General features: G+C 59.6%; 52 protein-coding genes (2 of these 52 cut by a window edge). 20 read left to right on the top strand and 32 right to left on the bottom strand.

Annotated elements, in window-relative coordinates; translation table 11 throughout:
• The 5 genes from ACFPQ5_RS03155 to ACFPQ5_RS03135 all read left to right on the top strand — a co-directional run.
• On the top strand, positions 1-938 hold the 3' portion of the coding sequence (locus ACFPQ5_RS03155) for an efflux RND transporter periplasmic adaptor subunit (protein ID WP_379751806.1). Its footprint begins 325 nt before the window's first position; 938 of the gene's 1,263 nt are visible here — the last part of the coding sequence; its start codon lies off the left edge, out of view; it ends in the stop codon at positions 936-938.
• Positions 939-951: 13 nt separating this feature from the next.
• Positions 952-4,116, top strand: coding sequence for a CusA/CzcA family heavy metal efflux RND transporter (locus ACFPQ5_RS03150; RefSeq protein WP_379751805.1), 3,165 nt, complete (start codon positions 952-954; stop codon positions 4,114-4,116).
• A 303-nt stretch (positions 4,117-4,419) separates the two neighbouring features.
• The gene (locus tag ACFPQ5_RS03145) at positions 4,420-4,749 is read left to right on the top strand and encodes a hypothetical protein (protein WP_379751804.1); all 330 of its coding nucleotides are present in this window, start codon (positions 4,420-4,422) and stop codon (positions 4,747-4,749) included.
• A gap of 331 nt (positions 4,750-5,080) precedes the next feature.
• Positions 5,081-6,067: a cation diffusion facilitator family transporter gene (locus tag ACFPQ5_RS03140; protein WP_379751803.1), complete on the top strand. Its 987-nt coding sequence runs from the start codon at positions 5,081-5,083 to the stop codon at positions 6,065-6,067.
• On the top strand, positions 6,064-6,660 hold the full coding sequence (locus tag ACFPQ5_RS03135; protein WP_192053686.1) for an SIS domain-containing protein: 597 nt from the start codon (positions 6,064-6,066) through the stop codon (positions 6,658-6,660). The genes ACFPQ5_RS03140 and ACFPQ5_RS03135 overlap by 4 nt, the downstream gene beginning before the upstream one ends.
• 172 nt (positions 6,661-6,832) lie before the next feature.
• Here ACFPQ5_RS03135 and ACFPQ5_RS24800 read toward each other — a convergent pair whose 3' ends face one another.
• From ACFPQ5_RS24800 to merR, 7 genes are all read right to left on the bottom strand, one after another.
• Positions 6,833-7,186, bottom strand: a complete 354-nt coding sequence (locus ACFPQ5_RS24800) for a four-helix bundle copper-binding protein (protein WP_192088014.1) — start codon at positions 7,184-7,186, stop codon at positions 6,833-6,835.
• 300 nt (positions 7,187-7,486) lie between these two features.
• Positions 7,487-7,765: a hypothetical protein gene (locus ACFPQ5_RS03130; protein ID WP_379751802.1), complete on the bottom strand. Its 279-nt coding sequence runs from the start codon at positions 7,763-7,765 to the stop codon at positions 7,487-7,489.
• Positions 7,766-8,047: 282 nt separating this feature from the next.
• On the bottom strand, positions 8,048-8,290 hold the full coding sequence (locus ACFPQ5_RS03125) for a hypothetical protein (RefSeq protein ID WP_379751801.1): 243 nt from the start codon (positions 8,288-8,290) through the stop codon (positions 8,048-8,050).
• A gap of 44 nt (positions 8,291-8,334) precedes the next feature.
• Positions 8,335-9,177, bottom strand: coding sequence for a 3-deoxy-8-phosphooctulonate synthase (kdsA, locus tag ACFPQ5_RS03120; protein ID WP_379751800.1), 843 nt, complete (start codon positions 9,175-9,177; stop codon positions 8,335-8,337).
• Between the two features lie 103 nt (positions 9,178-9,280).
• Positions 9,281-10,000, bottom strand: coding sequence for a ZIP family metal transporter (locus ACFPQ5_RS03115; protein ID WP_192053695.1), 720 nt, complete (start codon positions 9,998-10,000; stop codon positions 9,281-9,283).
• The gene (locus tag ACFPQ5_RS03110) at positions 9,997-12,678 is read right to left on the bottom strand and encodes a heavy metal translocating P-type ATPase (protein ID WP_379751799.1); all 2,682 of its coding nucleotides are present in this window, start codon (positions 12,676-12,678) and stop codon (positions 9,997-9,999) included. Before ACFPQ5_RS03110 ends, ACFPQ5_RS03115 begins: the two co-directional genes overlap by 4 nt.
• Positions 12,679-13,167: 489 nt before the next feature.
• Complete coding sequence (merR, locus tag ACFPQ5_RS03105; protein ID WP_379751798.1) at positions 13,168-13,590, bottom strand: Hg(II)-responsive transcriptional regulator; 423 nt, start codon at positions 13,588-13,590, stop codon at positions 13,168-13,170.
• A gap of 63 nt (positions 13,591-13,653) precedes the next feature.
• Between merR and ACFPQ5_RS03100 the strand changes: the two genes are divergently transcribed.
• From ACFPQ5_RS03100 to ACFPQ5_RS03090, 3 genes are read left to right on the top strand one after another with little or no spacing between them, the layout of a single operon-like run.
• Entirely contained in the window at positions 13,654-13,998 is a 345-nt protein-coding gene (locus ACFPQ5_RS03100; protein ID WP_379751797.1) for a mercuric transporter MerT family protein, read from the top strand.
• A 12-nt stretch (positions 13,999-14,010) separates the two neighbouring features.
• A complete protein-coding gene (merP, locus tag ACFPQ5_RS03095; protein ID WP_379751796.1) occupies positions 14,011-14,286 on the top strand; it encodes a mercury resistance system periplasmic binding protein MerP in 276 nt (91 codons plus the stop codon).
• Between the two features lie 4 nt (positions 14,287-14,290).
• Positions 14,291-14,503, top strand: coding sequence for a GDCCVxC domain-containing (seleno)protein (locus ACFPQ5_RS03090; protein WP_379751795.1), 213 nt, complete (start codon positions 14,291-14,293; stop codon positions 14,501-14,503).
• A 64-nt stretch (positions 14,504-14,567) separates the two neighbouring features.
• Here the strand turns inward: ACFPQ5_RS03090 and ACFPQ5_RS03085 are convergent, their stop codons facing one another.
• On the bottom strand, positions 14,568-17,003 hold the full coding sequence (locus ACFPQ5_RS03085; protein WP_379751793.1) for a heavy metal translocating P-type ATPase: 2,436 nt from the start codon (positions 17,001-17,003) through the stop codon (positions 14,568-14,570).
• A gap of 93 nt (positions 17,004-17,096) precedes the next feature.
• Between ACFPQ5_RS03085 and cadR the strand changes: the two genes are divergently transcribed.
• From cadR to ACFPQ5_RS03065, 4 genes are all read left to right on the top strand, one after another.
• A complete protein-coding gene (cadR, locus tag ACFPQ5_RS03080; protein ID WP_379751792.1) occupies positions 17,097-17,525 on the top strand; it encodes a Cd(II)/Pb(II)-responsive transcriptional regulator in 429 nt (142 codons plus the stop codon).
• A gap of 114 nt (positions 17,526-17,639) precedes the next feature.
• Positions 17,640-19,568 carry an FTR1 family protein gene (locus tag ACFPQ5_RS03075; RefSeq protein ID WP_379751791.1) on the top strand — a complete coding sequence of 643 codons (1,929 nt, stop codon included), beginning with the start codon at positions 17,640-17,642 and terminating at the stop codon, positions 19,566-19,568.
• A gap of 66 nt (positions 19,569-19,634) precedes the next feature.
• Positions 19,635-19,988 (top strand): hypothetical protein, encoded by a 354-nt coding sequence (locus ACFPQ5_RS03070; protein ID WP_379751790.1) that lies wholly within the window; start codon positions 19,635-19,637, stop codon positions 19,986-19,988.
• A 117-nt stretch (positions 19,989-20,105) separates the two neighbouring features.
• Positions 20,106-20,720 (top strand): cation efflux transmembrane domain-containing protein, encoded by a 615-nt coding sequence (locus ACFPQ5_RS03065; RefSeq protein WP_379751789.1) that lies wholly within the window; start codon positions 20,106-20,108, stop codon positions 20,718-20,720.
• A gap of 65 nt (positions 20,721-20,785) precedes the next feature.
• On the opposite strand, the gene lspA is transcribed toward ACFPQ5_RS03065, so the two are convergent.
• From lspA to ACFPQ5_RS03040, 5 genes are read right to left on the bottom strand one after another with little or no spacing between them, the layout of a single operon-like run.
• On the bottom strand, positions 20,786-21,289 hold the full coding sequence (gene lspA / locus ACFPQ5_RS03060) for a signal peptidase II (RefSeq protein ID WP_379751788.1): 504 nt from the start codon (positions 21,287-21,289) through the stop codon (positions 20,786-20,788).
• Positions 21,290-21,314: 25 nt separating this feature from the next.
• A complete protein-coding gene (gene lpdA, locus ACFPQ5_RS03055) occupies positions 21,315-22,751 on the bottom strand; it encodes a dihydrolipoyl dehydrogenase (protein WP_379751787.1) in 1,437 nt (478 codons plus the stop codon).
• Between the two features lie 44 nt (positions 22,752-22,795).
• Complete coding sequence (locus tag ACFPQ5_RS03050; RefSeq protein ID WP_379751786.1) at positions 22,796-25,981, bottom strand: efflux RND transporter permease subunit; 3,186 nt, start codon at positions 25,979-25,981, stop codon at positions 22,796-22,798.
• A 36-nt stretch (positions 25,982-26,017) separates the two neighbouring features.
• Positions 26,018-27,250, bottom strand: coding sequence for an efflux RND transporter periplasmic adaptor subunit (locus ACFPQ5_RS03045; RefSeq protein ID WP_379751785.1), 1,233 nt, complete (start codon positions 27,248-27,250; stop codon positions 26,018-26,020).
• 3 nt (positions 27,251-27,253) lie between these two features.
• Positions 27,254-28,504, bottom strand: coding sequence for a TolC family protein (locus ACFPQ5_RS03040; RefSeq protein ID WP_379751784.1), 1,251 nt, complete (start codon positions 28,502-28,504; stop codon positions 27,254-27,256).
• A 660-nt stretch (positions 28,505-29,164) separates the two neighbouring features.
• Here ACFPQ5_RS03040 and ACFPQ5_RS03035 point away from each other — a divergent pair.
• Positions 29,165-29,440, top strand: a complete 276-nt coding sequence (locus tag ACFPQ5_RS03035; RefSeq protein ID WP_379751783.1) for an IS3 family transposase — start codon at positions 29,165-29,167, stop codon at positions 29,438-29,440.
• A gap of 209 nt (positions 29,441-29,649) precedes the next feature.
• Here ACFPQ5_RS03035 and ACFPQ5_RS03030 read toward each other — a convergent pair whose 3' ends face one another.
• The 8 genes from ACFPQ5_RS03030 to ACFPQ5_RS02995 form a co-directional block, all read right to left on the bottom strand.
• Positions 29,650-30,099: a copper-binding protein gene (locus ACFPQ5_RS03030; protein ID WP_379751782.1), complete on the bottom strand. Its 450-nt coding sequence runs from the start codon at positions 30,097-30,099 to the stop codon at positions 29,650-29,652.
• Positions 30,100-30,182: 83 nt separating this feature from the next.
• A complete protein-coding gene (locus ACFPQ5_RS03025) occupies positions 30,183-30,443 on the bottom strand; it encodes a hypothetical protein (protein WP_379751781.1) in 261 nt (86 codons plus the stop codon).
• Positions 30,444-30,564: 121 nt separating this feature from the next.
• Positions 30,565-33,741 (bottom strand): efflux RND transporter permease subunit, encoded by a 3,177-nt coding sequence (locus ACFPQ5_RS03020; RefSeq protein WP_379751780.1) that lies wholly within the window; start codon positions 33,739-33,741, stop codon positions 30,565-30,567.
• Positions 33,738-35,273 carry an efflux RND transporter periplasmic adaptor subunit gene (locus ACFPQ5_RS03015; RefSeq protein WP_379751778.1) on the bottom strand — a complete coding sequence of 512 codons (1,536 nt, stop codon included), beginning with the start codon at positions 35,271-35,273 and terminating at the stop codon, positions 33,738-33,740. Before ACFPQ5_RS03015 ends, ACFPQ5_RS03020 begins: the two co-directional genes overlap by 4 nt.
• 26 nt (positions 35,274-35,299) lie before the next feature.
• A complete protein-coding gene (locus ACFPQ5_RS03010) occupies positions 35,300-36,607 on the bottom strand; it encodes a TolC family protein (RefSeq protein ID WP_379751776.1) in 1,308 nt (435 codons plus the stop codon).
• A 75-nt stretch (positions 36,608-36,682) separates the two neighbouring features.
• Positions 36,683-37,084 carry a hypothetical protein gene (locus ACFPQ5_RS03005; RefSeq protein WP_379751774.1) on the bottom strand — a complete coding sequence of 134 codons (402 nt, stop codon included), beginning with the start codon at positions 37,082-37,084 and terminating at the stop codon, positions 36,683-36,685.
• A gap of 389 nt (positions 37,085-37,473) precedes the next feature.
• Positions 37,474-38,196 carry a DUF305 domain-containing protein gene (locus tag ACFPQ5_RS03000; protein ID WP_379751772.1) on the bottom strand — a complete coding sequence of 241 codons (723 nt, stop codon included), beginning with the start codon at positions 38,194-38,196 and terminating at the stop codon, positions 37,474-37,476.
• A gap of 42 nt (positions 38,197-38,238) precedes the next feature.
• The gene (locus ACFPQ5_RS02995; protein WP_379751770.1) at positions 38,239-38,892 is read right to left on the bottom strand and encodes a PEP-CTERM sorting domain-containing protein; all 654 of its coding nucleotides are present in this window, start codon (positions 38,890-38,892) and stop codon (positions 38,239-38,241) included.
• 840 nt (positions 38,893-39,732) lie between these two features.
• Between ACFPQ5_RS02995 and ACFPQ5_RS02990 the strand changes: the two genes are divergently transcribed.
• Complete coding sequence (locus ACFPQ5_RS02990) at positions 39,733-40,602, top strand: hypothetical protein (RefSeq protein ID WP_379751768.1); 870 nt, start codon at positions 39,733-39,735, stop codon at positions 40,600-40,602.
• Between the two features lie 1,219 nt (positions 40,603-41,821).
• On the opposite strand, the gene ACFPQ5_RS02985 is transcribed toward ACFPQ5_RS02990, so the two are convergent.
• From ACFPQ5_RS02985 to ACFPQ5_RS02935, 11 genes are all read right to left on the bottom strand, one after another.
• Complete coding sequence (locus ACFPQ5_RS02985; RefSeq protein ID WP_379751766.1) at positions 41,822-42,109, bottom strand: hypothetical protein; 288 nt, start codon at positions 42,107-42,109, stop codon at positions 41,822-41,824.
• Positions 42,110-42,168: 59 nt separating this feature from the next.
• Complete coding sequence (locus ACFPQ5_RS02980) at positions 42,169-43,083, bottom strand: cytochrome c3 family protein (protein ID WP_379751764.1); 915 nt, start codon at positions 43,081-43,083, stop codon at positions 42,169-42,171.
• A gap of 1 nt (position 43,084) precedes the next feature.
• The gene (locus ACFPQ5_RS02975) at positions 43,085-43,825 is read right to left on the bottom strand and encodes a hypothetical protein (RefSeq protein WP_379751762.1); all 741 of its coding nucleotides are present in this window, start codon (positions 43,823-43,825) and stop codon (positions 43,085-43,087) included.
• Entirely contained in the window at positions 43,825-45,573 is a 1,749-nt protein-coding gene (locus ACFPQ5_RS02970) for a 2Fe-2S iron-sulfur cluster-binding protein (protein WP_379751760.1), read from the bottom strand. Before ACFPQ5_RS02970 ends, ACFPQ5_RS02975 begins: the two co-directional genes overlap by 1 nt.
• A 424-nt stretch (positions 45,574-45,997) precedes the next feature.
• On the bottom strand, positions 45,998-46,279 hold the full coding sequence (locus ACFPQ5_RS02965) for a copper-binding protein (protein WP_379751758.1): 282 nt from the start codon (positions 46,277-46,279) through the stop codon (positions 45,998-46,000).
• 33 nt (positions 46,280-46,312) lie between these two features.
• Positions 46,313-47,251, bottom strand: coding sequence for an IS5-like element ISEcl7 family transposase (locus ACFPQ5_RS02960; protein ID WP_379751756.1), 939 nt, complete (start codon positions 47,249-47,251; stop codon positions 46,313-46,315).
• A gap of 834 nt (positions 47,252-48,085) precedes the next feature.
• Positions 48,086-48,556: a Cu(I)-responsive transcriptional regulator gene (gene cueR / locus ACFPQ5_RS02955; RefSeq protein WP_379751754.1), complete on the bottom strand. Its 471-nt coding sequence runs from the start codon at positions 48,554-48,556 to the stop codon at positions 48,086-48,088.
• Between the two features lie 18 nt (positions 48,557-48,574).
• Positions 48,575-51,067 (bottom strand): heavy metal translocating P-type ATPase, encoded by a 2,493-nt coding sequence (locus ACFPQ5_RS02950; RefSeq protein ID WP_379751752.1) that lies wholly within the window; start codon positions 51,065-51,067, stop codon positions 48,575-48,577.
• 345 nt (positions 51,068-51,412) lie between these two features.
• Positions 51,413-51,619 (bottom strand): heavy-metal-associated domain-containing protein, encoded by a 207-nt coding sequence (locus ACFPQ5_RS02945; protein WP_379751750.1) that lies wholly within the window; start codon positions 51,617-51,619, stop codon positions 51,413-51,415.
• A 353-nt stretch (positions 51,620-51,972) separates the two neighbouring features.
• The gene (locus ACFPQ5_RS02940; protein WP_379751748.1) at positions 51,973-52,386 is read right to left on the bottom strand and encodes a DUF305 domain-containing protein; all 414 of its coding nucleotides are present in this window, start codon (positions 52,384-52,386) and stop codon (positions 51,973-51,975) included.
• Positions 52,387-52,685: 299 nt separating this feature from the next.
• Complete coding sequence (locus tag ACFPQ5_RS02935; RefSeq protein ID WP_379751746.1) at positions 52,686-52,856, bottom strand: hypothetical protein; 171 nt, start codon at positions 52,854-52,856, stop codon at positions 52,686-52,688.
• 276 nt (positions 52,857-53,132) lie between these two features.
• Between ACFPQ5_RS02935 and ACFPQ5_RS02930 the strand changes: the two genes are divergently transcribed.
• The 6 genes from ACFPQ5_RS02930 to ACFPQ5_RS02905 form a co-directional block, all read left to right on the top strand.
• Positions 53,133-53,501, top strand: coding sequence for a hypothetical protein (locus ACFPQ5_RS02930; RefSeq protein WP_379751744.1), 369 nt, complete (start codon positions 53,133-53,135; stop codon positions 53,499-53,501).
• Positions 53,502-53,516: 15 nt separating this feature from the next.
• Positions 53,517-54,932, top strand: a complete 1,416-nt coding sequence (locus ACFPQ5_RS02925) for a TolC family protein (RefSeq protein WP_379751742.1) — start codon at positions 53,517-53,519, stop codon at positions 54,930-54,932.
• A 14-nt stretch (positions 54,933-54,946) separates the two neighbouring features.
• Positions 54,947-56,341: a multicopper oxidase family protein gene (locus tag ACFPQ5_RS02920; RefSeq protein WP_379751739.1), complete on the top strand. Its 1,395-nt coding sequence runs from the start codon at positions 54,947-54,949 to the stop codon at positions 56,339-56,341.
• 25 nt (positions 56,342-56,366) lie between these two features.
• Positions 56,367-56,810 carry a DUF411 domain-containing protein gene (locus ACFPQ5_RS02915; protein WP_379751737.1) on the top strand — a complete coding sequence of 148 codons (444 nt, stop codon included), beginning with the start codon at positions 56,367-56,369 and terminating at the stop codon, positions 56,808-56,810.
• 27 nt (positions 56,811-56,837) lie between these two features.
• Entirely contained in the window at positions 56,838-57,182 is a 345-nt protein-coding gene (locus ACFPQ5_RS02910; protein ID WP_379751735.1) for a copper-binding protein, read from the top strand.
• Between the two features lie 167 nt (positions 57,183-57,349).
• Positions 57,350-57,422, top strand: the 5' portion of a protein-coding gene (locus ACFPQ5_RS02905; protein WP_379751733.1) for a YybH family protein. Its footprint extends 371 nt past the window's final position; the window shows 73 of its 444 coding nt (coding positions 1-73); its start codon is at positions 57,350-57,352; its stop codon lies beyond the right edge, outside the window.

Raw genomic sequence — 57,422 nt, 5'->3', positions numbered from 1 at the left:
TCCTGCCGGGCGAAGTGCGCTTTAACGAAGACCGGACGGCACACGTCGTTCCTCGCGTCGCAGGTGTCGTCGAGTCTGTCTTCGCCTCGCTCGGCGAGAACGTCAAGAAGGGCCAACCGTTGGCTGTTATCGCAAGCGCGGAACTTGCCGAACTGCGAAGCACTGCTCTCGCCGCTGACAAGCGTCTCGGATTTGCACGGGTGACCTACGAACGCGAGAAGAAGCTGTGGGAAGACAAGATCTCTGCACAGCAAGATTACCTTCAGGCTGAACAGGCATACCGCGAGGCTCAGATTGAAGCTCAGTCGGCGCGCTCGAAACTCACGGCACTTGGCGCCGGTTCCTCGTCGGGCGCCATCAATCGTTACGAATTGCGGGCCCCCTTCAACGCGGTAGTGGTTGAAAAGCACCTGGCCCAGGGTGAGGCCGTCAAGGAAGATGCGAACGCCTTCATTCTGTCCGACTTGTCGAAAGTATGGGTCGAGATCGTGGTAAGCGCGAAGGACCTCCCCTTCGTTCGTGTCGGCCAGAACGTGACCATCCGGCCTGCCTCCGGCACCGAATCCGTCACCGGCAAAGTGAGCTACGTCGGCAGCCTGCTTGGTGAACAGACCCGGACCGCGACAGCCCGCGTGGTCATCGATAACCCGGGTCTCGCCTGGCGTCCTGGCCTGTTCGTCAACGTTTCGCTCGTGCGTGGCAGCAAAAACGCCGCTGTGACCGTTGCGGCCGATGCTGTTCAGACGATCGAGGGCAAGACCGTTGTGTTCGTCAAGGCGGCCGAGGGCTTCCAGGCGCAACCCGTCACGATTGGCGCGAGCGACGGGAAGATCACGGAAATCGTTGGTGGATTAAGTGCTGGCGCGGAATACGTTGCAACGGGAAGTTACGTTGTGAAGGCCGAGCAGGGCAAGGGCAGCGCCGAGCACGAAGACTGAACGAGGAACTGACATGTTTGAACGAATAATTCGCTTTGCCATTGAGCACCGATGGCTCGTCATGCTGGCTGTAATTGCAATGGCGGCTGTCGGTGTTTACAACTACCAAAAACTTCCTATCGACGCGGTCCCGGACATTACCAATGTCCAGGTCCAGATCAATACGTCCGCAGCCGGATATTCGCCTCTCGAAGTCGAGCAGCGCGTAACCTTCCCGATCGAGACCGTCATGGCCGGCCTCCCTGCCCTGCAGGAGACCCGGTCGCTGTCGCGCTATGGCTTGTCGCAGGTAACCGTCATCTTCAAGGATGGAACGGACATCTATTTCGCTCGCCAGCTCGTCAACCAGCGTATTCAGGAGGCCAAGGAAAACCTTCCTGGTGGGGTTGTACCCATGATGGGACCAATTTCAACTGGCCTTGGGGAAATTTATCTATGGACAGTTGAAAGTGACCCTGGCGCGAAAAAGCCGGACGGTAGCTTGTACACCCCGACCGACCTGCGTGAAATTCAGGACTGGATCATCAAGCCCCAGTTGCGCCAAGTGCCTGGCGTTACCGAAATTAACTCCATCGGTGGTTTTGCCAAGGAATATCTGGTCGCCCCCGACCCGGCGAAACTGCGCTCCTACGGTTTATCCCTCACTGATGTCGTCGGGGCAATTGACCGGAACAATAACAACGTCGGCGCAGGCTATATTGAACGCCGTGGCGAGCAGTTCCTGATCCGCGCGCCGGGCCAGGTGCGCACGCTGGACGACATTCGCAACACCATCCTCAGCAACGTCAAGGGTGTGCCAATTCGCGTGCGTGATGTCGCAACTGTCGATATCGGACGCGAACTTCGCACAGGCGCCGCGACCGAGAACGGCCGCGAGGTCGTGCTGGGGACCGTGTTCATGCTCATCGGCGAGAACAGCCGCACCGTGTCGCAGGCAGTTGCTGCGAAAATGGTCGACGTCAATCGCTCGCTGCCAAAAGGCGTCAAGGCAGTTCCGGTGTACGACCGCACAGTGCTGGTCGACAAGGCCATCCATACTGTGAAGAAGAACCTGCTGGAGGGCGCGGTACTCGTTATTGTCATCCTGTTTGTCTTTCTCGGCAACATCCGGGCGGCGATCATCACCGCGATGGTCATTCCGCTGGCGATGTTGTTTACGTTTACAGGCATGGTGACTTATAACGTCAGTGCGAACCTGATGAGTCTGGGTGCACTCGACTTCGGCATCATCATCGATGGTGCGGTCGTCATTGTCGAGAATTGCGTCCGGCGCCTCGCGCATGCACAGGATCATCACAAGCGTGAACTGACCCTCAACGAGCGCTTCCACGAGGTCTTCTCGGCCGCGAAGGAAGCACGCCGTCCCCTGCTCTTCGGCCAGCTCATCATCATGGTCGTGTACCTGCCGATCTTCGCGCTGGCGGGGGTTGAAGGGAAGATGTTCCATCCGATGGCCTTCGCGGTCGTGGCCGCCCTGGTCGGCGCAATGATTTTGTCGATCACCTTCATTCCAGCCGCTGTCGCCTTGTTCATTGGCAAACGCGTCGCGGAAAAGGAAAACAAACTCATGGAGATGGCAAAGCGAGCCTATGCACCCATGCTCGACCGGGTCTTCCGCAACGCCTCGCTGGTCGTTACAAGTGCGATCGTTCTGGTGGTCCTGTCTGGCTTGCTCGTCTCGCGTCTCGGCAGTGAATTCATTCCGAGCCTGAGCGAAGGCGACCTCGCAATCCAGTCGCTGCGCATTCCCGGTACCAGCCTGAGCCAATCGCTGGAAATGCAGAAGAAAGTGGAAGCAGGGCTCAAGGCAAAATTCCCGGAGATCGACCGGGTGTTTGCCAGGACCGGCACTGCCGAGATTGCATCCGATCCGATGCCGCCGAACATCTCGGATGGTTACATCATGCTCAAGCCCGAATCGGACTGGCCGGCGCCAAAGAAGAGCCGCCCTGAATTGGTCACAGCGATCCAGGAGGAGGCGGAAAAATACGCGGGCAATGCCTACGAATTTTCGCAGCCAATCCAACTGCGCTTCAACGAGCTGATCTCCGGCGTGCGCAGTGATGTCGCAGTCAAGATCTTCGGCGACGACATGGATGTGCTTGCCACTACCGGCAAGGAAATCGCGGAAGTGCTCCAGCGAATTCCTGGTGCGGCGGAAGTGAAGGTCGAGCAGACCGGTGGTTTGCCGATGCTGACTGTGAACATTGATAGGGAAAAAACTGCGCGCTACGGACTCAATATCGGCGACGTGCAGGAAGCGCTGTCGATTGCGACAGGTGGCCGCGAGGCCGGAACCATGTTCGAGGGAGATCGGCGTTTCGACATCGTCGTTCGGCTGCCGGAAACGCAGCGCACCGACTTGGATGCGCTCAGGCAGCTGCCTGTCTCGCTTCCTAGCAAGGATGGCGCCGCGGCGACCTATATTCCGCTCGGTGAGGTAGCCACTCTCGATTTCGCGCCAGGTCCGAACCAGATCAGCCGCGAGAACGGAAAACGCCGCATCGTCGTCAGTGCAAACGTTCGCGGGCGTGATATCGGCAGCTTTGTGCCGGAGGCTGCAGCCGCCATCCAAAAACAGGTCAAGGTGCCTGCTGGTTACTGGACAAGCTGGGGTGGTACCTTTGAGCAATTGCAGTCTGCCACCGCGCGCCTGCAAGTCGTTGTTCCGTTAGCGCTCTTCATTGTGTTCGTACTCTTGTTCATGATGTTCAACAACGTTAAAGACGGCTTACTTGTCTTTACAGGCATCCCGTTCGCCCTGACCGGCGGTGTCATTGCCCTGGCTTTGCGTGGCATTCCAATGTCGATATCGGCCGCGGTCGGATTCATTGCGCTTTCCGGCGTGGCGGTCCTGAACGGCCTCGTGATGATCTCGTATATCCGGACCTTGCGCGAGGAGGGAATGGGACTAGACCGGGCGATTACACATGGGGCCCTGACACGGCTGCGCCCTGTGCTGATGACCGCACTGGTAGCGTCGCTCGGCTTCGTGCCGATGGCGATCGCGACCGGCACGGGTGCGGAAGTACAGCGGCCTCTCGCGACGGTGGTTATCGGCGGTATTCTTTCGTCGACCGCGCTGACTCTCCTCGTTCTTCCACTGCTTTACCGTCTGGTGCATCGCAAGGATAGCGATGAGGTCCCGGCGGAGCCGGCAAAAATCCTGGTGCATTGAGCTAGCCGGGCCGCGAAGGAATCCAGCGGCCCGGCTGAGGAGAACGAAATGAGCCGGAACCGCGCGAGCATAGGCGCGCGCAGTCTGATAAGACTGGATCTGACTGCACACGGAGCGGCTTTGGTTAGTTGCACCGTTGGCGGAGTTTTTCTGGAGAGTGTTGTCCTGATGGGGGCGGCTTCCCACCATCTAGCCACAATCGGGATTCGACTGCTAACCGCTGAGCAAAGGAATGAACAACACCAGACTCCACGCGACAACATCATGTTCTCAATCGCGCAGGTCGCCCTCTGGACTTGCTGCATGAGCCTTGCTATCTATGTTGCTTCACGTGGCGCGCACGGTATGTTTCATGCCAAGCATCTCAATGCAATTGCAGTGCTTGGCTTTGCAATGCCTGGGGTGCTTGGCTGCCTGACTAGTGCGGCTTTAGTCCGCCGTTCTGTCAATCCGGGCAGGTACATTGATAAGGCAGACGCCCTGTTGTCAGCAGTACCGAGTGCGCTTGTCCTGTGTGTCGCTGGCGGCGCGCTTTTGGTTGATGGAGGAAAGCTCGATGCAATTGTCGGCCTTGCGATTATTTTGATGCTTGGTGTACGCACCCTTGTCTGCCTCGCACGGGCACTAGACTAAGGCGTTATTGAGAGGAGAATAAATGAAGCTTTTACAACTGCCGATAGAATCACTGGACCAGGTCAGTAAATTATTTGGTATCGCAGCACTGGTCCTATTCGGGTGCGTGATGCTATTCCTTGGATGGCTGAAGTATAAGGATCGGGACAGTCCGAAGGTAAATACCCCCCGCAAGCGCGCGAAACGCAAAGCAAAGCGAAAGTAAGTACGTCCGCCAAGCTCAATCCGGTAGACGTTAGTCCACCAAGTAAAAGTCACACATCCAGGGCACTTGAACGGATGCATTTCATATCCAAAAGGGCCGCCATAATCACCATGTAAGGGAAAAACGATGGGTTCAGGACATTCTCATGCAGCACAGCCTGGCCAGAGCGAGCGCCCGCTCTGGATCGCGCTCATGCTCACAACGGCGTTTCTCATTGCCGAAATCGTTGGGGGCATCCTCACCAACAGCCTCGCACTGATCTCCGATGCGGCGCACATGTTCACCGACACCGCAGCACTGGCAATCTCGCTTGCCGCGATCCGCATCGGTAGGCGGCCGGCAGACACCTCGCGCACATTTGGCTACTACCGCTTCGAGATTCTCGCGGCCGCCTTCAACGCAATACTGCTTTTTTTGGTGGCGATTTATATCCTGTTCGAAGCGTACCAACGTCTGAATAATCCGCCGGAAATCGAGTCAGGAACGATGCTCTATGTGGCCGCCTTTGGACTCGTCGTCAATCTCATCAGCATGAGGTTACTGTCGAGTGGCAAAGACAGTAGCCTGAACGTCAAGGGCGCCTACCTCGAAGTGTGGAGCGATATGCTCGGCTCGATCGGCGTCATTATTGGCGCCCTCGTGATTCGATATACCGGCTGGGGTTGGGTTGATTCGGCCATCGCCGTGGGTATCGGGTTGTGGGTCTTGCCACGCACCTGGACCCTGCTCAAGGCAAGCATGAATGTGCTGCTTGAAGGCGCGCCCGAAGGACTTGGCATCGGCGAGGTCAAGCAGGTGATTGCGGCCGTGCCGGGTGTAGCCAGTGTGCACGACCTGCATGTCTGGTCGATTACGAGTGGAAAATCCAGCCTGACAGTACACGTCGTGCAGCGTGAAGATGTCACCGATCCGCAAGCCCTCTTAACGACCATCCGCCAGCTCGTCGCGGAGAAGTACGACATCCACCACTGCACCATCCAGATCGAAACGAGCCCCTGCGAGGAAGCACTGGAGGAGCATCGCTTTGTCCCGGCTGACAATAAAGAGCACGCCGACCACATCGATCACGCCGAGCATTCCGGACACGAAGAACACGAAGGAGAAAAGCAATGATCGACCATATTCGGAACAATCTGATCGAAGCACGCTCTGCGCTTGACAGCCTCATTAACGATAGTGCCCAGCTCGGCAATATCGAGGCGGGCGCGGCCCTCTTGATTGATGCACTTGGCAATGGCCGACGGGTCATCTCTTGCGGAAATGGTGGCTCGATGTGCGACGCGATGCACTTGGCTGAAGAACTGTCAGGAAGGTTTCGCGAGAACCGCCCCGCCATGGCGGCGGTGGCGATCAGCGACCCAAGCTATATCAGTTGTGTCGCCAACGATTATGGATACGAGCAGGTGTTTGCTCGTTTTGTTGAGGGCAACGGTGCTGCCGGCGACATTCTTTTCGCGATCAGCACAAGCGGTAGCAGCCCATCGGTTCTTCTTGGCGCGCAGGCCGCCCGCGCAAAAGGAATGAAGGTCGTTGGATTGACTGGACGGCCGGGATCGCAGCTCGAGCAATTTGTCGACGTAACCATCTGCACTAGCGCAGGACGATATGCTGACCGGGTTCAGGAACTGCATATCAAGGTCATCCATATTTTGATCGAGCTAGTGGAACGTAGTCTGCAACCGGCGAACTATCCGCCAAAGGGGTAAGCCGGAACCAATGTCGCAGCGTGAGCCAGGGGTTGTGGGCGCATGTCCCAGAACATCGTTTCCGTGCCTGGGAACCCGGGCGACCACGATCGGTTTCTTTCGATAGGCATCGACCGGGTTGGTTCGGGCTTCCGTGTATGCACCGGCTCAAAGGTGCATAGCGCCTGGCTTTTTACATATCACGCTCACGGGCATGTTTGTCGCATGCAGCTGCACAGGCTTCGCACGCTGCTTTACATGCGGCGCAATGTGCATGCTTGTCAGCATGCGGTGCACATGCCGCTGCGCAGGCCCTGCAAATATGCGCACAGAGCGTACAGAAGTCGCCGTGATGCTCCGATCCGCGAGCCAACGCATTCATGGTTGCGCTGCAAATATCGGCGCAATCGAGATTGATCAATGCACAATTGGCCCCCCCACCCTCGCGAATGTCGGCCGCAGCACATGCTTGGGCGGCATGGATGGCTTCTTCACATGCCTCGATACAGGCCTGCAGGTTGTTCTCGTGACTCGTCGTAGTTTGCATATGGTCCTCCTTAGCGGGTTCAAAAACAGAGTGATTCTCACGCGTTCACAAGGTTAGACCTACACCTAATAATTATGCGCGGAATTGCAAGTTGCCTCATCGCCTACAGAAGGTAAAAGCGCGGTTTTCGTTTCTTGCGGCTCAAGTTGTCATCGTCGTTTTGTGCTCGATTGTGTTCACGAAAGCAAAGCCGTCACCGTTACATTTAGCCGGAGCGGTCTGCTACCTAAAACACGGCTCGGAACCGGTTGGATGCAAGCGTATATGGCAAGATGGGAACCAGCGTCGCAACCGCATATCCTAGATATGGCGACTGGTGAATATCCGGGGATGTGAGACTTGTTCGCCCAAGAGAAAGTACAACATGACTGCCGCCAGATAGAAAGCGGCGTAAACGGTATATACCTTTTGGCGGGGTGCCGCATGCCGGTGGAGCAAGTAAAAGAATATCGATCCGGCGACGGCCGCAGGGAGGAGGAAGATTGTCGTAATGCGGTGATGCAGCCAGAAAATGGGTATGATTCCTCCAACCATCTCTGCGAGGAACGTCAAGAAATAGAGCAAATACAGGCGAATCATCTTGCACGCCAAAAATCAATTTGCTCGATTTTATCCCGAGGCGACAACTGCGCGTTCACTGCATCGCAGCCAAACGGTCGCGGATTTCTCCTTCGCGATAGGCGAAAGGTGATGGCACTGATCTTCATGCACGGGGAAGCGTCGACTGGACGAAGGGCTGGCTTCCCCGCAAAGCCGCGCCGCCTGGTATTGGTGCAGTCGCGGGATGCGCTGACAAAACTGCCCTTGGTCGCGGAGCATGGTGGCCCGGTTGATTCGGCATGGACTTGCAAACCCTTCCGATCACGCCGGTCCCCGCTCGACATCGCCCGCAGCCGTTTCGCCCCCACTTTCGATATCGACGCGGTTTGCCGAGCCCTCGGAATCTTCGACGCTGTCGATCACGGGAGATGCATCGCTATCGACGCGCTCGACATCGGCATCGACGTTCATACTGCGCGTCGTCTCGACGTCGGTTTCGCTCTCGGGACGCTTGGGATCGTCTGGCGACGGAGCGGGGACTTGCGCACGTTTTTTTGTTGCCATCAAATTCTCCAAAATCCGAATGGGATGAAAGTTTCACTATCGATCTACGCGATTTCAATTGGTTGCAAGGACTTTATTAAGTCGTCCATTGCCTTCAGTTGCGAAAGAAATGCTTCGAGTACGTTGAGGGGCAAGGCGCTGGGCCCATCGCATTTTGCCGAATCCGGATCGGGGTGGGCTTCCAGGAAAATTCCGCCCAGGCCCACGGCGACACCAGCACGGGCTAACTCCACGATTTGCCCACGCCTCCCTCCAGAGGTCGAACTCATCGGGTCACGCTGCTGCAGTGCATGGGTTACGTCAAAAACAAGTGGTATGCCGGGGCAGGCCTTCTTCATCACGCCGAAACCCAGCATGTCGACGACGAGGTTGTCGTATCCGAAGCAGGTGCCGCGGTCGCACAACATGACCTGATCGTTGCCGGCTTCCTTGAATTTTTCGACAATATGGGCCGTCTGGGTTGGACTGAGAAACTGAGGCTTCTTGATATTGATAACCCGCCCCGTTTTTGCCAGCGCAATAACGATGTCGGTCTGCCTGGCTAGAAACGCAGGCAACTGCAGCACGTCGACGGTTTCTGCGACAACGGCAGCCTGCGCCGGTTCGTGAACATCTGTGAGTACCGGGACCCCAAAAGTCGTTTTGACCTTCTCCAACATTCGCATGCCGGCCTCGAGTCCAGGCCCACGAAACGAATGGATCGACGATCGGTTCGCTTTGTCGAAGCTGGCCTTGAACACGTAGGGAATACCCAACTTGTCGGTCACCCGGACGAATTCTTCGCAGGTACGGAGCGCTAATTCCAGCGATTCGAGTACATTAATCCCCCCGAACACCACTAACGGAGCATCGTTTCCAATCTTCACACTCTCAGCAATTTTGATCATCGTTTTTTTTCCTTGATGCGACAACACTTCACAGATGCTCACGCGGGCGATTCGAAGGCACCGCGCGGCAGGACAATTGCTTTATTTGGCTCTCGCCTTTAGCTCATATAAACATATCGATCATAAAGAGCAGGATGAACCCGAGGAAGAACATTGCCGTCTGGCCCGGTGTTTCCTTGCCTTCGTGAGCTTCCACCAATAACTCCTCGGTGACCAAATAAAGCAATGCGGCCACGCCGAACGCCAGTAAAGCGTCGATAAACACCGGGGTCACGCTGTTGAGTATGACGGCCCCGGCCCCGGCCCCCGCCAGCAGCCCGATACCGAGGATCCCGGCAGTAACGCCGATCCTGATCGATGTCTGGCCGACAGTACGCAATGAAGTCGCGCATGAGGCGCCAAGAAAAAACAGTTCTAGTACCAGGCCAATCGTTAGCAGCAGGCCTTGCTTCTCTCCCGCCGCGAACGATAGCCCGATCAATGCGCCGTCGAGGACAACGTCGACGCCCATCGCGGTGAGCAGCGCGCGCGGATCGCGACCTTCCTCGGCGTCGCCGCCTCTCTCGCTCCACCATTTCAACCCAAGCATGAAGGCGACGCCGAGCGAGAATCCGATTAAGGTGGGCCAAGGCAGGCGCCGATGCATCAGGTCCGGCAACAACTCGACAGCCAGGACGCTGAAGACCGTACCCGCGGCAAAATGTTGAACCGCGCTGCGTAAGCCGGCGCCGGGTTGCTTGATGAGCGCAAGCATGGCGCCGGCCAGGGTGGCGACGGCAGGGAGCGCCGCATACATCATCACTTTCGACAAGGTGGCTGTCACAATGATGCCTCCTTCGAGCCGATGTGACGGAGATCCTTGGATTGAACTGGGCTCTCGTTCAAACCTGCCGCTACGGTTGTGTCGACCGTTTGACTCACCACGTCCGGGTAGGCGAGCAGGCGTAAGGCATTAATCACCACCAGAATAGTAGAGCCTTCATGGAACAGGACGGCAGTGCCGATATTCAGGCCGAAGATCGTCGCCGGAATCAGGACGGCGACCACGCCCAGGCTTACCCACAAATTCTGCTTGATCACGCGCCTGGTGCGACGCGACAGGCCGACCGCGAACGGCAGTTGGCTGAGATCGTCGCTCATCAATGCAACATCGGCGGCCTCGAGTGCGACGTCCGAGCCGGCCGCGCCCATCGCAATGCCGACGGTCGCGTTCGCCATCGCGGGCGCATCGTTGACGCCGTCGCCGACCATGGCGACCTTGCCGTGGCGTTCGCGCAAAGCCTTGATTGCCTCGACTTTCTGTTCTGGCATCAGGTCGCCCCTGGCTTCGGTCAGTCCCACCGTGCGCGCGACGGCATCCGCCACCTGCTGATTGTCGCCCGAGATCATCACCAGGCGTTCGATGCCAAGCTCCCGCAACTGCGCCATCACGCCGGGCGCCGCCGCACGCGGCGTGTCCATGACGCCGATGACCCCCAGGAAGCGCGAACCCTTCCTGACGATCATCGTGGTGCGCCCCGACTGCACCAGTTTCTCGTTGGCAGCGGCTAGTTCGGGTGGCAGCAGAATGCCGTCCAGCTCGCTGAACAGTACGGGCTTGGCAATATAGACAGTCTCGCCATCGACCTTTGCCTGGACACCGCGGCCGGTGAGGCCACGCACATCGTCGGCACGGACCGCAACAGTGTCGGATTTGAGCCGGTCACGCCCGCCCTTGACGAGCGCCGATGCCAGCGGGTGGTCGCTGTGCGACTCGACCGCCACGACCAGGGCCAGCAATTCGTCCTCGTTTGCACCACTCGCCGCGATCACGTCCGTCAGCTTCGGCCGCCCTTCGGTCAAGGTGCCGGTCTTGTCGAAGGCGATCGAATTGAGGCTGCCGAGGTTTTCCAGCGGGCCGCCCCCTTTTACCAGCACGCCGCTGCGCCCAGCCCGTGCCACGCCCGACAGCACGGCACTCGGCACCGAGATCGCCAGTGCACACGGGCTCGCGGCTACCAGCACCGCCATCGCGCGGTAGAAGCTGGCCGAAAACGGCTCGTCGATCACCAGGAAGGCGAGCATGAGCAATCCCACGAGCGCAAGGATGACCGGGACGAACACCCGTTCGAACTTGTCGGTGAATTGCTGGGTGGGCGAACGCTGTGCCTCGGCTTCCGCCACCATCTGCACGACGCGGGCCATGGTCGACTGCGACGCCAAGCGCGCAACCATGACTTCCATCGCGCCGGCGCCGTTGATGGTGCCGGCGAATACGCGGTTGGCTGCATCGACTCGGTCGAACGCGGTAATCGCGCTAGCCCCATCCTGGACCGGCGACTTGTCGACCGGGATACTCTCGCCGGTCACCGGCGCCTGGTTGACGCTGGATGTACCTTTGACGACGACGCCGTCTGCGGGCAAGCGTTCATTCGGCTTTACCAGCACGACGTCGCCTGGTGCGAGAGAAGCCACGGGAACCTCTTCCAGCTCCTCGCCATGCTTGCGCACTGCCGTTTCCGGAGCCAGCTTGGCAAGAGCCTCAATTGCTTGCCGCGCGCGCCCCATCGCAAAATGTTCCAGCGAGTGACCGAGGCTGAAAAGGAACAGTAATAATCCGCCTTCCGCCCAGTTTCCCAATGCGGCCGCGCCGGCGGCGGCGACCAGCATCAGCGTATCGATTTCGAAGCGACGCGCGAGCAGGTTCTCGAGCGCTTCCTTGACGGTAAAGTAGCCTCCAAAGAAATAAGCGCCAACATACAAAGCCAGAGGCAGCCAGTCCGGGCCGGCATTGGCGCGATCGAGCAGCCAGCCAACCATTACGCAGACACCCGCGATAACGGCAAAGATCAGTTCGGTATGTTCGCCGAACACCCCGCCATGCGCATGCGTGTGTCCTGCGTGAGCGCCCTTGTCATCGTGCGCATGGGTGTGCCCCGGATGAGCACCCTTGCCCTCATGGGCGTGGTCGTGACCGGCGTGACCGTGATCGTGCTCTCGATCGCCTATATGCTCGACCCCGCTTTTGGATCCGCGGCCGTGATCGTGATCGCGTTCCATTTCCGCGCCCGGGTCGGTCAGTTCCGTACCAAGGGCGCCGACCAGCTCTTCCAGCCGTGTTCGCGCCACGGTGGCGCGCTCGTATTCGATACGAATCCTGCCGGAGGCAGATACTTCGGCCTCCAGCACGCCTGGGACATGCCGCAAACGCTGCGAAAAGAGCCGCGCGCTGCGCGAGTGGAGCGGCGCAGGCGCGCAGCCGACGTAGTGGGCGAACTTTTCGGTAAGCTGCGCACCGACAGCACTGACTAGTTCACGCAGCCGCGCCACCGTGATGAGGGACGGGTCATAGTGCAGGCACAGCAGGGGTGGCGATCCCTCTTGTGTCTTTATATGAACACGTTCCACTCCCGGACGGCCTGTCAGCAGGCCGACGAGCCGGTCTATGCAAGGATCGTGCGCATCATCCACTTCGGGCAGGATCAACGGCAATTCAAGCCGCACTCGTTCCGATTGTTCCATATGACCTCTCGTTCCTGGGAAATTCCAGAATAATGCCGATACTGGATATCTTCCGTATGCCAACGCACCGAGGCGGAATTGAAAAGCGACAACCCGGTCCACCGTTATGGTACGCAGGTACCAGGCACTGCTCCCATCGGTTGTCCTTGGGCTCGCCTTCGTCTTCCGGAAGAAGGACGCTTCTGCTGCACTGGGAGAGTCGGAAGACGCTGAGGAAACGGCCGTCAAGACACCGGGCAAAGTGGAGGGAACGCCGACTTAGCCCTGGGCCTGGTCGAGATGACTAGGAGCAGCAAACCGGTCTCGGAGAGTTTTACCGATGAGCGCAGGACGGTATGCGAACCCGGTGCAAGAACTGCATATCAAGTTCATCCATATTCTGATTGAACTGGTCGAACGAGCCCACGTACGAGAAAACTACTCGCCGCCCAAATAGCAAACCGCGTTACATCGATTCAGCGATGGAATAGAGGGCGTGTCGGTGTTCAATCATTGCTGAAAATGCAGGACAGATGCGTCATCGATCAGTGCTTGGATTATCGGACAGCGTGCGCCGGAGTGCTCGCTGTCGCAGCGAGCCACCATTGAAGCGAGCGCCGTTTTCATCGCAAGCAGATCGCTCAATTTCTCCTCTACCAGGGAAAGCTTTTTGACCGCCAGGCCGCGCGTTTCGACACAGGTCTGTGCCCCCTCCAGCTTGAGCAAGTTCGCAACTTCATCGAGCGTAAAGCCAAGAAGCTGTGCCCGCTTGATGAATCGAATCCGGCGTACGTCCTCTGCCCCGTAGGTACGGTAGCCACTACACGGCCGCGCCGGCTCCTCAATCAAGCCACTCCGCTGATAGAACCGGACCGTCTCCACATTCACGCCCGCGGCACCGGCCAGGCGGCTGATCGTCATTTTCTCAGGCATGCACTTGACTCCGTAGTTGTGTACGGAGTTTATCCTGTTTCGGACAACAGAATTGGAGCAGGCATGGCATTTGGAACAAAGGGATCGCTCGTCGCAGGAGTGTTGGCGGCGCTTGGCGCCTCGGCATGTTGCGCCGGTCCGCTCCTCCTCCTGTTGCTGGGTGTCGGCGGCGGCTGGGCGTCTCGCTTGATCGCCTTCGAACCCTATAGCCCTTATTTCACCGCGCTGACAGTGCTGTTTCTGGGCGCTGCTTTCTACAATTTGTACCTGCGTCGACGCGCTTGCGCTCATGATGAAGCCTGTGCCACCGGCCGTGTCATCAGGAATCAGCGCATCATGTTCTGGCTCGTCGCTGTTGCTGTAATGCTATTGCTGACAATGCCCCTGTACGCCCCAATCTTTTATTGAAAGGATTACCTGATGCGTGGTTCCATATTGATTGCTGCTCTCCTGCTGGCTGGGTCGGCCTTCGCCGGCACGCCAGAAAAGCTCACGTTAAACGTGCAGAACATGACCTGTGCCACGTGCCCGATCACCGTCAAGAAGGCGCTCGAGCAAGTTCCCGGTGTGAGTGACGTGAAAGTCGATTTCGAGCACAAGACGGCCACCGTGCACATGGATACCGACAAAGCCAATGCGTGGGTGTTAACCAAAGCAACGATGGATGCAGGCTTTCCGTCGACTGTCAGGAAGTGACGCGATGACTGGCGCAATACTTGAATCGGTCCTGACTTGCCCGCACTGCGAAGGGAGCAAGCAAGAAACCATGCCCACTGACGCATGCCAGTTTTTCTATAAATGCGAAACTTGCACCGCCGTGTTGCGGCCGAAGCCTGGCGACTGTTGTGTCTTTTGCTCATATGGCACGGTGAAATGCCCTCCCATTCAGCTTGAGCGTCCTTGCTGCGGCTGAGAGGCAAAAGCCTGGGCAGATTGAAATGCGCGCTGTGGACTTGCGCCAGACCTGCCCAGGAATGCTAGCCCCGGTTGCGGGCGTCTCCCGCCTTAAGCAGCCGCAGCCCGTTGAATACCACGAGCAGGCTCGCTCCCATGTCTGCGAACACGGCCATCCATAAGGTGGCCGAGCCGGTGATGGCCAGGACCAGGAACACTGCCTTGATCAGCAGGGCGGCGAGAATATTTTGCTTGAGGACGGCTGCCGTCTTTCTGCTCAAGCGGACGAAGTGGGCAACCTTGCGCAGGTCGTCATCCATGAGCGCGACATCGGCGGTTTCAATGGCGGTATCGGTACCCGCTGCACCCATCGCAAATCCAATATCGGCCTTCGCGAGCGCCGGCGCATCGTTGATGCCGTCGCCTACCATGCCGACGGTGCCGAATCGGGCAATTTCGTCATTGATGGCGGCGAGCTTATCCTCGGGTAGGAGGTTGCCGCGCGCGTCGTCGATGCCGACCTGCCGTGCGATCGCCGCGGCTGTCACCGCATTGTCGCCGGTCAGCATGATGGTTCGAATTCCCAGCTGATGCAGCTGGGCGATCGCTTCGCGGCTGGTTTCACGGATCGTATCGGCCACGCCGATGACAAGCAGCGGGGCCGTGGCGTCGCACAGGACAACCGCCGTCTTGCCTTCACCCTCTAGCCTGGACAGGACTGCTTCCGTCTCCGCGCTGCAAATGCCGAGCTCTTCCACTAGTCGGTGATTACCCAGGTAGTACCATTTGCCGCCGATCTGCCCTTTGGTGCCTCGTCCAGTCAGCGCCTCGAATTCGTTTACCGGCGCGAGCGCGAGCTTGAGGTCTGAAGCTTGCCAATGGCGGCTGACCGCGGTCGATACCGGATGGTCTGAGCGGTCCGCAAGCGCTGCCGCGAGCTGCAGGTTGACTTGCGCATCGCCTTGCAGGGGCAGGACGTCGGTCACTACTGGCTTGCCCTGGGTGATCGTGCCAGTTTTGTCCAGCGCGAGGGAGCGCAATTTGCCGCCCTGCTCCAGGTAAACGCCACCTTTGATGAGGATGCCGGCTCGCGCCGCGGCGGCCAGGCCGCTGACGACCGTGACCGGGGTGGAGATCACCAGCGCACAGGGGCAGGCGATCACCAGTAGTACGAGCGCCTTGTAAATCCACGGCATCCATTCGGCGCCCATTAACAATGGCGGAACAAAGGCCACGGCCAGTGCAATGGCGAACACGGCCGGCGTATAGACGCTCGAAAAGCGGTCGACGAAGCGTTGGGTAGGCGCGCGACTACCCTGCGCCTCCTCGACCGCCCGGATGATGCGCGACAGCGTCGAGTTGCTGTGCCCGGCGGTGACACGGTATTCAAAGGATCCGGTCTCGTTGATCGTGCCGGCGAATACCTTGTCCCCGACGATTTTGGGTACCGGCATGCTCTCGCCCGTGATCGGTGCCTGGTTGATCGAGGACTGGCCCGACGTAACTTCTCCGTCAAGGGCAATTCTTTCGCCCGGTGCGACGCGTGCCAGTGCACCGATTTGGACGCCGGCCGCTTCCTGTTCGGCCCAGCTGCCGTCCTCCTGGCGAATGCTGAGCCTGTCCGGCGTCAAACCCACCAGGCCCTGGATCGCGTTTCTCGCCCGGTCGAGCGAACGCGCCTCGATCACCTCGGCTACCGCGAACAGGACCATGACCATCGCCGCCTCGGGCCACTGACCGATCAGCACGGCACCGGTGACCGCGATCGACATCAGGGCATTGATGTTGAGGTTGCGGTTCTTGAGCGCGATCCAGCCTTTTTTGTAGACGCCCAGGCCCGTCATCGCGATTGCAAGTACCGACAGCAGGATGACTGGCCACCAGTTCTCGTCGCCCGTGGTCCACGCGACGATCTCTGCACCTACCGCCGCAGCCAGTCCAAACGCGAGCGACGCCTGCTGCCGCTTCCGGGAAGCAGGCGCCGCCTTCACAGCGACTTCCCGCCCGGCAGTGATGACAACGGCTTGCATGCCGATCGAGGCAAGCGCGTCCTGAATGGCTGCCACCGGCCCGGTGTGCGTGACGCTCAGGCGGCGCTGGACAAGATTGAATTCGAGCTGTTCGACCTGGGGCATGGTCGACAGCTTCCCACGGATGAGAGATTCTTCCGTAGGACAATCCATGTTCTCGATCCTGAACACGGTGCCGGGAAGCGCCGCGCCGGTGTCAGAAGCGCTTTCCACCACGGGATCCATGCCAACCGCACGTACCGCTGCCAGAATGGACTCGGGGTCGGTGAGACTGTGCGCGACCTGCAGCCTGCGCTGTACAAGATTGAATGAAAGTTCTCCAACCCCAGGCAGCCGCCCCAGTGCCTGGCGCAGTAGCCCCTCTTCGGTCGGACAATCCATTTGGTCGATGCGAATGACCAGCGAGCGGGTATGGGCTGAAGGCAAGTCATTTACCAATGCGGCTGGCTCCGTTTGCGCGCAACACGATTTGGTCTGGCATTCCGACATGTCGACTCCTTGGGAAACTGTGTATAGTCACGTATTGAACACCCTGAAGTAGATACAGGGTCAAGCACTAAACTAACATATCGGAACCTCTTCATGAAAATTGGCGAACTTGCCAGGCGCTCAGCCTGCCCGGTCGAAACTATCCGCTATTACGAGCATAGCGGCTTGCTTCCTCCGCCAGAGCGCTTGTCGAACAACTATCGCGCCTATACCGAGAGTCACGCTGAACGTCTGCTGTTCATTCGGCACTGCCGTGCCTTGGACATGACACTTGACGAGATCCGGTTGCTGCTGGATTTTCGCGACCATCCGGAACGGGACTGCATCGGCGTCAATGCCCTGCTCGATAAACATATCGGGCATGTCGTCGAACGCATTGCTGCATTGTCAGCACTGGAAGCACTGCTCAAAGACCTCAGGAGCCAATGCCTCGCCACCGACAGTACGAGCACCTGCAAAATCCTGCAGGCGCTGGGAGCTGATCCATGCGCATCTTTTCCACCTGCCGCCTTTACGGGATGACTTCGGCCTCCGCGATAAGCACCAAGCCGAAAAATGTAGCGGAAAGACTTGACCCTGAAGCAGCTACATGGTGTTAAATGCGAGGCTCACCAATACGAATAGAAGTGCCTCCCTATGAATTCCTCGGTCTGGCGTTGGCTTATTTCCCTCGCATTTTTCTTCAGCTGCACGATCGGCGCGGCGCACGCAGATACCAAATCCTCGGAAATGGAAGCCCGGCAGCTGTGGCAGTTGCTCGATTATGTTGCCGTTGACTACGGGGGCGCGGTCCAGCACGGATCGGTCGTCAGCGCTGTCGAGTACGGAGAAATGAAGGAGTTTACCGTGCGCGCGCAAAGCCAGGTGTCGGCACTGCCGGCGCATCCTTTGCAGGCGGAGTTGAGCACGGCCGCCACACGCCTGAAGCAGGCGGTCGAACAAAAGGACACACCGCAACGTGTCGGCGAACTCGCGCGTGAGGCGAAACGGCTACTTCTTCAGGCGTACCCGTTCCCTGTTGCGCCGCGCAGCATGCCAGACTTGTCCCGTGGCGCCACCCTCTACCAGGCGCAATGCGCTGCATGCCACGGGGTTGGCGGCGCGGGTGATGGCCCGATTGCAAGCCGGCTCGAACCCAAGCCAATCGCGTTCACCGATCAGGAACGGGCCCGTTCCCGTTCACTCATGGCCCTGTACCAGGTGATTAGCCAGGGCGTTCACGGCACGTCGATGCCTGCCTTTACCAGCCTGTCCGAGCACGACCGCTGGTCGCTGGCGTTTCATGTCGGACGACTGTCCTTCGCGGAACCGGATATCAAAGCGGGCGAGACTGCGTTTGAACGGGATAAAGCTCTGTACGCGGCGCTGCCGGACATTACCGCGCTTGTAACGACAACTGAAGAAGAACTGGCGAAACGATTGCCGCCGGCGACTGCACGCGCGGCCTTGGCGTATGCGCGCGCGCACCCAGAGGTCATCAGGGAGCAGCAGGAACGCAGGGGCATCGCCCTGGCGCGCAAGCTGCTACAGGACAGCTTGGACGCGTTGAAGAACGGCCAGGGCGCGAATGCGACGAAGCTCGCCTTGTCGGCGTACCTGGACGGCTTCGAACCGCTCGAGGCGACCCTCGACGCGACCGACCGCCAACTCCTGGTCGATGTGGAACGGACCATGCAACTATACCGCGGCGCGGTCGCACAGGGCGACGTCGAACGGGCAACCGGGTACGCCCAACAGCTCGACAAGTACTTCGTACGTGTCGAGGCGGTCACTGGCCCCGACCAGACCGACGCCACCACAGCGTTCGTGGGCGCGCTGACCATCCTCCTGCGCGAAGGCATCGAAGCCCTGTTGATCGTGATCGCCATGGTTGCCTTCTTGCGCAAGGCCGAGCGGCCCCAGGCGCTGCGCTATGTCCATGCCGGCTGGACCTCCGCACTGGCAGCCGGCGCACTGACGTGGCTGGTTGCCACCTACGTAGTCAGCATCAGCGGCGCGAGCCGCGAGGTTACCGAGGGCTTGTCCTCGCTTTTCGCAGCCGCGGTGCTGCTGTCGGTCGGCCTGTGGATGCACCAGAAGGGCCAGGCTGGGCAGTGGCAGGCATACCTGAAGCAGCACCTCACGGCAGCGATGGAAAAACGCTCGGCGTGGGCCTTGTTCGCCCTGGCATTCATTGCGGTCTACAGGGAGGTCTTCGAAACCGTCCTGTTCTATTCCGCACTTGCGGCCGATGGTAACGGCCCCGCACTGTTAGGTGGATTCGTTACAGGCCTTGTCCTGCTGGCGATAATCGCTGCCGTCTTCCTCCGTACTAGCGCCCGTATGCCAATCGGTAAATTCTTCTCGTTCAGTTCGGTACTCGTGGCCGCCTTAGCAGTCGTCCTGGTTGGAAAAGGAATCGCCGGGCTGCAGGAGGCCGGGTGGCTGATGGCCACACCCACCACCGGACCGCGCATGCCCGTCATCGGGCTTTATCCGACGACGCAGACCTATGGAGCGCAACTGGTATTGCTGCTGGCAGCTGGACTCGGCTTTGGATTCAATCTGGTCAAAGCCCGCAAATAGCGATCGCTGGTATCCGGCTTGTGAGCCTGGATTTCGATAGGTAATAACAGAAGAAGAGGAGCGATTATGATTAGCAAGAAAATGCTTATCGTCGGGCTTGCCGTGCTGGCTGGCCTGTCCGGCTGTGCCGATCCAAGAATTGGTCCAAACAGCAAAACCGGCTGGGTAACCGAGCTCTACACGCCCGCAAAATTACAGGCTAATCATTCTGGATGTCTAAGGACTCTCAGCGATGAGCAGCTTGCTAGTCATCAGTATGTCGAAATTACGACTCCTCACCTTCGGTCATACAGATATATAAGCGCCATGGTCCCTGAGGCGATCAAGCTCCATCTCCACGACAAGGTCGAGTTTTCTCCGCCGTCGTGCAAAGACGGGGCAGTGCCAGAGGTTGTCCAGATATTGAAGCATTCACACTGACCCAACATCTTCATCGACGAACGCTACGGCCAAGCTTGTAGGCGCCGCAATTGTAGCTGCGTCGACCTTGACAGCCGGCGTGAAATCCTTATCCCAACTGATATTACTGGAGCGCGTATGCCGGAAAGCGACAACGCCATAGACGACGAACCAAGCCTGGATGCGAGCCAGGAAAGCGATCGCGGCATTCTGTGGAGGGTCCTGTTGATCAACCTCGGGCAGTGCCTCGCAGGGATCATCGGCGGCACTTGGGCATCGTCGACCGCAGTGATCGGAGCTGGCCTGGACAATTTAGGGGACGCCGCAGTCTATGCCGTAAGTCTGTACGCCGTCGGCAGGTCGGCGACAATCAAAAAGCGTGCCGCCCAGCTTTCCGGCTACCTCCTGATCGGCTTCGCATGCCTGCTGCTGGTGGAGGTCGTTCGTCGCTTTTTTGGCGGCGAATCCCCGCTGGGACCGGCCATGATGGCGATGGCTGCCGCGAATGCGCTTCTCAATATTTACTGCATCCGTCTTCTAAAGCAGCATCGCGGCCAGGACATCAATTTCAAAGCGTCCGCCATCTTTACCAATAACGACTCGATCGTGAACGGTGCAATCGTCTTGTCTGGTGCACTAGTGATGTGGATGAATTCGAACCTTCCCGACCTGATCCTTGGAACCGTCGTATCGGGAATTGCAGCGAAAGGGGGGTACGAAATTCTGTCCGAGGCGAAAGAATCTCAGCAATAATTTCGGCACCCGGGAAATGCTTTCGCAGCACTCCAACTGATTGGCCCGCGCCGCGGAAGCCGTTGTTATGGCGCTCGTTCAGGCACCGCCTCCGCCGCGCGGGGGCCAAAAAGCATGTAAAAAACGATCACTGCTGCGCCGACGCTGATGCCGATATCGGCAATATTGAACGCCGGCCAGTGATGCACTCCTGCATGCACGTCGATCCAGTCAACAACTCCCATGCGCGCAGTCCGGTCGATCAAGTTTCCAACCGCACCGCCGAGTATCATCGCCAGGCCCACCTGCTCCATTGCAGTTGTCGCCGGCTTCCTGATCATTTGGATGATGAGCCCCGTTGCGAACAGCGCTATGGCGATAAACAGGTAGCGCTGCCACCCGCCCGCCGTAGCCATAAATCCGAATGCCGCTCCATGATTGACCACATGAACAATGTTCAGCGTTGGGAGCAATTCAACCTGTTGGCCATAGGGCAGCCGCGCCGCAATGAGGGCCTTGGTCGCCAAATCGGCGGCGGCGAATAAGGCTGCGCCGGATACGGCAGCTGTCGAAGAAATAGGTCGGGCCATGATATGAGTCCTGAACAGTTGGCGATCAGATGTTGAGCGCACGTTTGTCGACAGCGAGCGCCGCTTCCCTGATTGCTTCATAGAGTGTTGGATGCGCATGGCAGATGCGGGCAATGTCTTCTGACGATGCCGAAAATTCAAGTGCCATCGTCGCTTCGCCTATCATTTCCGACGCCAGCGAGCTGACGATATGCACGCCTAGCATGAGGTCAGACTGGGCGTCGGCCAGCACCTTGACGAATCCCTGCGCGTCCCCGTGGCCCAGTGCCCGGCCATTGGCCGAGAAGGGGAACTGTCCCGACTTGAAAGCCCGTCCGTCGCGCTTCAGCTCCTGCTCCGTCTTGCCAACCCATGCTGCTTCCGGACTCGTGTAAATGATGAAGGGAATGGCGTTGTAGTTCACATGACCGGTTTGCCCGGCAATGATCTCAGCCACCATGATTCCTTCCTCTTCAGCCTTATGCGCAAGCATTGGCCCGCGGACGACGTCACCAATGGCATATAGGTTCGGCAGCGCAGTCCGACAGTGCTCATCGACAGGAACATAGCCGCGCTGGTCAAGCTGCAGGCCGATGGCTTCGATTCCCAGGCCCTCCGTACTTGGTACCCGTCCGATCGCCACGATCACCTTATCGCTGACGAGCTCCCGGGAGGCGCCGGCACTGTCGCGATACGAGATTGTTGCCCCTTCGGCCGTAAGCGCAATATGGCCAATGGCCACGCCAAGATCGAACTTCAGCCCTTGACCTGACATCAGCTTGAACATTTCCTTCGACACACTGCTATCGCAGGCTGGCAGAAAGTCGGGCATCGCATCCAATAGGGTTACATCCGCACCCAGTCGTCGCCAGACCGACCCCAATTCAAGCCCGATCACACCAGCGCCGATGACGCACAAGCGCCGTGGCACCTCACGAAACTCAAGTGCTCCCGCGTTGTCACAAATAGTCGCATTGTCGATCGTGGCGCCCGGCAGTTGCCGCGGTTTCGATCCCGTGGAGATGATGACGTTGCGGGCCCGAATCCGTTGCACAGAGTCGTTGGACGACACTTCCATGCCGTACACCCCGTCCTGCACGCCAATGAAGCGTGCGTGTCCCTTGATGAAGTCGACCTTGTTCTTCTTGAACAAGTATTCAATGCCCTTCGCCATTTTCGTGACCACCCCAGCCTTCCGATCGATCATCTTGGTGACGTCAATCGCCGCATCGCCAGTGGTGATTCCATGCTCGGCAGTATGGTGCACGATCTGCTCGTACAGGTGGCTCGACGCGAGCAATGCTTTCGAGGGAATGCATCCCACGTTCAGGCAGGTTCCGCCAGGACGCGGCTGATCATCAGCGGCGGCATAAGGATTCGATTCGATGCATGCCACTGACAGTCCGAGTTGCCCGGCCCGGATTGCGGCGATGTAGCCGCCCGAACCAGCTCCAATGATCACTACGTCATATTGCTTTTCCATGTACACCCTTCGATTGTGCGAGTAAATGCCTTCGCTCTACCGGCTCAAATTCCTTCCGCCATGCTCTCTGCCGGGCGGGCAAAGCGTTGATATAGCGTCGGCAGCACGAACAGCGTCAGAATTGTGGCTGTGATAAGGCCACCGATGACCACCGTTGCCAGCGGCCGCTGTACCTCCGCGCCGGCACCTGTCGCCAGTGCCATCGGGACGAATCCAAGCGACGCAACCAGGGCAGTCATCAACACCGGGCGCAGGCGCCTCAGCGCGCCTTCACGCACTGCTTGCGCCCACGGCAGCTGCTTTGCCAGGTCGTCGATAGAGCCAACCATCACCAGTCCGTTGAGGACCGCGACGCCGGAAAGTGCGATGAATCCGACGGCGGCTGAAATGGAGAACGGCAAGCCGCGCAGCCATAGCGCCGCGATGCCGCCGATCAGGGCTAGGGGAACGCCGGTGAAGACCACCGCTGCGGCGCGCCAGGAGCCGACGGCCGAGTACAGCAACACGACGATGAGTGCGAAACAAGCCGGTACCACGACCGCCAGGCGCATTCGCGCGCGCTCGAGGTTTTCGAACTGCCCTCCCCAGGCGAGCCATACACCCGCCGGCACCCGGACGTCCGCGTTAATGACGGCCCGCGCGTCGCTGACCACGCCTGCGATATCACGACCGCGCACGTTTGCCTGGACGACCACACGGCGCTTGCCGTTTTCCCGGCTGATCTGGTTCGGCCCCTTTGACGTCTCCAGCGTCGCCACCGATCCGAGGGGTACGAAACTGCCTCCCGGCGTCAGCACAGGCAGCAGGCGCAAGGCTTGTACGTCGTTCCGGGTCTTTTCGTCCAGTTTTACGACGACGTCAAAGCGCCTGTCCCCTTCGTAAATCGAGCCGGCCTCGCGGCCCGCTACGGCTGCAGCGAGCGTGTCATGCACATCCTGGGCGGTCAGCCCGACCCGGGCCATGGCGTCGCGATCAAGACGCACATCGAGTAGCGGAAGCCCTTGCACTTGCTCTACCCTTACATCTTCGGCGCCTTTGACGGCACGCAGCTTCGCCGCGACCTGCTCTGCGGTGCGAAGCATTGTGTCGAAATCGTCGCCATAAACCTTGACAGCGATGTCGCCCCGCACGCCGGCCAGGAGCTCGTTGAAGCGCATCTGGATGGGCTGGGTCAGCTCATAGTTCTGACCTGGGATGCCTGCGACCGCTTTCTCGATCTTTTCCACAAGCTCAGCCTTGCTCATCCCGGGTTCAGGCCACTCGGAGCGATCCTTGACGATGACAAAGGTGTCCGTGATGTTCGGTGGCATCGGGTCGGCGGCCAGTTCAGCTGTACCGGTTCTCGAAAACACGAGCTTCACCTCGGGTAAGTTCCCGACCGCCTTCTCAACCGCAAACTGCATGGCCTGGCTCTGGTCCAGGGACGTACCGGGAATGCGGGCCACCTGCAACAACACATCCTTCTCATCGAGCGTCGGGAGAAACTCCTGGCCGAGCGTTGTGAACAGGCCGATGGCGCTCGCGAAGCCAACGGTCGCCAGTACGCCGGTCAGCTTGGGCCTTGCGAGAGCACGGTCCAGCCACGGCGCGTACGACGACGACACGGCCTTCACCAGCCTGTTTTCCTTTTCATCGACATGGCGCGACAGCCAGAGCGCAATCGCGGCAGGCACGAAGGTGAGCGAGAGGACGAAAGCGAAGACCAATGCAAGGATTACCGTTACCGCCATCGGTGCGAACATACGGCCTTCGACGCCCTGGAACGTCAACAGCGGCACGTAGACGAGAATGATGATCGCCTGTCCATAGACGCTTGGCCGGATCATCTCGCGGGCGGCAGCAGCAACGGTATCGAGACGCTCCGCCTTGGTCAATATCCTCCCGGTAGCATGCTGGCGTTCCGCAATGCGACGTAATGCATTTTCCACGATGATCACCGCGCCATCGACGATGAGGCCGAAGTCGAGCGCGCCCAGACTCATCAGGTTCGCCGAGAGCCCTGCCTCGAGCATGCCAGCCGAGGTCAGAAGCATGGTGACCGGGATGACCGCAGCGGCGATCAGTGCTGCGCGCAGGTTTCCGAGGAGCGCGAACAGGACGGCAATTACCAGCAGCGCACCTTCGGTTAGGTTGGTTGCCACGGTCTTGATGGTGGCATCCACCAGCCGGGTGCGGTCGAGCACCGGTCGGATCACCAAGTCTGGTGGCAAGGAGCGCGCGATCTCTTTCAGGCGAACATCGACCGCTGCGGCAACCGTTCGGCTATTTTCGCCGATACGCATCACGGCGGTACCCACGACGACCTCCTGCCCGCCTTCGGATGCAGATCCGAAGCGTACTTCCTGTCCCAGGCCGACGGTAGCGACGTGGGAGACAAGCACTGGCGTGCCGCTACGGGTGGTAATGACGGTCTTCGCCAATTCCTCGGCCGACGTGATGCGTGCGTCGGCCTTGACCGTGAGTGCTTCCCCGTTCTGAACGACGACACCGGCGCCGGCACTCGTATTATTGCGTTCGAGCGCCTCGCCCAGCATTGTCAAGCTGATTCCCAGAGCCGCGAGACGCTGCGGGTCCGGCGTAACCACGTACTGCTTGACGTACCCCCCGATGACGTCGACGCCCGCCAGTCCTTCAGTGTTCTTAAGCTGTGGCGCAACGACCCAGTCCTGCACCGTGCGTAAGTAAGTGGCTTTTTCTGCAGCACTACGCAGCACTTCGCCTTCGGGGGTGACATAGCTGCCATCGGCCTGAAGCCCAGCCGCCGGACCAGCCTTAGGAGTTGGTTTAGATGCGAATTCCACCGTCCACATATAGACGTCGCCGAGACCGGTCGCAATCGGCCCGAGGCTTGCGGTAGCGCCTGGCGGAAGCGAACGCTCGACTGCGCGCAGCCGTTCAGCCACCTGCTGGCGCGCAAAATAGATATCCGTGCCATCCTTGAAGACTGTCGTTACCTGCGCAAAGCCGTGCCTGGTCAGCGAGCGGGTCGATTCCAGGCCGGGGATGCCGGCGAACGCGGTTTCGATAGGATAGGTGACCTGTCGCTCGACGTCAGCGGGCGCGAGCGCAGGTGCGACAACATTAATCTGTACCTGGGTATTGGTGATGTCGGGGACTGCGTCGATGGGCAGACGGGTCAGCGCCAATGCCCCGAGGATCGACAGCAGGATCGTTGCGACGAGTACGTGCCAGCGCAGCGCAACAGAGAAATTAACAATGCGAGCGATCATGCGGGGGTGTCCTCCAGCAGGCGGTGAATGAGGAAATCAGTCATCGTCTCCTGCCTCCCCTTTGCCATGTTCCGCCTTCAGCACATAGGTATTGCTGACCGCAATCTGTTCGTTACCTGCGAGGCCCGACATCACCTTGACGTAACCGGCCGCATTGCCGCCGAGGACAACGTGCTTGATCGCGAACCCTTCTTTCTCCCGCACGAATACGCTGGGCTTGTCCTCCACGGTCTGCACAGCCGTCCGTGGAATGGCGAGCTGGGGGCCGCCGGCACCGCCCTCGAGCGCGATTGAGGCCCTGGCTGTTTCGCCGACGCGCCAGCTTCCCTGTCCATTCGCCAGCCGTGCAATGGCTCGTACCTGGCGGGTAGCGGGATCGAGGACACGCGACACATGGGTGATGCGGCCGGCACCGGTTCGGCCGTCGGTCGACACATCCACCGCCGTACCAACGACGACGCGCGCTGCGTCGTTTGGCGATAACGAAAGCTCGACGGCCAGTTCGTCAAGGTCGGCAACCTCGAAAAGGTGTGCGTCCGGAGCGACGACGTCGCCCAGGGCGATCTGCCGTGCCGTGACGTTGCCCTTGATCGGCGAGCGTAGCATCAGCCGATTGAGCTGTCCTCCGCCTGTTGCCCCGGCGGCGGCCAGTTGTTGCTCAGCCAAACGAAGACGGGTGCGCGCTTCTTGCGCGGCATTGCGCGCAATTTCGACTTCCTGCCGCGAGGTGACTTTTTCGCCAAACAGGCGTTCTTCGCGTGCGAATGTGGCCTGCGACAGTTCGTACTGCCGCCTGGCGATCTCAATGTCGGCCCTGAGCTGGGCGATGTCACGGCTTTCGAGGACGGCAAGCACGTCGCCACGAGCGACCGGGTCGCCAAGGTTGCGCCGGATCTCGACTACCCGGCCGCCTACAGCGCTCGAAACGACGGCAGCATGTTTCGGGTCTGCCGCGATGACTGCCGGCGCCTCGACCGCTCCGGCGAATGCTTGCCGAACCGGCATGACCTCGATCCCCGCAGCTTTGATTTGCTGGTCCGAAAGCGTGACAAAGTCTTCCTTGCCTTCCTTCTCCGCAGCTTCGCGATGCTCCCCGGTCTCGCCTTTGGATTCGCCTTTCTCGGCCTTTTCGGCCTGTTTACCTTTGGCATTCGAGGTTTGTTCGCCCTGTTCGGCAGCTTCCTTAGAATTGGCCGTATCTGACTTGGGCGAGCATGCGCTCAAGAGGATCATCGCGGCACACAGGCCCGATCGGAATACCGCTTGCATGGGTCAATCCTTATAAATTGGAGAGTTGGAACCTTGTAGCCGAGCCAGGCGCGCTCGTGCTGTATGAAGTGCTGCGAGCGCATCAACCGCGCTCTCGCGCGTCTCGGCCAATGAGCGTTCGGCCTCGATCAATTCGAGTTGCGGGAACTTCCCCTCGATATAGCCGATCCTCGCGATACGTGCCGCCTCTTCCGCGGCTGCGAGCGCGGGGCCATTGGCCGCCTGCGCAGCCGCCAGTGCGTCGGCCACCTCAGTTTCTGCGCGCGCGGTCGACTGCTCGACTTCCAGTACGACGGCACGGCGCATAGCGGCGGCGCGATCAAATTCCGCTCGGGACCGCGCAAGTGCGGCGCTGCCCTGATTGAACAATGGCAGCGGGACCGACAGGCCTAAAACAGCTGCCTTGTCGGATGTTTCGCCATACTTCCGCATGCCGGCAGTCAGCGTTATGTCCGGTATCCGGTCGCGCCTGGCCGCGTCAACGCGAGCCTCTGCAGCAGCTAGTTCCGCCTCAGCTGTGGCGATCGCCAGCTTCTTCCCAGCTGGTGGCATCGCCTCATTGCCTTCGATCCGCTCGAACCAAGAAGACCCGATTGCGAGTGGCATCGACACACCCGTCAGTCGCGCGATCGTTTTCTGCGCCAGCTCGGCGGCACGTATCGCTTTGCCCAGGCGAACCTGCGAATTGATTCGTAAAACGTCCGCCCGTTGTTCTTCGATGGGAGAGGCTTTTCCAGCTCGTACCCGCTCACGTGCCACGTGATGCGCGCGCTCGGCCAGTTCTTGAGTGGCTTTTGCGATCGCAACGTAGTGCTCACTGGCGGCGAGGGTAACAAATGCCTCGGTGATCTGGAGGGTAAGTTCTGCTTCAGCGGAGCGCGCGCCAATGCCGGCTACAGCACGCTCGGCCTGTGCCACGCGTATTCTTGCGCTCCGCTTGCCGCCCAGCTCCAGCGGCATCGACAGTGAAACCGTTTTCTCCGCCGCTCCGAAGCCGGAATAGCGCCCCGATCCCATCACATTTTCCGCTTCCACAGCAAGTGTTGGGTTAGGCCGCAGGCCGGATATTTGGATATTGGCGTCCGCAGCGCGTAGTACTGCATCAGCGCTCTGCAGTTGCGGTGCTTGGACGCGAGCTCTCGCAACGGCTTCGGCAAGCGTCAGCGCAGTGGCTTGGGCGGAAGAAGATCCTGCCGCTGCGCACATGGCCAGTAGCACCGCGGTGACACAGAAGTTAATCTTGGTGCGCATCATTGGATAGGTTTGACGAATTGGTAAATGGACTTTATAAGCCCTGAAGCAACTTCAATGTCAAGCATATGTCACGCAATTTTCCAAAAGGGCAGCAATCTACGGCGGTGCAAACGCAAGCCGCGACGATTCGCTATTACGAAAAATTGGATTGCTGGATTCTCCACCTACAACTGGCAATAACTATCGGAAACCCGGATAGTGGCCTTCCGCAGCCGCGACGGGCACTTTCGATAGGTATGATGTTCCTATCAGAGGTATTACATGGCACGTGACAGACGGTTGCTCTCAGAAGAGCTCAAGCCCGAGGCGGTCAAGGTGATGGGCCGGCCTGGCGCGAGCAATGCGGCGATAGCCCGCGACCTCGGCTTTGGTGCCAAGATGCTCGGACCGTGGTGAGATGCCAACTTCAATGTAGAGGTCGCAGTCGGGTGCGAGAAGGTATCGCCCCAGGAATATGAGCGCATGCGGCACCAGCTGGCGAAGGTCAAGACGGAGCGCGACATGTTAAAAAAGGCGCTCGGCTGCTTCGCAGCCGACCTCAAGTGAAGTACGGCTTCGTCGCCAGATATCAGACCATCTGGCCAACCCGAACGATGTGTCGTCTGATTGGCGTATCGAGCAGTGGCTTTTACGACTGGCTCGGCAGGCGCCCAAGCGCACATGTACGTGAGAATGCCCAGCTCCCTCAAGGCAATCAAGCACAGCCACGAAGCCAGCGATGGAACATATAGTTCGCCGCACGTAGTGCGAGACCTTATCGATGCTGGCATTGCCTGCAGTGAGAACCGTGTAGCCCGATTGATGAAAGCAGCAGGCATCAAGGGGCATCAGAAGCGTGTCTCGCACCAGGGCAACCCGGTTCGCCAGTCCACGCAATTGCGCAGACACTGCTGGATCGGCAGGTTGAGGCGACTGGCCCGAACCAGAAATGGGTAGCGTACTTTACTAACGTCTGGACTAGCGAAGGCTGGCTTTTGTCGTTGTCGTCCTCGACCTGTACTCGCGCCGTGTGGTTTGCTGGTCGGTACAACCGACAATGACGGCGCAGCTGCTAGCACAGCAACGCTGGGCACACCCGCAAGCGTTGCTACCCAGTTTGTCACTGTGCTGACGAATCGAGCACGAGCTGAAACCCGTGTGCCTATTTATTTGACGGCTGAAACGACGTAGTTCGATCCTTGCTGGGTGAATTCAACGTTTACTTTCTTGCCGACTGCAAGCTTGTCGAGCAAGGATTTCTCCTTGACGCCGAAAGTCATCGTCATTGCAGGCCAATTCAGGGTCTTTACCTGGGCATGGTCAAGTGTCACCTTGCTGTTAACCGGATCCACCGCCTTGACCACGGCTGATGTCTTGTGCACAGTGCCTTGCTTGTGCGCGCCCTGACCTTTGCTGTCGGCAGTGTGCTCCTTCATCATGTTCTTACATTCCTGCATGTTCATGTTTTTCATATCCTTCATGTCCATGCCTTTCATATCCTTCATGTCCATACAACCACTTTTCATCTCCATGCCCTTCATATCACCCGAGTGGGCGAACGCGGCCCCTGAGATAGACAGAGCAGAAATAAAGGTCAGTTGGGCAAAGCGTTTCATGAGATTTCTCCTTACAGTGGTAAATAAAGGCGTGCCTTCGCGATGGAGCGACACGTTGTTGCGACGAAATTCAGGCGACCTGTTCATTGACGCTCAGGCTGCTCTTTTGACTTGTTCATCATTTCCATGCACTCCTTCATCATTTGTTCCTTGCCGGTTTTGCTACCCGACTGTTTCGGGTTTTCCTGCGATTTTTCCTGGGCGCGCCGAGCTTGTTCCTGCCGCATGCGCTCTGCCTTGACTTTGCGTCCGTGCTCGATGATTGGCCAATCGGGACCAGCGAACGCCGGCAGAGTGGCAGCGAATGACATCGCGCTGACTATGGTGACAAGAAATTTCTTCATGATTGACTCCTTGAACGACTGCGAAAATTGTACTCGGCAGAACATGGCTGCGACAGAGCGTTGATCCCTGCGCACTGGCGCTGCCGATAGCGCGGCCCTTGAACCACCATGCAGTGCTACCTCATGTGGTTTCATAACTGGCCTCCCGGCGAGCGGGTTCCCCCGCGTTTTCTTTTCTTAACTCGCGACGGCGCATCAACTGGTAGACAGCCGGAACCACAAACATCGACAGCAATGGCGCGGACAACATGCCGCCAACCATCGGCGCGGCGATACGCTGCATGATCTCCGAGCCGGTGCCGGACGCGATCATGATGGGTACCAAGCCTGCAATGATCACCGCCACGGTCATGGCCTTCGGTCGGACGCGCTGTACAGCCCCTTCCCGGATGGCGTCCAGCAAATCGGCCTCGGACGACTTGCCGGCCGCCAGGCGCACCTCCCAGGCATGCTTCAGGTAGAGAAGCATGATCACTCCGAACTCGGCCGCCACGCCGGCGAGCGCAATGAAGCCGACCGCGCTGGCGACCGACAGGTGATGCCCGAGGATCCAGAGCAGCCAGATGCCGCCTGCCAATGCGAACGGCAAGGTGGCCATGATCAGGATGGCTTCGTCAAAGCGCTTGAATGTCAGGTAGAGGAGGACAAAGATCACCAGGAGCGTCGCCGGCACGACAACCTTGAGCTTCGCGCTGGCGCGTTCCAGGTATTCGAACTGGCCGGACCACGAAATCGAGTAGCCAGGCTGCAGCTTGACCTGCCTGGCGACAGCCTGCTGCATGTCCCGCACGACCGAGTTCATGTCGCGCCCCCGGATGTCGACGTACACCCAGCCAGACAGCCGTGCATTTTCGCTTCTGAGCATGGGCGGGCCGTCATTGATGCGGATCGCTGCTACGTCTCCCAGGCGAATCTGCGCGCCGCGCGGCGTCAGGACTGGCAACTGGCGGAGGTTTTCGAGCGAATCCCGGATTTCGCGCGGATAGCGGACATTGATCGGGAAGCGCTGCAGGCCCTCGACGGTCTCGCCGATGTTATCGCCCCCGATTGCCGCCGATACGACACTCTGCACATCGGCGATATTCATGCCGTAGCGCGCTGCCTGGTCGCGGTTGATGTTCACGTCGATATAACGTCCGCCGTTGAGGCGTTCGGCAAGTGCCGAAGACACGCCTGGGACTGTCTTGACGATCCGTTCAATTTCTCCGGCAACGCGGTCGATCTCCTGCAGGCTGGTGCCGGCTACCTTGACGCCGACCGGACTCTTGATGCCGGTGGCCAGCATATCGATGCGGTTTCGGATCGGCGGCACCCAGATGTTGGAAAGCCCCGGCACCTTGACGACGCGGTCCAGTTCTTCCACCAGCTTATCGGTGGTCATCCCCGCCCGCCATTGATCCCGTGGCTTGAACTGGATCGTGGTCTCGAACATCTCCAGCGGCGCAGGATCGGTCGCCGTCTCGGCCCTTCCAGCCTTGCCGAACACGCTTTGCACTTCGGGCACGGTTTTGATCAGGCGGTCCGTCTGCTGGAGCAGTTGAGACACCTTGCCCGCCGATAGCCCTGGCAGCGCCGACGGCATGTACAGAAGGTCGCCTTCGTCGAGAGGCGGCATGAATTCGCCGCCGAGTCGCGTCATCGGCCAAACGGTAATGACGGCAATCACCGCGGCGGCGACCAGGGTCGCCTTCGGAAAGCGCAGTACGCCATCGAGCAAGGGCTGGTAGACAGCGATCAGGAAACGATTCAGCGGGTTCTTCCGTTCATCGGGAATCCGTCCACGGATGAGGTAGCCCATCAGGACCGGGATCAAGGTCACGGCCAGTCCCGCGGCGGCCGCCATGGAATAGGTCTTCGTGAAGGCAAGCGGCGAGAACAGCCGTCCTTCCTGTGCCTCCAGCGTGAACACTGGAATGAACGACAGCACGATGATCAACAACGAAAAGAACAGTGCAGGACCGACTTCGGCGGCGGCGTCCCCGATGACCCGCCAGCGCGCTTCTCCTTCGAGTTTTGCGCCAGGATGGGTGTGATTCCACGTTTCGATATGCTTGTGCGCGTTCTCGATCATGACCACAGCGGCGTCGACCATCGCGCCCACCGCGATCGCGATACCGCCGAGCGACATGATGTTGGCGTTCACGCCCTGGTAATGCATGACGATAAAGGCGATCAGGATACCGATCGGCAGTGTCACAATTGCGACCAGCGCGGAGCGCAGATGGAACAGGAAGACCGCGCAGACCAACCCGACGACGATGAATTCTTCGACAAGCTTGTCGCGCAGGTTGTCGACAGCGCGCTGGATCAGGTGCGAGCGGTCATAGGTCGGCACGATCTCCACGCCGGGGGGCAAGCTCGGCTTGAGGTCCGCCAGCTTGGCTTTCACCGCATCGATGGTTTCCAGCGCATTTTTTCCGGAGCGCATGACGATGACGCCACCTGCCACTTCGCCTTCTCCGTTCAGCTCGGAGATGCCGCGCCGCATTTCCGGCCCCAGCTGGATGCGTGCGACGTCACCCAGCCGGACGGAAACGCCCGCCGCCGAGGTCGTCAGTGGAATCTTGCGGAAGTCGTCCAGCGACTGCAGGTATCCGCTTGCGCGCACCATGTATTCGGCTTCGCCCAGCTCGAGCACCGAGCCGCCCGCTTCCTGGTTTGCCTTTTGTACGGCATCGATTATGACGTTGTGCGCAATGTTGTAGGCCCGCAGCTTGTCGGGATCGAGAACAATCTGGTATTGACGAACCATGCCGCCCAGGCTTGCGACTTCCGACACATTCGGCACCGTCTTGAGCTCGTACTTGAGGAACCAGTCCTGGAACGCGCGCAGCTGCGACAGGTCCATCTTGCCGCTGCGGTCGACCAGGGCATACTCGTACACCCAGCCAACCCCGCTGGCGTCCGGCCCGAGTGCGGTTTTCGCCTGTGGCGGCAAGCGCGACTGCACCTGATTCAGATACTCCAGCACGCGCGAGCGCGCCCAGTAGGGGTCCGTCCCATCCTCGAACAAGATGTAGACGAAGGAATCGCCGAAGAAGGAATAGCCGCGCACCGTTTTCGCTCCGGGTACCGACAGCATCGTCGTCGTCAGCGGATAGGTGACTTGGTTCTCGACAATTTGTGGCGCCTGGCCCGGATAGGAGGTGCGGATGATCACCTGCACGTCGGACAAGTCGGGGAGTGCGTCGAGCGGCGTACGCTGCAGCGCATAGATGCCCCAGGCCGTGATCCCGACTGTCGCAAGCAGGACCAGGAAGCGGTTGAGGATCGACCAGCGAATGAGTTTGGCGATCATTTCCTGGTAGCTCCCACAGCGGCAGGGACGATACCGGTGACCTGGAACGATCTGTCCTTCGTTTGCTCGAATTCGAAGTCCACCGTGTCGCCGACTGCCAGATTTTTCGGAAGGCCCCCGGCCGGCACCCTGAAGCCCATCGTCATCGCCGGCCACTGCATGCTCGGAACCGGATCGTGCGAAAACGTGATTTCATCCTTATCGATATTCTCCACCTTCCCGTGAGCACGATGTGTCGTCGGCCCCGAGCTTGGCTTGCCTTCGCCCGCCGGTTCAGGACCGCTCAGCCGGTTAGTGGTGCCTCTCAAGCTGGCTTCGGAATCGATCAGGAACTGGCCCGAAACAACAACTTTTTGTCCGGCGGCCAGACCTTTGAGGACTTCGGTCTGGCCGTTGCTCTCGCGTCCGATCTGGACCTCAACAGGCATGAATTTGCCCCGGCCTTGTTCGAGCATGACGACACTGCGCGTACCGGTCTGGATCACTGCTTCCGTCGGCACCGTCAAGGTCTCCGCGCTGGCCACGGGGGTGAAATTCACGGTCGCGAACATGCCTGGCACCAGTCGCTGTCCAGGATTGGCAAGTTCGACGCGCGCCTTCACAGTGCGCGTTGCCGCCTCAACTTCAGGAAGGATCGCGCTGACCTTGCCTTGCAACACCGTGCCAGGGAGTGCAGGCGTGCGGGCCTCGACGCGGGCGCCTGGACGGACCCCGGCCGACGCAGCTTCGGGCACCTCCGCGTTGACCCATACAGTGCTGAGCCCATTGATCCGGAACATGGGCGCACCCGATGCGATCGTCATCCCTTCACGGACGGTGAGTTCTCCGACGACCCCATTGATCGGCGAGCTGATGGTCAAGCGGGGCTTTACCTTGCCGCTGGACTCGACACTGCGAATCTGCGCATCCGTCATTCCCGCCAGGCGCATACGCTGTCGGGCCCCTTCCACGAGTCCATCTGTGCCAGGGCCTTTCATTTGCTTCACAGTCAGGTATTCTTCCTGCGCCGCGACCCAGTCGGGCACATACAGTGCCGCCAGCGGCTGCCCCTTTTTTACCGGGTCGAGCGGTGCGCGCACGAAGAGCCGCTCGACGTAGCCGTTACTGCGCGCCTGTACCACGGCAACGTCACGTTCGTTGTAGGCCACATTGCCGACAGCTTCCACGTTGGAAGCGAGCTTGGCCTTCGTGACTTCGGCGGTACGAACACCCAGGTTTTGTTCGACGCGAGGACTAATGCTGACTGCGCCCTCGTCGCCAGTTTCATCGGCATACACGGGCACCAGCTCCATGTCCATGAAGGGCGACTTGCCTGGCTTGTCGAACTTCTGGCCTGGGACCATCGGGTCGTGCCAATAAAGAACCTTTCGTTCATTGGCTGGATCGACACCTTCTGCTTGGACGGAGGACGCCGCTTGTGGAGCGCTTGACATCGCCGTCCCTCGATTCATGCCGAGCTTGTACAGGCCGTACCCGCCAGCGCCCAATGCAGCAGCCACGAGCAAAGCAATCGTTGCTTTTTTAGCATTCATATAAAAATCCTTGTTCGCCTGGCTTTTCAGTGGCCGGGTCCGCCGTTTTGGGGAAAGAGAAAATTCAGCTGCGCCCACAGGCGGTCGGTTTCCTGCCCGAGCTGCAAAGCCTGCAGGCGCACGTCGATTTCACTGCGCCGAGCGGCGAGAACGTCCGCCAGCGCGGCCTTTCCGCCCCGGTAGGCGGCAACGGTCGCTGTTGTTCGTGAATTGGCCAGAGGAGTGAGTTCTTTCTCATAGCGGACCTGCCGCTGCCGGTTCGTATGCCACTCGTTCAACATGGCACGTACTTGCGCAACATGGGCCAGCAACGTGTCCTCGCGTTCGGCTCTTGCCTGTTCAACCTGGGCCAGCTTCGAGGACAGCTCCCTGTTCTGCCGGTTTTTCTGGTCCCACTGCAGGGGAACCGAAAGGCCAATCGACAGCATGTCCGAATACCCCGGGCCCCGTTTTTGCACCGCCACCTCGACGCTCAAGTCCGCTTTCTTGTTGGCCCTTGCAAGATTCGCTTCACTGACTGCGATGTCTTCCTGCCTGGCCAGCACTGCAAGTTCTGGGTGGTGTTCAAGCTGCGTGTCGAGTGTGGCCTCGTCGAGGCGGATGGCATCGACCGCGGGCTTGTCACCCAGCGGTTGCTCCGCCGCGTCGCCGATCCAGCGTGCCAGTGCGATTTTTGCGTTGCTGATGCGGCGCTTGATATCGCTTGCCTTGTCTTCCAGGGCCGCCAATGCGCTGCGTGAACCGAAGATGTCGGCCTGGCTGCCGCGACCGGCCCGGTAGGCCGACTCAGCCGCTTGGATCTCCAGCTTCGCCTGATCGATCTGCTCCGCAAGTGCGGTCGACATGGCTTCGGCGTAGTGACGGTCCAGCCAGGCCAGTGCGGTCTCGCGTTCGATTGTCGCCGTCGCTGCCGCCTTTTCCGCAATCGATTTTTCCGCTTCGCGGTCGAATCGTTCAGCACGCAGGCGACGTTTGTCGGAGCGCGTCAGCTCTTGCATCACACCGACGCGTCGCATCGTCATGAAGTCTTGTGTCAAGCTGAAGCGGTCTTGCCTATTGATCGGGACGTTATCGATACCGGCCTTCATTACCGGATCGGGGAGCTGGCCGGCCGCAACTGACATCTCCCGTGAGGACTGTGCAGCATAATCTTTTGCTGCCAGCATTCGCGATCGCTCGACGGCGCGTTGCTGGGCTTGCGCCAGAGTCAAAGGCGTTTCGGTGGCAAACGCACCCCTGCCCATGACAATCGATACAACAAGTAAGACTGCGCGAATGGATCGGGCAGCCGAAGGATGCGCCATGCGTGGCGCAATGGAACGTGGGGACGACATGAAACCTCCAGAATGCATTGAGTAGCATCGCCGGCAGCAAGAGCGCAGCGATGAGGAGTCAAGCAGACTGGAGGATCAAATGCGGAAGCAGCAGTTGCGAATGGCTATTGGCGGTGCCGTCGCGTAGGTAAGGAAGGAGGGAACCGGCGAACCGCTAGACGGGAACAGTAATGTGTTCAGGCTTACCGGAAGCCCATACCCAACCGCCACGAACGGCACAAGGGGTGGCGTCGTCGGCTTGTCCAGCGATTGCTTGTCTGTCTGGTGGGAAGCATGGCACAGGCTGGGCTGTTCCATATCCATGTCCTCGCATGCGACCATTTCCGCTTGCTTCACCTGCACCGACGAGATCGACCGATCGTCATGTCCCGGCTTCAGCACTGGGCATGCGTATGCCGACACAGCAAGCTGCATAAACAATATGCTGAACAGCACAATTGTTGCGGCAATCAGTCGAGATGTGCGGGAAAGTCTCATGGTCAGGGGCAGTCTAGAGCCCGAGGATGTCGTTGTCAATTACGCCAACCTTAAACAACGGAAATGTGACAACAGGGCAAGGTGAGCTGTCGCCGCTGTCGTAGGGACCGGTTACTATGAACCGGGTTGGAACGGCTCGACTGCTCCCTCGCATGTAATCGCTTGCCTCAGCTTCGCCGTCAGTTCATAGCCCAACGGTTCCAGCGACCTATTAAACCAGACAACACTTTCCGACCTGATCAGATCGATGGCATTACCTGTCTTTCGGGCAGCGAAGCAGTGAATCAGTTCAGCCTTGCTCATCGCCGATCGGATGATGAAAAGCAGCACGACACTAGAAATCGAGGAGGCTGGAATCCCTCGCCGGGGATTCCAGCCTGATTTTGTGCTTAGAACTCGTAGTCCTTACGCTTGTCGCCGGTCATCGGGATGAATCCGCAGTCAGAAAAATTCTTGCAGAGCATCTCTCGCATATCGTTGATACCGTTCTTCTGGACGATGACGATGTTCTCGCAGTACCTTCGGAGCCCGTCATGGCTAAGGTCGCTCTTCACAGTGCAGTGCAAGCTCGGCGCGAGTGCACTCAGATGGTGATTACTGAAGGATCGCAGGAAGACCTGGTTGAACTGGGCCCCGGCGGCCGTCCCCTCGAGCATGGCAATCATTCGGCGCCCATCCGGGGTGAGTTGGGGCTGATACTGAATCCCATACCACTCACGTAGAAAGCGCTGGGCACGGCCGATCTCCTCACGTTGTTCACGGTTGGCCATCCGCGCCATCGACCTGATTTCGTCATCGCTGGCCTTGGGTAGCGTTGCGCCGAACCCGGGCGTTGGCGATGTGCCCTCTTGCGGCGCCACGACTTGAGCGTCACGCATAGGATCAGTGCCAGCGGCGAGTTCGGTCATGCGCAGCGCCGAATAATGATGATTGATGATGAAGACCAGGTAACTTTTTTCGAACTGCGCAGTACTGCCTCGTCCAGGACCGTCTGCATGCGCCACGCCGACAGTGGCGGCGAGCACGCTCAGGCCTAATACGGCGCCACGCGCACAAGCGCGGGACACTGCCACGACAGAACGAGAGTTCATCTTCTTGATTGCGGTTTTCATGTTTTGCTCCTTGGATGGAATGAATGACAACGGAGTTTCGATTCAAGTACGGGAAGCGCGTCGCCGGCGTCTGGCGGCGAGCACGGCAATACCGGCGCCGAACATGGCGTAGGTAGATGGTTCGGGAACGGCCACGACAACATTGTTCGCAGTTGCCCAGTAGACGTTCCCTTGCTCGTTAGTGGTTCGCATCGCGATCTCCGTGAGGCGGCTCGACGACAGGAACCCAAGGAAAGAGGACGGGGACGATCCAGTCAGAGTGTAGGTCGCGTTATCGGTGCCGTTCATTGCTGTCAGCTCGATCGACCTGTCCGGGATGTATCCGCCGTAGGCATCGGTGGCGAAGAAGCGGCCGCCGAAACCAAAAACGCCAGGGCCAAAGCCGCTGAACGTGACCACGTCAGCGGCAAGGGTCGGGGCCAGATATACGTCGCTGCCATTCAGAACAGGAAAAAATCCGCCATCGCCGGGGCCGGTAGAAACCTGGTACCGGTAGGCGCCGGCCAGCCGCGGCAACGGCGAGCCAAGTTCCTCAGGCAAGAGGTCGTCAAAGCTGTCAACGGCGGATCCGGACAAGGCGGACAAGAATAAGGACTCGTCAGTGACGACGGTGATGTCAGCCCGGGCGCTAAGTGCAAGCGAAAAAAGAAGTGCGGCCAGAAGCGGCTGCTTGAGTGAAGCAGGTATTCGTTTCATGTTCTACCCCAATAAATAAATAAATCGTTCAGGCGAACGCCGGCGAGCCCACGCACACGGAGCGGTGAACTTGCAGCGTTGTCGGTCGAAATTTGTGTTCGGTCGGAGCGAGACGCGGACCTGCCCGGTTACGGCTCAGGTGGCGAAAATCTCTCCCGGGTCAGGCACGAGGGGGCGGATCGAGAACTGGAGGGATGTAGCTGGAGAACTGGGACAGCAGCGGGCGCCATTGGTCCGGAGGGATCGATGGCGCGCTCAGTGGCGGAGGAGAGGGAATCGGCGCGTAGGGAACGACCGCGCTTGAACAGCAAAGCTGGTCGCCCCGGCAACAACAGTCGTCGTCTGTGGCAGCAGCCTTACCTTTCATTTCGGGGCAATCACCGCCGGCAGCGCCTGGCTCGATCTGCATTGTCTGGCACGTAACGACTGCGTTCGCATAACCATGATATGCGACCGTCAGAAACCACAAACACCAGAAAATTTTGCGTAGGAGTGCGACCATGCAAAAACTGTAACAGGGCCGCAAAGCGGGATGCGCACGATACCGATAGTCAACGGCCCATATCCCGGTATAGAACCGGGTTCAGCTACCCCTACCGCAGCTGGTCGATCACGTCGCTCGACGGCGTTAGTCCAGTCGCTTTCCAGTTCCATATTGTGTTCAAAAAATACCCGGGCGCGGTCGGTCGCGGTCCGCACCGCGCCGACGATCGCCGATGTGGTAGAAAAATAAATATCGTTAAAACTGTTTTGATCTTTACAAGTGTTAAGTTAGTCTGCCTGAGCAGTATCTTGATATATGTATTTTCAATTCGTCTATAAAAATGAGAGGAAATTGTAATGCGGAAAAAGATATTCAAGCGCCTGGCACTCGCAATTGCTATCGGCGCAGCAGGCATCTCGGCCAGCAACCTCGCCCTCGCTAACCACGCATGGGGCAACTACCACTGGGCCCGTTCGACGCCACAGTTCACCCTGAAGCTCGGCAACAACCTGACCACCAGCGCGTGGACGGCGCGTTTGTCCCAGACGTCGAACGACTGGAACGCTGGCAACACCCCGGCCCTCACGGCGATCGTTGGCGGCGGCACCTCGGCCAGGACGTGCAAAATGGTGCCCGGCACTACCCAGGTCTGCAATGCGTCGTACGGCAATAATGGCTGGCTTGGCCTGGCGTCGATCAACATTAACGGCGACCACATTACCCAAGGCACCGCCAAGATGAACGACACCTACTTCAACACGACGACGTACAACAACGTCAACGAACGCGAACACGTGATGTGCCAGGAAGTGGCGCACACCTTCGGCCTGGGCCACCAGTCCGAGGACGGCAGCTCGCAGAACTCGTGCATGGATTACTTTTCCAACACGGGTGCGTACGCCACCAGTACCGTGAGCACGAAGCCTAACGCGCACGACTTTTCCTTGCTGAACAGCATTTACTCGCACCTCGACTCCACCAGCACGGTGGCTGCGACACCAGGGCCGGTGGGCTCGGCGGCGAAAGGCGGCGCTAACGTCGACATCAGCGACGATCCGAACAGCTGGGGTGCATTGATGAAGCAGTCCGCGAACGGTCGCGCGTCGACGTATCAGCGCCACAACGACGACGGCTCCGTCACGCTTACCCACGTGTTCTGGACCAACGAGGCGGCGGCAAGCTGCCCGAGCTGCGACCACCGCCGCCAGTACTGGGACAGCCATTAATTCTCCCGGAAGCCTGTAACTGAAAGGTTGAGCGAGGCGATTCTGCCTCGCTTTTTTGTTCCTTTCCATGGCGTGGGTGCGGCCGGGGCATCAATTCCGGCGCCCTTGTATCTGAACCAGGTCCTTCCCAGTGGTTCGACGCGGTGTAAGCCCTGGCTTGCGCGCATCTACTCCGGCGCGAGCGAATGGCCATCCTGAACAATGGCGGCAGTCCCGGAGCCATGGCGACCAATGAGCTCGTTTGCCGTGGCGGTAGCCTGCAGCCCTGTCCGCGCCCACGCTAGCCCGGCTCGACGAGCTGCCGCCCTCAACCTGGTCGCATGCCAATCCGGTCGATATCATCGGCCATGCGCCCGCAAGCCGCTTTACCGCAGCCCTCCAGGTGCTGCGGCAGGACTCACGCTCGGATGTCGTACTGTTTATCCACGCGCCAACAGCGATTTTTCCAGTGCCAAGCCGGCTTTGAAATGCGGCCCGCTGACGGCGGGATAACGTGTCTGTTTCCGCACCAGGCTGTGTTAAAACGCGCGGACGACATGCTTCTGAAAGTCGCTCTGCCATTGCGCCTTCTCCAGGAAAGTCGCAGTGCCCGTTTTAACCGGCCGAGCTTGCCAGTAAATTCGCGTGCGTCAGCGTTTTTACACACTCTGGAACGAATACGCGCATACTGCAAAGCGTCTACCCGTGCTGCGGGCCGATACACAGGAGTTCAAATGACTCGGCCCTGTGATCAGCCTGGCTTCATGCTTGCTGACGCTCGCTGCTGTGGGTACCTCCGCCTAAGGGATTGGAAAGTACCGTGCACAGTGCAACGATAAAAAGGTCAGCGCGATATCTGCGGAACTCATCGAACGTGCTAAGCCTGGGTGGTGTCATATTGGTAGGTATAGGCTTCTATTTCATGTTCGTGCGCCCACCGCTGCTGCCAGAAGACGCTCGTTATATGGGGACCTCTCTTGAACAGATCCGCGATGGCTTCCCCGGACTACTTCTGTGGCTACCACGTGTGTTTTTTGTACTCGGCGGCTATATGGCGTCGACCGGGCTTCTTACCTGTTATCTTGCTAAGACTAGTTTTCGCAACAGGACGGCCGGCGTTGCTTGGATTGTCGCCGTAACTGGACTGACCTCAATCGGCTTCATGGCTATGGTCAACTTCATCATTGGCTCGGATTTCAAGTGGCTTCTGTTGCTATTCACACTTCCTTGGGTACTGTCTCTATGGCTCTTCTATCAGGAAAATAGAGGCGTTAACATCAATACCAGGATCGACTAAGGCAACCGGGAGTGCTCCCTGCATTGTTGCCATCTGCTTATCCGTGCCCATCGGTGTGCCTTCCATGGCCATGCCCGGCTTGGCTGCATCCTTCTTCATCGGCATCGGCATTTTGTCCATACCCATTCCCATGCCCATCCCAGGCTGAGCTGGAGCAGGCGTGTTTTGAGCGGACGTAATCTGCGACAGACTGCAGCTCATTAAAAAGCTGATTAACAGGACGGTTTTCATAATGGAATTTCCTTCGGTGGTGAGTAAACGGTCGAGCGAAATTTTGAATATTTCGCACTTTAGTGAATCTTCTTCCAGCCGACGCCCCTGATATCGTTCCAGGAGGTCGTCTGGTGGCATAGGTAGCACTGGTTCACTTTCGCGTTTGGCTGAGCTGCAATACGCGCCGACATCATGGAAAAGTGCATCATGCTGTGACTCGGCGGCGGCGTATGACACTGGGCGCATACGGTTGAGTTGACCGATGGGTGCCGAAATTGGGCGACCGTCCACTGGGTCGTCGTGTGACACTGCAGGCAATTTGTGCCAAACATTCCCTGATGCCGGTCCTTGGTTGCATGGCAGCTGATGCAGCTAAGGTTCGCTTCACTGGCAACGAGCCGCGCATGCGAGGCGGGCAGGTTGAGTGCATTGGGGACTTGAGACCAGTGGCAGTCGCCGGTTGCAACGCATGGCTCGACCGGCTGTGGGGCCGCAATCGAAGGGGATCGCGGTTTAGCTTCGACACTGGGCGCTTTCGCAAATACCGAATTTATCGTTTCAATGTCTGACACGCTGAGTTCACCGTTGCTACCGCCAGCGTCTGGCTGTTCCGTCTTACTCTCATGTCGGGCGGTTTTGACCAGCACGGCGTGGTCCATGGTCGTCGGCATTCGCATCGCACCCTGGTGTTCCGTATGACAGCCGCTGCAAATCTGGATATTTGCATGAAATGCCGTTGGCTGACGTTGCAGGAGTGCCGTGTTATCGGCATGGCACGAGATACAAAGTGCTGGTTCGACCCCTTTGACAGGCACGTGGCAAGCGGCGCAGGATTTTTCCAAAAACGCGTGCGATTGCGAGAGCGGTCCCGGAACGACAGCCTGCTGCCAGCGTTGCCGGACCTGGAAATGTCCGGTTTTCCAATCGAAGCCGAGGGCGGCAACGAGAAGCACGGCAATCATGGCAGCGGCAAGGTATGTGGTCTTGTTCATGTCATGACCACCAACGAAAGCCGGATTGCACCGCGGCGCCGATGTGCGCAATCAATAAGGCGTAGAAGGCGACTGACACGACAATGTGCACCTTAAGGGAAGCCGCGAACCACCTTTTTAACAGTTCGTGAAGACGGATTGAGTACTCGAGATCGACGACGGCTTCAGCGATAAGGGTCACCCGATGTGCAGCGTCGGCAGATGTCGCTGGCACGCCGACTGGCTGACCTATGGCAGATTCCGAAGCAATGCGAATTGAAGAGGGGGTGGCGTCGAGCTGCCCCCACGCGTTATCTAGGTCACCCCTGGCAGTTTGCAACAGCAGCAATTTATCCTTGATTTCGTGTGTAACGAAAGCTGAGAGGTAACGAACTGCGTAGCCGCTGATGACAATAAGGAGCATCGCTGTGGCCAGTGCAACGCCCAGCCAGCTGTCGAATTTGTGGGCCGTATGCATGAGCGCTAAAAGTGGTCCTAACAGCCCTGCATACACATGCAGCGTCATCAGCGACTTCAGTGAAATGCGCTGGCTAACAAGTGCGCGAACAGATGTCATCCGCTTGCATACGGTGTACGCGAGCGGCACAAGCATCAGGAGCGCGGCGGCGACGCCAACAATCGTCCCCAGGCCGCTGCCCGGAAAGCGCGGCGACCGGTGCAGGAAAAAGCCGAGCCAGCTCAACACCAACAGAGCTACGACGCCAGTTACGACGAGCCGCTCGTTATTCTGCTTCTGTTCCATCAAGCCTCCACCGTGATGGGGCCCCTGGGCTTGGCCTGGCAGGCCAGAACAATGCCGTTTTCCTTGTCACCGGCATCGAGCGCGTCATCGATGGCCATGTCCACCTCCCCTGCGGTAAGCTTCACCTTGCATATTCCGCAGGTCCCGACACGGCAGGAAAATTCAATCCCGATGTTGAGTTCCTCCGATAACTCCAACAGCGTCTGGTCCACGTGAATTTTCGCTGACTTGCCGCTTTCCGAAAAGTTGACAAGCGGTCCGGTTGCCGCTGCGGCAAACCTGTTTGAGCCAGCCCCTGGCACCGGAGCCGTCGTACCGAAATCTTCTGTTTTAATCTGTTCTGCCGGAACTTTCAGTTCGAGCAGCAGGGATCGGACGGCGTCCATCATGACCGGGGGGCCGCACATATGAACCCTGCGCGAAGTAATGTCCGGTACCACTTGCGACAACACCGCCATGCTCAAGCGCCCGGTCAGGCCCAGCCAGTTGCTTCCCTCGGGATGTTCCATGATGACAGCGACGTGAAGCCGTGGATTGCGCCGCTCCAGCAGGCCGAGGTCGCTCGCGAAAATGAAATCGGCGGGCGAACGGCCGGCATAGATGAAAAATATGTCGTGCGGCCACGATTGCTCGGTGAGGTAACGCGAGATACTCATCATCGGCGTAATGCCGACGCCGCCGGAAACCAGGACAATGCTGTTCGCTTCCGCGCCGGTAAAGGTGAAGCGTCCCATCGGGCCACTGGCTTCGAGCTCGTCGCCCTCCCTGAGCAGGTCATCGATATGCCGCGACACGGCGCCTCTGGGCTCACGCTTGACAGTCAGATCGAGATAAGCGCGCTGCGTTGGCGACGAGGAAATCGAGTATGACCGGTTCATACGCGCGCCACCGATGAAAAACGCGACGTTGAGAAACTGCCCGGGCAAAAACGTGAACGGTAGTGTTGCCGCATCGGCCGCGGGGCCAAGCCGGATAGTTTTTACCGTTGGCGTTTCGGCGATAATTTGGATGACACGAAGAAGGCCGTGCCATTTAGCGTTTGGAAGCGACGGTGATGCGTCTTCCGATGAAGGGCTGGCCATTGGAGCCGGTGGACGCGCGGAGCCCACCTTCTGGGCCGGGTCGCCGGGGACGACCGGTAAAGTCCCGGTATCTGGCCGGTTGGGACCGTTGGGTGCGAGAGTACCACCCAGCGCCGGGGCTGCTCCCGGAGGTGGTTTTTCGGAACCGGCTTCGATTCGGCCGAACAGGGAAGCCGTGCGCCGCATTTTGAAGAAGTACATCGTGATCATGGCGATGGCAAATCCGACCAGTAAGGCCATTGCAATTATGTGCATCAGTGAAAGGCGCTCCGATGCCATGCCTGACTCTCCATCCCCAACCGGGCCAAGGTTCATTTCGCCCTTGAACCAACGCATCGCAGTAGCCTGCGGGCGGGTGCCCTCGGCCAGCACCTTGTGTGCTGCGGCGCCGCTCCCAATTCGCCCGAGCCCATCGCGCAACTGCTGCATCGCTTCGGCAGCCACCTTGTGGTCACCCGACGCGATTGCTGCGAAAAGCCGTTGCTGGCCTAGCTGAACCAAGGCTTTGCCCTCACCGATGCGCGCTGCCGACAGGCGTTGTACCTGTAAACGTTGCTCGGGCGACATCGATGACAAACTCATCATCAAGGGATACAGTTCAGTGCCCGCGCCGCCACAACACCCCTGGCCCATTCCACCCATCATACCTTCCATCATTTTGCCCATGGCTGGCATACCATCTGGTGGCATGCCAGCCTCTGCTGGTGTAGGAGATGGACTGCTGGGCGCACCCGGCGCGGGTTGACGTAGCCGTGGGTCGGGCGGCTGTCGAGCGGTCATTGTCTGACTCACCCCCCCAATTGTCGACGGTGTTACGGCCGGCGCGGCGCCTGCCGGATGATGGGATGCATGCTCCGATGCGTCAGCTTGTGCGAACACCGGTAGCGAAACCGTCATCGCTCCCCAAAAAACGCCGAATGCCAGCGTTGACGAATGCACGTCAGGCCGCCAGAAACCATTGTTGAGCGCAGATTTTCGAGCGGGATGGACTGGCGTTCCAAGCGCAGCTTTCATCCAATGCTCCCTTGATCGAACTAAAAGCGTTGCCCGGCCGGATCTATATTCCGCGAGCCGGCAGCTGAAATTGCATTTATTTTTGCTTACTCAGGCGGGTGATTTCCATGGCATTTCCGCGGGCTTCGATACTGAAATCGACCTTGTCCCCCGCCTTGATCGTTGCGACAGTTTTCTCGCTCCTGATTTGAAAGTCATGGCTTCCGGCGTCCAACTTCAATTTGCGGATTGCCTCGTGGTCAAGCGTGATTCTCTTTGCCGCCACATCAATTTGGGTGACGGTGCCTTTCCCAGTCGTGTGGGTGACGCCATGGGTGCTGCCATTTTCATCGTGGCGGGGCTTTGTTGCATAAATCAATTGAGCGCGTAGTACCCCAAACCCCAGACGGATTTACGGCATGGTCACCGCTACGGTCGTGGGCGTGCCCAAGCGCTTGAAGCGATTGAGGATGGCGGCACGGACCTGCAACTCGGCGACCTGACGGTCGAAGTCGCGCGCCATGACGCGTTCACCAAGCAGCTTGAAGCAACGCATTTTGGTCTCGACAAGGCTGCGCCGGTGATACCCGCTCCACTTTTTCCAGATCTTCCGGCCAAGCCGGCGGGTGGCCGCCAGGATGGCATTGCGCGCTTTGGCACCGGGACGCTGGTCCTTCCATGGCTTGGCGTTCTTGCGTGTCGGAATGAGTGCCTGCGCTCCGCGTTGTGCAATCGCTTCGTGGCAGCCTTTCGTGTCGTAGGCGCCGTCGCCACTGACGCTCGCGACAACCTCCTCGGTGGGTATCTGGTCGAGCAAGCACGGCAGCATTGGGGCATCGCCGGTGGCATTGTCGGTCACCTCGATCGCCCGGATTTCCAGCGTGGCCGCGTCAATGCCAAGGTGGATCTTGCGCCATTGGCGACGGTAGTCGGCACCATGCTTCTTCGTCTTCCACTCGCCTTCGCCCAGCATCTTGATGCCTGTACTGTCGACCAGCAGGTGCAATCCCGTCGTCGTCGGCTGCGCTCCGATCGTCACCGAAAGACGCTTCTGGCGCCGGCTGACCGTGCTGAAGTCGGGCACTTGCCAGTCCAGTCCGGCCAACCCGAGCAGACTCTGCGTCATACCCATGGCCTGGCGCAAGGGCAGATTGAACAGGCCCTTAACGGTCAGGCAGAACTGGACCGCCGCCTCGCTGTACTTCGGACTGCGGCCCCGCTTGCCGCTCGCACTGCCGTGCCAGCACATGTCCTTGTCCAGCCAGATCAGCAGCGAGCCGCGGGCTTTCAATGCCGCGTTGTAGTCTTTCCAGTTGGTCGTTCGGTACTTCAGCTTTACGGGAGCAATCATGCCGTCAGTTTACCCGTGCTGCGCCTCGGCCGCTGATGGGCCGATTTGTGCAACAAAGCCTCGTGGCGGCCCTGTGCACCAGCAGCTGCTGCGACCATGAGACCAATCGAGAACAGTAAAGTGCGGGGCACATGCGGTTTCATGATAACTCCGATACAGGTAAATAACGCGGGTGTTGTTGTAGCATTTACCGTATCGCCTTGATTTAGATCAGCAGTAGTAGGCGTTATGGCAATGAGCATTTGACGCATATCAAATACGAACGGGATAAGCAAATTTACCGGAACGTCGCATCATGCCGGTGCAGGGCATACCTGCCGACGCCAGCCCTGCAATTGACTCCTGCAGGCAGAGCCGAATGAGTGGACTATGTATTTACAGTACCACACATTTGACGATGACCTGCATATGCATATGCAGCCGCAAATGGCACCCGACGCGTCGTTACACGCAAATCGGGACTGCAAACGACAGAAGTGAAGCTGAACGAGACGGATAATGAGAACTTAACAGTCGGTGCAGGCTCACGGGGCTGCACGAACCGGGCCGCAGTCCGGCTGAACCGCATGATGCGGCCTGCATCTCAGGCTGGAAAAGACACGCTTGGCACAGCATTGAAGAACCAGCTTGGTTCGACGAACTGGTCGCTCTGGTGCGGGAGCGCTGCTCCTTTCTATTTTCGGCGGCGGGTTGTATCCGCTGCCCGAGCTGCGACCACCGCCGCCAGTACTGGGACAGCCATTGATTCTCCGGGAAGCCTGTAACTGAAGGGTTGGGCGAGGCGATTCTGCCTCGCTTTTTTATTCCTTTCCCTGCCGTGGGTGTGCCCGGGCATCAATTCCGTCGCCCTTGCGCCTGAACCAGGTCCTTCCCCGAGGCAGGCCGCGGCAGGCTTACCGCAGGCCCCTGCTCTTCTTCCATGTCTTCCAAGTTAGTCAGGATTGGACAATCGGGCCGCTCGTCGCCTGCGCAACAATCGCTCAGGGTCTGCAAGGTGTCGGCCATCTGCCGCAAATTCCTGATCCGCTCTTCAAGGTCAGCAATATGCCCTTGCGCAAGGCGCTTGACGTCAGCGCTTTTCCGCGACCGGTCGTCCCACAAGCTGAGCAGTTCCACGATTTCCGTTACCGGGAAGCCGAGGCCCCGTGCACGCCGAATAAAACGCAGGCGATGCACGTCGGCCAAGGTATAAGCCCGGTAGCCAGAGTCGGTGCGTGCCGGATGCGGAATCAGTTCGATCTCTTCATAGTAGCGGATCATCTTGGCCGAAACCCCGGATGCGTTCGATGCCTCACCGATATTCATGTATTTCTCCCGTTTCATTCATTCGTGTAATGGCGGCTTGAAGCCGCGCAGCCGCAACGCGTTACCGAGAACGAACACGCTGGACAAGGCCATCGCGCCGGCGGCAAACACGGGGGACAGGAGTACGCCGTATGCCGGGTACAGGATCCCTGCCGCAACCGGGACAAGGGCGGTGTTGTAGGCAAAGGCCCAGAACAGGTTTTGGCGGATGTTGCCGATCGTTGCTTTTGACAGGGCGATCGCATTGGGGACGCCCTGCAGGCTGCCTGACATGAGTACCACGTCCGCTGCTTCTACCGCGACATCGGTACCGGTCCCGATTGCCAGGCCGACGTCGGCCTCGGCCAGAGCAGGTGCATCGTTGATGCCGTCACCTACGAACGCGACAGGACCATATGCGCCCCTGAGTCTCTGGATCGCCTCCACCTTCCCGGCAGGCAGCACTTCTGCGACAACCTCGTCAATGCCCAGGCGTGCCGCGATTGCGTTGGCGGTGCGCTTGTTATCTCCGGTGACCATGGCGACCTTCAGGCCCAATTGGTGCAAGGCAGCGATGGCGATGGGGGTGCCCGGCTTGACGGGGTCGGCCACGGCGACAATCGCGGCCAGGCGACCATCGATTGCAGCATACAGTGGAGACTTTCCTTCCGCCCCCAGCCTCTGGGCCGTTTGCTCGAAGCTTTCCACGTCCAGGCCGAGCAAGCGCATGTAGCGGTCCGCACCTACTTCCACACGAATGCCATCAACCAGCGCCCGCACTCCCATGCCTGTAATGGATTCGAACTGTGTAATGGCCGGGATGTCGATCCCCGCTTTCTCAGTCGCCTCGACAATTGCACGTGCAATCGGATGTTCCGAGCGCGACTCGACCGCGGCGATACGTGCCAGCACGTGAGCACGCTCGAAGCCTGTGCCAACCTCCAGATCCGTCAGCGTCGGCCGCCCTTCGGTTAACGTTCCCGTCTTGTCCAGCGCCACTACCCTGGCGTCTTTCAGAACCTGCAGTGCCTCGCCCTTTCGAAACAGGACGCCCAGCTCCGCGCCTCGTCCGGTACCGACCATGATCGAGGTCGGCGTTGCCAGTCCCATCGCGCATGGGCAGGCAATAATCAGGACCGCCACCGCGTTTACCATGGCGAAGGTCAGCGCTGGGGACGGGCCGAACGCGAGCCAGACCAGGAAGGTGGCCGTGGCAGCCGCCATCACTGCTGGCACAAACCACATGGTTACCTTGTCGACGACCGCCTGAATCGGCAATTTCGAGGCCTGCGCCTGCTCCACCAGGCGAATGATTTGAGCGAGCACCGTTTGTCCACCGACTGCGGTGGCGCGCAGGGACAGGGCACCTCTCTGGTTGACGGTGCCGCCCACAACGGCATTGCCGCGCGCTTTCTTTACCGGAACCGGTTCGCCTGTGATCATGGATTCGTCGACATAGCTGACGCCCTCGATGACCTCGCCATCGACCGGGATCCGTTCTCCCGGGCGTACCTCGAGCACATCGCCGGCGACAACCTCCGCCACAGGTATGTCGATGGCGCGGCCGCCGCGTACGACGTGGGCCACTTTTGCCTGCAAGCCAACCAACCTCTGGATGGCCTGCGAAGTGCGCCCCTTTGCCTGAGCCTCCAGGAATCTCCCCGACAGAATTAGCGCCACGATCACGGCCGCCGCTTCGTAATACACGTTGACCGTACCTGCCGGCAGCAGGTGCGGCATGAAAGTGGCGACAAGCGAATACCCATAGGCGGCAAGTGTGCCGACCGCCACGAGCGAATTCATGTCTGGTGCCAGCCGCAGCAGTGCCGGGAGACCCTTGGTATAGAAGCGGCGGCCGGGCACGAGCAATACCAGCGTCGTCAGCACGAACTGCAGTTGCCAGCTCAATCCTTGTCCGACGTTCTCCATCACCCAGTGGTGCATGGACGGTAGCAAGTGCGAGCCCATCTCAAGGATGACGACTGGCAGTGCCAGGGCGGAGGCGATCAGCAGGTCGCGCTTGAGTGCCACTCGTTCAGCATCTTTCCTCGCTTCGGCGTTGTCATCGCCGGAAAGGGTAATGGAATCGAGGTTCCTTGCTTCATAACCGGCCTTGCCGATTGCGGCCAGCAGCGCTTCGGTCGCCGCGACGCCGCGCACCGTGGCACGCTCGGTGGCCAGATTGACCGTGGCCTGGCTGACGCCTGGCACGGCCTGCAGTGCACGCTCGACTCGCCCCACGCACGATGCGCAGGTCATGCCCTCGACGGACAGCTCGATTGTCTGCGCGGGAACATCGTATCCGGCCTTTTCAACTGCCTGCACAAGAGCAGCACGGTCGACTGAACCGTGTCCGCTCGGCCGTACCTCCGCCCGTTCGGTAGCGAGGTTAACGGCGACGCTGGCGACACCGTGCACCTTTCGGAGGGCTGCCTCGACGCGGCCAACACAGGATGCGCACGTCATCCCCTCGATTGGCAGACTGATGGGTGATATGCTCGTCCCAGGCACCGTTTTGTTCGAAATGTCCATGTGTGGTCCTCTACCTTTTCCTCAATATGAAGACACGATGCCCCTTGCCATCATGGGAAGGTCAAGTAGATTCCATAAGATTTTTTTGAATGTGACTTTGGGGCTGATCCAGCGTCAGTAGACCAAGCTATATGGCCTGCCAAACGTAGTGCCTCGTGCTGCCGGTAGCGGCGCAGTCTCCTGGCTGAACCAATGCAGGCAAGCCTGCTCCGGACTCGCCACGCGCGCTAGCTCTGCACAGAACAATAACGGCATATGGCTGCGCCACGATCTCCCGAAATTGGTCGTTGGAGCAGGATGCCGGCACGGACCAGGCGTGCCGGCATCCCTATCTCCCTTCTTGCGTTACGCGGTTGTGCTCGCAGTCACGGGATACCCCGCCTGCACCACGGCTGCCTTGACCTGATCGATACCGAGCTTGGTGTCGATCCGGACCTTTTTGCTACCCAGGTCAACTTCCACCTTTGCAGCGCTGTCGAGAGCTTGCACCGACTTCTTGACGCTATTGGCGCAACCGCCACAGGTCATGCCTTCAACTTGCAATTCGTACATTTGATACCTCCATTGGTTAACTGCAGGTCCACCTTAATCCTTCCCATGGTTGGAAGGTCAAGTATATTCTTTGATGTCCCATTAAATTCTGTTCTGCCGTGCGGGCGGGGAGGTTCAGGCCCAGAAGACGATAACAGCCCTCCACAACCAGGTGCGGACAATTTGGACGAGCTCAAGGTGTATGTACGAGACGCATACGGCGTTCGTGATGCCTGTGCGGCGGAATGCTACGACATCAGGCACGCGGCAGGCTTGGCTGTACGCCGCTACTGGCAGGTCAACGCTGCACCGGTTGACCGCTGATGCCTCCGCGCTAGCGGCGGCCTGTCGACTGACAGGCCGCATGCCTGCGCTTACTTGCCCGACGCTTTATGCTTCTCCATCCACTGATCGAGCTTCTTGATATCCTTGGTTTGGTCGGCAACGACCTTTTTTGCGGCCTTTACCATTTGCGCGTCCTTGCCGTTCTTGATCTCGGCGTTTGCCATATCGACGCCGGCCTGGTGGTGCGCGCGCATCATCATTGCGAAGTTGTGGTCAGGGTCGCCCGTCATTTGCATCGCCGACATTTTCTGATGCATCTCCTGCATCGTCTGCATCATTTCGTGACCGGCCATCTCGTGTTGCTGGGCCCCGGCAGCCGCTCCCGACGTCGTGGTGCCATGCTGTGCATGCTCTCCCGTTTGCGCTAGCGCGCTGCCGGAAACCCCGATGAGGACCGCGAAGACGCCCGAGAACAGGGAAGTGCTCAACTTAGACTGTTTCATATAGTTCTCCTTTAGGATGATGACTCTTCCATACCGACATTCGAAACTGGTATTCAATCATTATGGGTGCATGCCCCAGGCTACACGGTGCGTTGACGTACAATGACGCGGATCCATTCCCGGGAGTGATGTCTCCAGTTCAACATCAGCAGAAGACTTTAGCCAGGCTTAAGCCGTTTCCGCGCAAAAACAGCCGTGCTATACTCGGCACATCCATGAACCGCTCGCTCAAGACATTCCTGATTTGGCTCCTGATGGCCATACTCCCGCTGCATGCAGTTGCTGCCAGCGTCGGAATGTCATGCGCGCCCGATTCCAGCCAGGTCAGCCATAAGGTCGAGCGCATCGATGCTGCCCACCTTGGCGCAGGCATCGAGATGCACGCCCATCACGGCGTCCATGCGAGCAACGCCGGCGACAGCGGATCCGATACGCACGCTCGGCCTGCGAAGTTCGAGAAGCAGGCTCACTCATCCTGCAGCGCATGCTCTGCGCTCTGTGCCGGCGCGGTAGCGCCTCCGTCGGCCTTCCTCGCCGTCCCTAGCTTCGACGGCTCCGACGTCTTCCTCGTGTCGCCAATGGCGATGGTCCCGGGATTTATCCCGGACGGTCCTCAACGCCCTCCCCGGCGTCAATCCGCTTAATCGAAACAAGAGCTGACGGCGCCATCCCGGTGGTCCGGTCACGCATCTTGCGCGTACGCGCGTGCACATGCACGTCCCAGTTGCCGATTTTGAGGACTGACAATGAATCAGAAACTTTTGGCCGCCGCTTTTGGCGTCCTGCTGGCTGCGCCCCTCGGTGCGCTGGCCCAGCAATCCTTCCCTGCGCCTGACCCCGCCGATCCGCATGCGGCCGCGCCACCGATCGTCTACGAGTCGGCAATCGCCCGCCCGGCCCAGCCGGCCCAGGAAGCACAGCCTACGCCTGACAAGGCGTGGCGCGCGGCGAACGACGCCCTGGCGGCTCCGTCCGGGCATGCCGGACATGGCGCGCCGCAGGCACAACAGTCCGGGGACCGAGGCGTTGCAGCTGCAGCTGCGCCGGTGCACGCTGGCACACCGGATGGCCCGCGCCTCCAGCCAGCGCCTGTCGATCACAGCAAACACAATTAAGTGAAGGCGACAATAATGACAAAACAGTCCTCTCTTCCCCCACTCCGCCTCATCGCTGCGAGCGCCCTGGTATTGGTCTTGAGCGGTTGCGCAACGTTCTCGCAGGACGGCGGCCTCGATTCGGTATCCGCCCTTACCAAGGAACGCACGGGGCAAGATGTGCGCTTGCCGAAAGCCACCGGGAACGCCGATCCGGCGCGGGAAGAACTCGCCAGGCTCATGAAGTCTCCACTCTCCGCAGACGACGCGGTGCGCGTCGCGCTGCTTAACAACCGCGGCCTGCGCGCTTCGCTCGCCGGACTGGGTGTGGCGGAGGCCGATCTGGTCCAGGCTGGCCGGATGAGCAATCCGAGTTTCAGCTTCAGTCGCATGTCGGGTGGAGGGGAAACCGAGATCGAACGCAGTGTGATATTCGACCTCGTCGGCCTCGTGACCATTCCGATCCGCCGCGATATAGAGGCGCGCCGCTTCGAAAGCGCCAAGCTGGTCGCCGCCCTCGATGCCGTTAACTTGGCCGCGGACACGCGCAAGGCCTGGTTCAGGGCAGTCGCGGCAAGCCAGTCGACACGCTATGCCGAGCAGGTGCGCGAGGCTGCGCAGGCAAGCGCCGAACTGGCGCAGCGCATGGCCAGGGTTGGTAACCTGAGTGCGCTGGACCAGGCACGCGAACAGGCCTTCTCGGCCGAGGCGACGGCTCAGCTCGCACGGGCGCGGCACAATGCGACCGCCGCGCGCGAACAGCTTGCCCGCCTCATGGGGGTATGGGGCGAACATACGGCATTCCAGCTACCCGAGCGCCTGCCGGATCTGCCTGCGGCTCCCCGCGAAGCCACCAATATCGAATCGCTGGCCATGCAGCAACGCCTCGACGTGCGCCTGTCCAAAGTCGATACCGAATCGACCGCCCGCGCGCTCGGTCTGACGAAAGCAACGGGCTTTATCAACGTGCTTGACGCCGGTTATGCCAACGCCAGCAAATCAGGTACCCCGCGCGAGAACGGCTATGAGGTCGAGCTCGCGTTGCCGATCTTCGACTGGGGCGGCGCACGCGTCGCCAAAGCGCAATCGCTCTACATGCAGGCGGTGCACCGCACAGCGCATGCCGCAACGGTGGCGCGCTCGCAGGTGCGGGAAGCCTACTCGGCCTACCGGACCACCTATGACCTTAGCAAGCAGTACCGGGACGAGGTCGTCCCCCTGCAGAAAAAAATCTCGGAGGAGACCCTGCTTCGCTACAACGGCATGCTCGCGAGCGTGTTCGAGCTGCTGGCCGATGCCCGTACCCAGGTCACGGGCGTGAATGCAGCGATCCAGGCCCAGCGCGATTACTGGATTGCCGAGACCGACCTGCAAGCCGCCATCAACGGCAGCGGCGGTGCGTCGGTATCGCTCGGCGCTTCGAGCGCCGCCGAAGCCGCACCCGAACATTAAACAAGGATTAGCAAATGAGTTCTCGTCGAGACTTCTTCAGCGGCGCCGCAGCACTGGTAGGTGCCGGCCTCGTAACCCGCGCCGGTGCCGCCACGCTGCCGGAAGCGCCTAGCATGAGCAGTGCGGCGACCCAGCCGCCGCTGGTGCCGCCGAACGGACGCCCCTACAACCCGGTCGTCACCCTGAACGGCTGGACCCTGCCCTGGCGTATGAATAACGGTGTCAAGGAGTTCCACTTGATCGCCGAGCCAGTGGTGCGCGAAATTGCCCCCGGCATGAAAGCGAACCTGTGGGGCTACAACGGCCAGAGCCCGGGGCCGACCATCGAAGTGGTCGAGGGCGACCGGGTACGTATTTTCGTGACCAACCGCCTGCCCGAGCACACCAGCATCCACTGGCACGGACAGCGGCTGCCAAACGGCATGGACGGTGTCACCGGGTTGAACCAGCCAGGCATCCAGCCAGGTAAAACCTTTGTTTATGAGTTCGTCGCTCGCCGGCCCGGCACCTTCATGTACCATCCGCACGCCGATGAAATGGTGCAGATGGCAATGGGAATGATGGGGTTCTGGGTCACACACCCCAAGGATCCGCGCCAGCATGCGGTCGACCGCGACTTCGTCTTCCTGCTTAACGCGTATGACATCGAGCCGGGCAGCTACACGCCGCGGGTCAATGAGATGACGGACTTCAACCTGTGGACGATCAACAGCCGCGCCTTTCCCGGCGTCGACACGATGAACGTGCGCCAGGGAGATCGGGTGCGCATCCGCGCCGGCAACCTGACGATGACGAACCACCCGATCCACCTGCACGGCCACGAGTTCGAGGTGACGGGCACCGATGGCGGCTGGACCCGGCCGGAGTCGCGCTGGCCCGAGGTCACCACCGATATCGCGGTCGGGCAGATGCGCGCGATCGAATTCGTCGCAACCGACCTGGGGGATTGGGCCTTCCACTGCCACAAGTCGCACCACACGATGAACGCGATGGGACACAGCGTGCCGAACATGATCGGTGTGGACCACCGCGGCGTCGCGGAAAAGATCTCGAAGCTCGTGCCGGACTACATGGTCATGGGCGACAAGGGGGGCTCGATGGGCGACATGGAAATGCCGATTCCGGACAACACACTGCCGATGATGACTGGCCAAGGGCCTTTCGGCGGTGTCGAGATGGGCGGCATGTTCACAGTGCTCAAGGTTCGCAAAGACCAGAAGCCGGGCGACTACAAGGATCCCGGCTGGTACAAGCATCCGGCAGGCACCGTGGCCTACGAATGGAAAGGCGAGGCACCGGCCGCAGTGCGTAGCGGCTCGGCCGGCGGCCAGGCAATGCCCGCTGCGGGCAAGGGGCCGGAGGTCGAGGTGACCGTGCGCAAGCCGGCCGGCCACCAGGGACACCACTGATCACATCACGAAAAGGAGCAATCCAATGATTCAACGAATCCTTAACCGCGCCGCACTGGCTGCGACTTTGTGCATCCCGGTGGCCGCCATGGCTGCGGCCCCTGTCATCGACGTCTACAAGAGCGAGTACTGCGGCTGCTGCGAGGAGTGGGTCAAGCACCTCGAAGCGAACGGCATCAAGACCCGTGTGGCCAACGTTGCGAATCCTTCGGACTACCGCGAGCGCGGCGGCATTCCAGACGCGCTTGGTTCCTGCCATACCGGAATGGTGGGCGGCTATGCCATCGAAGGCCATGTGCCGGCGTCCGAGATCAAACGGCTGCTCGCGGAAAAGCCAAAAGCCAAAGGACTGGCCGTGCCCGCGATGCCGCTTGGCTCGCCCGGCATGGAAGGCCCGCGCAAGGATCCGTACGACGTTCTTCTGGTGCAGGCCGGCGGCCGTACGTCTGTATACAAGCATTACAACTGACCAAACCCAACCACGAAAGGAATCGACATGAACGTAATTTCCAAACTCGCAATCGCCCTCGTCATGGCAGCTGGCGCCGCAACCGCCTCCGCGCAGGAACACGCGCACGGCGGCCATGAGGCCCATGCCGGCCAGCAGGCGGCAGCGCCGACGCTGGTGGAAGCTGAAGTGAAAAAGGTCGACAAGGAGGCGGGAAAAATCACGCTTCGTCACGGAGACATCACGAACCTGAACATGCCGGGTATGACCATGGCATTTCGCACGAAGGACGCCGCGATGCTGGACCAGGTAAAGGTCGGCGACAAAGTCACCTTCGCAGCCGAGCGCGTCAATGGCGCGTTCACGATTGTCCAGTTGCAGAAAGCGCAGTAATCGACGAGGCAGGCCCAACGATCGAGCAGGCGGAAGTGCGGAGCATCCCGCACGCTTGCCTGCGGACGGTGGCTTCACGCTGGTGGCGGTGCGGGTGGCCGCAACCTCCCTCGGCCCGGTTTCGACGCCAACGGCGTCGAGCCGTCTCCTCAACACAAGGAACGAAAATGATAAGAAAAACGACAGCAGGACTCTTTCTGGCCGCTGCGATGACGGGTGCATCGGCAGGCGCCCTTGCCG

The organism is Massilia suwonensis (assembly GCF_042655665.1).
Taxonomy (GTDB): domain Bacteria; phylum Pseudomonadota; class Gammaproteobacteria; order Burkholderiales; family Burkholderiaceae_D; genus Telluria; species Telluria suwonensis.
This window is presented reverse-complemented; position numbering and strand designations above follow the sequence as displayed.

Excerpts from the sequence above, each read along its gene's own strand:
- ACFPQ5_RS02995 (WP_379751770.1), bottom strand. The coding sequence starts at position 38,892 with ATGAAACGAATACCTGCTTCACTCAAGCAGCCGCTTCTGGCCGCACTT.
- ACFPQ5_RS03070 (WP_379751790.1), top strand. The coding sequence starts at position 19,635 with ATGATTAGCAAGAAAATGCTTATCGTCGGGCTTGCCGTGCTGGCTGGC.
- ACFPQ5_RS03110 (WP_379751799.1), bottom strand. The coding sequence starts at position 12,678 with ATGGAACAATCGGAACGAGTGCGGCTTGAATTGCCGTTGATCCTGCCC.
- ACFPQ5_RS02930 (WP_379751744.1), top strand. The coding sequence starts at position 53,133 with ATGAATCAGAAACTTTTGGCCGCCGCTTTTGGCGTCCTGCTGGCTGCG.
- ACFPQ5_RS03025 (WP_379751781.1), bottom strand. The coding sequence starts at position 30,443 with ATGAAGAAATTTCTTGTCACCATAGTCAGCGCGATGTCATTCGCTGCC.
- ACFPQ5_RS02970 (WP_379751760.1), bottom strand. The coding sequence starts at position 45,573 with ATGGGCAAAATGATGGAAGGTATGATGGGTGGAATGGGCCAGGGGTGT.
- ACFPQ5_RS03150 (WP_379751805.1), top strand. The coding sequence starts at position 952 with ATGTTTGAACGAATAATTCGCTTTGCCATTGAGCACCGATGGCTCGTC.
- ACFPQ5_RS02945 (WP_379751750.1), bottom strand. The coding sequence starts at position 51,619 with ATGTACGAATTGCAAGTTGAAGGCATGACCTGTGGCGGTTGCGCCAAT.
- ACFPQ5_RS03085 (WP_379751793.1), bottom strand. The coding sequence starts at position 17,003 with ATGTCGGAATGCCAGACCAAATCGTGTTGCGCGCAAACGGAGCCAGCC.
- ACFPQ5_RS03045 (WP_379751785.1), bottom strand. The coding sequence starts at position 27,250 with ATGCAAGCGGTATTCCGATCGGGCCTGTGTGCCGCGATGATCCTCTTG.
- ACFPQ5_RS02925 (WP_379751742.1), top strand. The coding sequence starts at position 53,517 with ATGACAAAACAGTCCTCTCTTCCCCCACTCCGCCTCATCGCTGCGAGC.
- ACFPQ5_RS03020 (WP_379751780.1), bottom strand. The coding sequence starts at position 33,741 with ATGATCGCCAAACTCATTCGCTGGTCGATCCTCAACCGCTTCCTGGTC.
- ACFPQ5_RS03090 (WP_379751795.1), top strand. The coding sequence starts at position 14,291 with ATGACTGGCGCAATACTTGAATCGGTCCTGACTTGCCCGCACTGCGAA.
- merP (WP_379751796.1), top strand. The coding sequence starts at position 14,011 with ATGCGTGGTTCCATATTGATTGCTGCTCTCCTGCTGGCTGGGTCGGCC.
- ACFPQ5_RS03050 (WP_379751786.1), bottom strand. The coding sequence starts at position 25,981 with ATGATCGCTCGCATTGTTAATTTCTCTGTTGCGCTGCGCTGGCACGTA.
- cueR (WP_379751754.1), bottom strand. The coding sequence starts at position 48,556 with ATGAATATCGGTGAGGCATCGAACGCATCCGGGGTTTCGGCCAAGATG.
- ACFPQ5_RS03000 (WP_379751772.1), bottom strand. The coding sequence starts at position 38,196 with ATGAAAACCGCAATCAAGAAGATGAACTCTCGTTCTGTCGTGGCAGTG.
- ACFPQ5_RS24800 (WP_192088014.1), bottom strand. The coding sequence starts at position 7,186 with ATGCAAACTACGACGAGTCACGAGAACAACCTGCAGGCCTGTATCGAG.
- ACFPQ5_RS03145 (WP_379751804.1), top strand. The coding sequence starts at position 4,420 with ATGAGCCTTGCTATCTATGTTGCTTCACGTGGCGCGCACGGTATGTTT.
- ACFPQ5_RS03075 (WP_379751791.1), top strand. The coding sequence starts at position 17,640 with ATGAATTCCTCGGTCTGGCGTTGGCTTATTTCCCTCGCATTTTTCTTC.
- ACFPQ5_RS02915 (WP_379751737.1), top strand. The coding sequence starts at position 56,367 with ATGATTCAACGAATCCTTAACCGCGCCGCACTGGCTGCGACTTTGTGC.
- ACFPQ5_RS02910 (WP_379751735.1), top strand. The coding sequence starts at position 56,838 with ATGAACGTAATTTCCAAACTCGCAATCGCCCTCGTCATGGCAGCTGGC.
- ACFPQ5_RS02950 (WP_379751752.1), bottom strand. The coding sequence starts at position 51,067 with ATGGACATTTCGAACAAAACGGTGCCTGGGACGAGCATATCACCCATC.
- cadR (WP_379751792.1), top strand. The coding sequence starts at position 17,097 with ATGAAAATTGGCGAACTTGCCAGGCGCTCAGCCTGCCCGGTCGAAACT.
- ACFPQ5_RS03035 (WP_379751783.1), top strand. The coding sequence starts at position 29,165 with ATGTACGTGAGAATGCCCAGCTCCCTCAAGGCAATCAAGCACAGCCAC.
- ACFPQ5_RS03135 (WP_192053686.1), top strand. The coding sequence starts at position 6,064 with ATGATCGACCATATTCGGAACAATCTGATCGAAGCACGCTCTGCGCTT.
- ACFPQ5_RS03140 (WP_379751803.1), top strand. The coding sequence starts at position 5,081 with ATGGGTTCAGGACATTCTCATGCAGCACAGCCTGGCCAGAGCGAGCGC.
- ACFPQ5_RS03010 (WP_379751776.1), bottom strand. The coding sequence starts at position 36,607 with ATGTCGTCCCCACGTTCCATTGCGCCACGCATGGCGCATCCTTCGGCT.
- lpdA (WP_379751787.1), bottom strand. The coding sequence starts at position 22,751 with ATGGAAAAGCAATATGACGTAGTGATCATTGGAGCTGGTTCGGGCGGC.
- lspA (WP_379751788.1), bottom strand. The coding sequence starts at position 21,289 with ATGGCCCGACCTATTTCTTCGACAGCTGCCGTATCCGGCGCAGCCTTA.
- ACFPQ5_RS03015 (WP_379751778.1), bottom strand. The coding sequence starts at position 35,273 with ATGAATGCTAAAAAAGCAACGATTGCTTTGCTCGTGGCTGCTGCATTG.
- kdsA (WP_379751800.1), bottom strand. The coding sequence starts at position 9,177 with ATGATCAAAATTGCTGAGAGTGTGAAGATTGGAAACGATGCTCCGTTA.
- ACFPQ5_RS03130 (WP_379751802.1), bottom strand. The coding sequence starts at position 7,765 with ATGATTCGCCTGTATTTGCTCTATTTCTTGACGTTCCTCGCAGAGATG.
- ACFPQ5_RS03040 (WP_379751784.1), bottom strand. The coding sequence starts at position 28,504 with ATGATGCGCACCAAGATTAACTTCTGTGTCACCGCGGTGCTACTGGCC.
- ACFPQ5_RS03005 (WP_379751774.1), bottom strand. The coding sequence starts at position 37,084 with ATGAGACTTTCCCGCACATCTCGACTGATTGCCGCAACAATTGTGCTG.
- ACFPQ5_RS02975 (WP_379751762.1), bottom strand. The coding sequence starts at position 43,825 with ATGGAACAGAAGCAGAATAACGAGCGGCTCGTCGTAACTGGCGTCGTA.
- ACFPQ5_RS03125 (WP_379751801.1), bottom strand. The coding sequence starts at position 8,290 with ATGGCAACAAAAAAACGTGCGCAAGTCCCCGCTCCGTCGCCAGACGAT.
- ACFPQ5_RS02940 (WP_379751748.1), bottom strand. The coding sequence starts at position 52,386 with ATGAAACAGTCTAAGTTGAGCACTTCCCTGTTCTCGGGCGTCTTCGCG.
- ACFPQ5_RS03030 (WP_379751782.1), bottom strand. The coding sequence starts at position 30,099 with ATGAAACGCTTTGCCCAACTGACCTTTATTTCTGCTCTGTCTATCTCA.
- ACFPQ5_RS03100 (WP_379751797.1), top strand. The coding sequence starts at position 13,654 with ATGGCATTTGGAACAAAGGGATCGCTCGTCGCAGGAGTGTTGGCGGCG.
- ACFPQ5_RS02990 (WP_379751768.1), top strand. The coding sequence starts at position 39,733 with ATGCGGAAAAAGATATTCAAGCGCCTGGCACTCGCAATTGCTATCGGC.
- ACFPQ5_RS02985 (WP_379751766.1), bottom strand. The coding sequence starts at position 42,109 with ATGAAAACCGTCCTGTTAATCAGCTTTTTAATGAGCTGCAGTCTGTCG.
- ACFPQ5_RS02980 (WP_379751764.1), bottom strand. The coding sequence starts at position 43,083 with ATGAACAAGACCACATACCTTGCCGCTGCCATGATTGCCGTGCTTCTC.
- merR (WP_379751798.1), bottom strand. The coding sequence starts at position 13,590 with ATGCCTGAGAAAATGACGATCAGCCGCCTGGCCGGTGCCGCGGGCGTG.
- ACFPQ5_RS02920 (WP_379751739.1), top strand. The coding sequence starts at position 54,947 with ATGAGTTCTCGTCGAGACTTCTTCAGCGGCGCCGCAGCACTGGTAGGT.
- ACFPQ5_RS02960 (WP_379751756.1), bottom strand. The coding sequence starts at position 47,251 with ATGATTGCTCCCGTAAAGCTGAAGTACCGAACGACCAACTGGAAAGAC.
- ACFPQ5_RS03065 (WP_379751789.1), top strand. The coding sequence starts at position 20,106 with ATGCCGGAAAGCGACAACGCCATAGACGACGAACCAAGCCTGGATGCG.